Here is a 57,452-nt window from a genome sequence, read left to right as displayed (position 1 = left end):
ATGGATTTTGTGAAAGCAATGGCATTAGGCGCGGATGGCGTGGCTTTATCAAACAGCGCAATGCAATCTATTGGCTGTGTAGCTGCACGCATGTGCAACACAAACAACTGCCCGGCGGGAATTGCAACCCAAAAAGCAGACTTGCGTCAGCGACTCAATGTTGAGAAATCGGCAGTACAACTGAAAAATTTCTTTGAAGCGTCGGTTGAGCTCATGCAAGTTATGGCAAGGGCGTGTGGTCATGACCGCTTAGACCGTTTCAACAAAGATGATCTGGCAACGTTCAATCGCGAGATGGCATTCCTGTCCGGGATAAAATATTCAGGATTCTCGGACCCGGAGAAATCGGTGTAACAAGTTTAGGGAGCATCTTCATCCGATTTTTAGTTGACATTAAATTGTTCTTCTAGCAGTATAAAAATATGAATCTAAATCTTACGCACAAAGTATCTCGAATTATCATCATTCCATAGGAATGGTGGGAGTTTTGATGCGTCTGTAATTTATCAAACCCACCCGATAGAGGTGGGTTTTTTATTTCTGCCTCATGGGAGTAATTTACATAAAGGAGGCAGTATGAAAAAAATAGCAGTTTTTGGTAAGCCCGGAAGCGGTAAATCCACTTTAAGCAAAGCGCTAGCGTTGACAACTGGCATACAGTTACACCAGCTAGATTCTATAGTGTACAAAAAGAATGGGGAGCTGGTAGATCGACGTTCGTTTGATGAAGCACATGAGCGTATCTTATCGTCTGGAAATTGGATCATTGATGGGTTTGGGCCAATAGATTCATTTCACCTGCGTTTGGAAGCAGCTGATACATTGGTTTACGTTGATCTGCCATATATAACAAGCTACTGGTTTGTGACAAAGAGACTTCTAAAAGGGCTTTTGGTTAAACCTGAAGGTTGGCCTGAGGGCAGTTCGGTACTAAAAGGTTCTCTTGAGAGCTATAAAGTTTTACGGCTATGCCCAAAATTCTGGAATGATGACTTCACTGCCAGATTAGAAGCAATGTCAGATGGAAAATCATTATACATTGTTAAGTCGGTCTCTGAGCTAAATAGCTTTGTATCCCGACATATTAAGTAATTGGAATATTGGTTGCGCGACAGAGACTGCCAGAGAATCATTGTGGTATGATTTTTCTCACTTGGGCTTAGTATGTAAAGCGTTCGTCTTGACGTACGTTCTTGGTTGCGTACAATCAGTTGTAAATTAACCGTTCAAGAGGTACGCCATGGTGGGAATTACTGCTACCGAGGCTTGCAGCAACCTCTATCGATCGATTGATTGATGAAACTACTGAGTCCCACCGACCGATTGTTATTATGGGTAAGCGGAATAAAGCCGTACTGGTGGGATTGAAGTTTATACTATTTCTGTGAGTTAACATGCTGCAATGTCAATACAGTGAGTCTGCCTGGACCGGGAAGCAGCCAGACTGTTATGAACCGGATTTGTCGAGTTTACCTAAGTTACCGCTAACACCATCTTGGTTGAAAGAACTTAATGTAGGGCTAAATTGTCTTTATATTCTGGTTATAATTACGGTGACTCTTTCTGTTATTGCTACATTAGTGTTGCTATTTAGTTCTGGTTTTTATGTCGATCGTATGCTGGCTAATTCAGCGATGAAACCGGTGATTATCGCTTGGTTGATTAATGCAGCTCTTATCCTTGTTACTGTTTTTCTATTCCGAATTCAAAAAAAGAACCGAGATCATTATGACATAAAATATGATGATCTTGCTCTTAATTTCACGAAATCCATGCCGTTAAATAAGTGGGTTTATAGTGGAATGATAATACCCACGACCACAATGGGTTTCATGGAATTAACTCCGAGCGTGTGGAGGCAACGAGGAATGGCGGATAAATTCGGGCGTACGTTTTTTGATTGGGATCATATAAAATTAACTGTTTATGATTATTCAACCACTCGCTTCAAGAAGTGGCTTAAGGTATGCAGGCGTGTCAATTTTGTCATTTTTCCACTGTTTGGCTGGTCCTATATCCTGCAGATGATTAATGAAGATGTATTCCTTCCGCCTTATATTCTGTTATTTGTATTACAAACGTTATTGTTGTTTTCGGGACGATTTATATACGCAGGAGAAAATCAGGTAAAGCTTTATGAATACAACCGCCACACGGGACAAGTAAGCAAGTTTGATCCATCAGGAAACCAACTCTGGAGTTATCCTTTTTCTGAGTTTAATATGTATGTTAGATACGAACCGAGCGATTACGGGCCGACAAAACGCAGCCGCTCCTGTGTCCCGTATATGATTCATCGCTATTCACCACACTGGAAAGTAGAGGACATTATTAATTTTTATCCTCCTTGGACAACCCATGCTGACAGGCAAAGTACCAAAGAGCTAATAGATACTTTGATAGCCTTTATGAATGTTAAATTACCGTTACCACAGTGTCTTGCGCTGCAGGCGTGCCGACATTTAGATTCAACCACACAGGCATTAGAAACGCCTGAAGCTGGTAGTACAATCGATTTCTTATCTATGTCAGACAAAGAGTACAAAGACATGCTATTTCAAATTTGGAAAGCAAGGCAGGGTACTTATTGAGTCTTTATTGCAGGTTTACCAGCATAACAAATGGCTCAAGAGGGTGTTTGTAGTTCCCCCGGTACCATAGACACGGCGAAGGCTTTTCCGTCGTGGCTTCACCACTCGTCGGCCTAGCGTTCGAGATTGCTGCGTTTGAAAAATGGGGGATGATGGTTGTCGCTAGCATTATTCTCGCACTGGGTTGTCTTTGTCCGAGAAGGTGGTGAAGCGCACGTTTTGGATTCGAAGAAAATCTTAAAATCAAACGTGCGCCGTGACTTTTGGCGTATGAAACCCAGATGGTATATTGCAGTAGCCAATTAACAATTCGCAGCAGTTCACCGCCGTTGGCGGCGCGGTATTAACTGTTTCAGGAAAGACTATGTACAAAGGTAGTTGTTTATGTGGAGCAGTGGTTTTTGAGCTTCTCTCGGAGCCAAAAGCTACAACTCACTGTCATTGCAAGATGTGCCAGAAGCAACATGGTGCTGCTTTTGCAACGTATGCAAGTCTACCGAAAACGGATTTAAGATATGTTTCAGGCGAAGAGCACCTTTCCTCATACAACTCATCCGGAAGCATTGTCCGCAAGTTTTGTAGTGTATGTGGCTCCAGCATAGAGTGGAGCGGTAGCGAAAAATTTCCAGATTGGGTGTCTATTGCAGTCGCAACACTTGATACATCGTTTTTTCCCAAGAGTATTAAGCAAAGTCACCAAGAGTCCAGAGCCTGCTGGCTAGAAACCAGTTAACAAGCCACGGCCGCTACAAGTTTTGTTGCACTGCGTTCAAAACGCAAAATCTGCCTCTGCTTGGGGCGTTCAGGCATTACAGCGTGTAATCGCCTTTATCATCACGTGAATTCATATCCATTGGCGAGAGTGCTGCTCAAGCATGCTTTTTCGTTTCTGCACACGTGGCTATCAATCTGGTTTGGGTTTCTGCCATGGTCTTGTTGCTGTCTCAATTGAGAGAGATTGTAAGTAGCGCTGGTTTCAGCAAGTGGTTAAAGTCATTAAGTTCGTTCCCCAGGGGCGGTGGACGCTCGTCTCTCGTGCTGTTAATGGTGAACGTTAGGCAGAATTTACACATGGAATTGGATAAGACAATGAAAAAATATGCAGCTGAGTTCATCGGTACATTTTGGTTGGTGCTTGGCGGGTGCGGTAGTGCGGTTCTCGCTGCTGCGTTCCCGGAAGTTGGCATAGGGTTGCTGGGCGTATCACTGGCCTTCGGATTGACTGTTCTGACGATGGCCTATGCAATCGGTCACATTTCAGGTTGTCATTTGAACCCAGCCGTTTCGGTCGGGCTTTGGGCAGGCGGGCGGTTTCCGGCAAAGGAACTCCTGCCTTACATTGCAGCACAAGTGTGCGGCGGCATCTTGGCGGGGGGCGTTCTGTACTTAATTGCTACGGGGCAGGCTGGTTTTGATGTGGCAAACGGATTCGCGTCAAACGGCTATGGTGAGCACTCGCCGGGCGGCTACACCATGCAAGCTGCTCTGATTACCGAGGTTGTAATGACGATGATGTTCGTCTTGATCATTCTGGGTGCTACGGACAAGCGTGCGCCTGCAGGTTTTGCGCCGATTGCGATTGGGCTGGGTTTAACACTGATACACCTCATCAGCATCCCTGTCACGAACACTTCAGTCAATCCCGCACGAAGCACCGGTGTGGCGCTTTATGTCGGCGATTGGGCAACTGCGCAGTTGTGGCTTTTCTGGGTCGCACCACTTGTTGGCGGCGCTCTCGGTGCAGTTGTTTATCGAATTATCGGAACGTCTGAAGACTGATCTTGCATTGCTAACAACCTGCTTCAGCGGACGACGAATGCCGCCGCTGAATGCAGTGTTCAGGCTGTAGAAAAACCATATTTACTTATGGTCTGAAGGGTTCAGATGAATGTCCAGGCCAATACTCTGGTAGTCTTATTCCCCTGTATCATCTTTATTTCCCGAATATCTACTGCGCCGAGCTTTCGAATCAATTTCTTTGCAGGCTTAACCGTGTCAGTTTTTGAAACCAGACTGGTAAACCAGCGGCATTGAGTTGAATACACCTGGCTTTCTCTTATTAGCTTTTTCAGAAACAACTGTTCGCCCCCCTTGCACCAAAGCTCAGCTCCCAGCCCGCCAAAGTTCAGTGTGGGGGAGTCGGTTTTTGCTTTTTGTTCACCGCGACTGCGAGCAAGGTTATTGAGTTTAAGTTGATTGCCTTTAAGTGCTTCATCAAGCGAGGCATGGAAGGGTGGGTTGCATACGCTGACGTCAAAGAACTCACCAGCTTGAATAATCCCTTCAAAAATGTGATTTTTATCCTGCTGTGTGCGCAGTGTAAAACGTTCTTTGAGTGAGGGGTTGTTGGCGATAATTTTGGCGACGTTCTCAAGCGATTGAGTGTTAATGTCACTACCGACACACTGCCAGCCGTAAATTTGGCAAGCCAGTATCGGGTAGATTCCATTGGCTCCGGTCCCTATATCGAGCAGCCTGATGCTGTGCTGTTCAAGCCCAAGCAAGTCAGCCATGTAATGGATATAATCGGCTCTACCTGGAATAGGGGGGCAAAGAGCGCCCTCTGGAATATCCCAATCGACAATGTTGTAGTATCTCTTTAATAATGCGGTGTTGAGCATTTTCACTGCTAAAGGGTCTGCGAAGTCGATGGAAAGGTCACCATAAGCGTTTGCTTTCACATGAGGGGCAAGTGCCGGATGGCTTTTTATGAGATCAGGGAAATCATAGCCTCGGTTGTGTAAATTTTTCGGGTGCAGACCTTTTCGATCAGGCCTGGTTTGGCTTTTGTTACTTCGATGGAGGGTGCTCACAGTAATAGACCCGAGGCTTGGTGTTCAATAGTAGGGTGGGGCTGGTTTAGCCCGTCATTATAATCTTAATGTCCTTGATGTATGAATACGTATTCCTGAATTCAGATAATAAGTGCGACACTCATGGTTGAACGGAGAGAGGGATGAATTAACATGTTAGTCGCGGCAGTGAAGTTTTAGGAGATCGATATGAAAGGTAGTTGTCTTTGCGGTTCCGTCAGTGTTTCAGCACCAAATCATGCTGAGGTGAGTCTTTGTCACTGTTCCATGTGCCGTCGTTGGTCAGGTGGACCCATGTTTGCAGTTCACTGCTCATCAGGCATCGAGTTCACCGGAGATAAGCCTAAGGCCTATCAGTCATCCGAATGGGCAGAACGTGGCTTCTGTGAGAAGTGTGGAACACACTTGTTCTATCATCTTCTACCTAACAATGAGTACATTCTTCCTGCTGGATTGTTTCAAGATCAAGATTTCAAGTTGGTCAGCGAAATCTTCATAGATGAGAAGCCGGATTTCTATGAACTGCGCAATGACACCAGAAAAATGACTGGGCAGCAGGTCTTCGATCAATTTTCAAAACAGTAAGCCGGGCCGCACCTAACCGTTTATTCAAGTCGACACCGCTTCGCGGTGCGGCTTAATTCAGGTGTTGAAACTTACAGCTTGAGCTGTCTATTACTTGATACTCCAGAGTTGATTGTTGACGGCATGGTGTCGTCAATTATTGACCTTAGGAGAAATCAGATGAGTAACGCCAGCATGACTCGGGAACAATGGGTAGAACTCTTCCAGGCTACTGGGTTGGATGAAAATATGATGCACAAGTGGCATTGTGAGTTCGAACGCCGTTATCCGGTTCAACATCAATCGTTCCTGCAATGGATAGGCCTTTCCGAAAAGGATATCCTGAGCGTTAGAACGTTCTCACAGGCGGGTTGATGCACCAAGGGTGGGACCCATCTTGAAGAGGTGGGTTTCCCCTGGCGAGGAGTTATCGGCATGTATACAGTGGGACAACTTGGAAAACGGGTTGGATTATCGCGTAGTGCGCTTCTCTACTACGACGAAATCGGTCTTCTTTCACCGTCGGCACGCAGTTCGTCCGGCTATCGCCTTTATTCAGAAGCTGATCTGCGACGTATGGAAAGGATAATGGTCTATCGCCATGCGGGGCTTGCATTGGATGTCATCGGAAGGCTGCTGCAAGCCGATGACGCATCAGCTCCAGCTATACTGGAACTCCATTTGCAGAAGGTCAACGAGGAAATCGCAACACTTCGGCAGCAACAGCGCGTTATTGCCCAATTACTCGGTGATGCGCAAGTGCTGCGGAAAAGCCGTTCAATGACTAAAGATCAGTGGGTTGCGTTACTCGCTTCTACAGGGTTGAACGAGGAAGGAATGGACAAATGGCATATGGAATTTGAAAAGATGTCTCCCAATGCACATCAGGATTTTCTGGAGTCACTGGGTATACCTCCGGAGGAAGTTGCGTTGATCCGTCAGTTCTCCAGGCAGGCGGCTACCTAGAAAAACATGAGCTACAGGGAGGCTCTGGTGCAGATTTGTGAAACAGAGAGATTGATTGTAAGACGGCTGTCCCTGGAGGATATTCCTGCATTGACAGAAATTCTAAGCGATCCTGACGTAATGAAATACTCGGTTCGTGGTGTTTGTGATGAGGCCGCTACCCGGGGGTTCATTGAGTGGTGCTTATCCTGTTATGACACTCATGGCGTGGGGCCGTGGGCGCTGATTGAGAAGAAAAACTCTGAACTCATCGGATTCTGCGGTGTTGGGCCAGAAACAGTCGCTGATGTCGAGGAAATTAACCTTGGATACCGGCTTGCCAGGCGCTATTGGAATAAAGGGCTGGCCTCTGAGGTAGCCAGAGTAGTTCTGAATTATGTTTTTGAAGAAAAGTTGTTCGATTCTGTGGTTGTGATCATAGAGCCAGAGCATGTGGCATCTCTAAAGGTTGCTGAAAACGCAGGGTTTTCCAACTTTGATGTACTGGAGTTTCATGGTCGTTCGGTAAGGCTATACCGCTTAACCTCGGAACAATGGAAAACATTGCATAACGCGACAACCGCGTTAGAGCAATCTTGATTGGGGAAAGCTACTTTGATCTCGCATCCAAAGCAATGCAGATCCTGATGAATCAGGAAGGCTATCCTCGGTATTCCGAGGTAGCCTTGGTGTGACGGGGCGGGTGCTAGTGTCCAAATACAGACCAGCCGGTTTTCTGTACCAGCTGTTCCAGTGCACGTGTGCCGAGATAGCTGTTACCCAGCGCATCAAGACCGGGTGACCAGACTGCAATGGAACCCTTGCCGGGCGCTATGGCTAATATACCACCGCCAACACCACTCTTTCCGGGTAGTCCGACACGATATGCGAACTCTCCTGAACCATCGTAATGCCCGCACATCATCATCAGCGAATTGATGCGTCGGGCGCGCTGCGCTGATACAACACGAGTATTGGTGGCTTTATCGATGCCGTCAGATACCAGGAACAATCCTGCACGCGCCAGCTGTTCGCAGTTCATGGCGATAGCGCATTGATGAAAGTAGGTACCCAGTACTTTGTCGACGTCGTGACGCAGTCGCCCAAAGGCTTTCATAAAGTGCGCGAGTGAGGCGTTGCGATCACGATGTTCCATTTCAGATGCGGCGACCTTGTGGTCAAAGCAGATGCTGTTGTCCTGGGCGATAAAGCGAACGAAATTGAGTATCTCTGCCAGTGTTTCCTTGGGTTCATGACCCATCATGATGGCATCCACCACGGCGATGGCGCCCGCGTTAATAAACGGGTTACGTGGTTTTCCTGATTCATGTTCCAGTTGCACGATCGAGTTAAACGGATCGCCAGAGGGTTCCCGACCGACATGTTTCCAGATGCCGTCACCCATTTTTCCAAGCGCGATCGTGAGGGTAAACACCTTGGAAATACTTTGAATGGAAAAGGGGGTGTTGGCATGGCCTGCTGAATACAGCTGTCCATCGGGTGTGCAGACAGCAATACCAAATTGTTTAGGGTCTACGTGTGCGAGTTGGGGAATATAGTCGGCAACTTTGCCGCGCGCTGTTTCGGCTGACAGTGTCAGCACGAGGCCATCAAGAAAGTCTTGCATTATTGTATGTATTCTAAGTCGGTTTTGTTGTTATGGTGAGGCTAGTTTAACCTGTTTCGGCTATGGCTTCAGTAGGGCGCATAGCCTGTCGTTCTTTATTATGTAATGAGCAGATAAATTTTTGTGAATTGTGCAATATCGCTCAGCCTCGTATGATCTCTAGCACGCGGCCCAAAAAGGCCTTCAATCCTAATTATTGTTGTAATGGAGTGAGCATGAGTCAGCGTATTGAGTTTTCCAAAACCGGGGATTCCAGTGTTTTAGCCTTGGTTGATACGACACCACGTGATCCAGGTCCGGGCGAGGTCAGGGTACGTAATCAGGCAATAGGGCTGAACTTCATTGATATCTATTTCCGTACCGGCCTTTATCCTGCTCCGGTGATGCCTTCAGGGCTGGGTACTGAAGGGGCAGGGTATGTGGATGCGGTGGGTGAGGGCGTCGACTATTTAAAAGAAGGGGATCGTGTGGCGTATGCTCAGGGTCCTTTGGGTGCCTATGCTCAGCATCACACACTGCCTGCTGAAAAGGTTGTCCGTCTGCCTGATTTTGTAGATTTTGAAACAGCGGCTGCCAGCATGTTGAAAGGGCTGACTGTGCAGTACCTGCTGCGCCAGACCAAGGCACTTCAGGGCGGTGAAACGATTCTGTTTCATGCGGCTGCGGGTGGTGTCGGGTCTATTGCCTGTCAGTGGGCGCGCGCCTTGGGCGTTAAACTGATCGGCACCGTCAGTTCAGCGGAAAAGGCGGCATTGGCCAGTCGTTTGGGGGCCTGGGCAACGATCAATTATGCCGAAGAATCGGTGGTGGAGCGGGTGCGCGAGCTGACGCAGGGTGAGATGTGTGACGTTGTCTATGATTCGGTTGGAAAAGATACCTGGATTACTTCACTGGACTGCCTGAAACCACGCTCACTGATGGTCAGTTTTGGAAACGCATCCGGCCCGGTCGATGGCGTCAATCTGGGTATTCTGAATCAGAAGGGCGCGTTATTTGTGACCCGGCCAAGTCTGAACGGTTATGCCGATACGCGGGCACGTCTGGAAATGATGTGTGATGACTTTTTCGGCATGCTGGGCAGTGGTAAGATTCAGATCGATATTGCCAACCGCTATGCGCTGGCTGATGCCGGAAAGGCTCAGGATGCCTTGCAGAGTCGCAAAACGACGGGTTCGACGATTTTGCTTCCCTGATATAGCGAGTGGTCTACCTGAAGTGACTATAGGTGATCAATGATGGCCCGCTGGGCTTTGCTGCTGTTGTGTATACTAAGTGGCTTTGCCAAAGCGGGCGATTTGATTGATTTACAGCACCAGCCGCTGGTTTTGCCAGGCAGTACCGCCTTTTACTATGCGGAAACCGGTCAGCCCATATCGCTTGATACAGCGCGGGAAGCCTTCAGACAGGGGCAGTTCACGCCTTCTTCCTCGCCTTTCCTGAGTTTTGGAATCGGTGCCTCTCCTCACTGGATACGTATAGCACTGCTGAATAGCAGTGCAGACGAGTTGTTGCGCGTATTGTCGATTGAGACAACCTGGCTGGACCATATTGAACTCTATCTTTTGCAGGATGATCAGCTGCTCACACAGACGCTGATGGGTGACAGTTTTCCCTTCTCGCAGCGGCCACTCAATCATCGTTATTTTGCTCAAACGCTGACTTTGCCATCGGGAACAACCGAACTGTGGATGCGAGTGGCTACACCTGATCCCATGTTGTTGCCCTTGTATTTAGGTAGCTATCAGGTACAGCAACAGCGGTATGAACAGGATGCGTATAGTTACGGGGTGCTTTATGGCGTGATGCTGGCGCTGTTGCTCTATAACCTGATGCTCTACACCGGTATACGACACCGGCAATATCTGTATTATGCCATTTATGTGGGGTTGTTTGTCTGGTTGAATCTGGCTTATACCGGTCATGGTTTTCGCTGGCTTTGGCCGGAAGCGGTTACCTGGCAGCAGTGGGCCAATCCCGTCTTGATGATTCTTTATGGCAGCAGTGGTCTGGTATTTGCGCTGTCTTTCCTGAATATCCGCAATAGTGCACCACGCCTGTACCAGGCGATCCAGTGGTTGTGTATTGCTGTGATTCTGCTCCTGGCGGTGCTGTTGCTGATACCGCAGGGGCGTGTCGCTGCCCTCTATCTGGCTTTCAGTTTTATCTTGTTGGGAACGCTGCTGATGTTGCTTCTAGGTGGGGTTGCCTGGCGAGCCGGTAATCCGGCTTCACGTTACTTTCTCTGCGCTTCGGTGATTGCTGCATTAGGGGGCATGATCACTGCTTTGAGTGTGTGGGGGCTGATTCCATTCAGCCCTGCAGGCTATCGGGCGGTAGATCTGGGGACGATGATTGAAGCAGTGCTGCTGGCATTGGCACTGGCAGAGCAGTTCAGACGAACACAGCGCCAGCGCTTGAGAGCGGAGGCGATGGCGCGTCTGGATCCCCTGACAGGCCTGAATAATCGCCGGGCATTTGCCGAGCGAGTGGAGCCTTTGTGGCAATCCTGTGTACGTTATGATCGACCTATGTCCCTGGCAATTATCGACCTGGATGAGTTTAAGAAAATTAATGATTCCTTTGGGCATAAAGCGGGTGATTTGGCTTTGGAGATGACAGCAGAGGCTTTGCTGCAGTCGATTCGAGGTGGCGATATTCTGGCTCGTTGGGGTGGCGAAGAGTTTATTTTGTTTATGCCGGAAACGACCCGGGATGAAGCGGTTCGGGTGGCAGAGCGCTTGCGAGCGTGTATTGGTACAGTGCAAGTGCGTGAACAGGATGCGCTGATCAGTTTAAGTGCGAGTATCGGGGTTGCAGCACGCGATGAACAGATTGAGCGATTGGAGCAGCTTATCTGTGTTGCTGATCAGTGTCTGTATCAGGCCAAGATGCAGGGGCGCAATCGGGTGGTTTTGGCGCATGCCTGAGCAGAAATAAAACAGGGCATCCGTAGATGCCCTGTAAGAAGTGGTTCTGGGTTATTAGAACGCCGGTACAACCGCACCTTCATATTTTTCCAGAATGAAATCACGCACAGCATCTGTTTTCAGAACATCAATCAGTGCGTTCAGGGCTGGATTTTCTGTTTCATCCGCATGGGTGACCAGAATGTTGACATAAGGAGACTCGCTGCCTTCGATGACCAGGGCGTCATCACGAGGTGACAGGCCGGCTTCCAGCGCGTAATTGGTGTTAATCAGAGCCAGGTCTACCTGGTTCAGTACGCGAGGCAGGGTGGCTGCTTCAATTTCGCGAATGCGCAATTGCAGCGGGTTCTCTGCGATATCGCGAGGTGTCGCTGTAATGCCTGCTTCAGGTTTCAGGGTGATCAGTCCTGCAGATTGCAGCAGTAACAGGGCACGGCCGCCGTTAGTGGCATCATTCGGGATGGCGACCTGAGCGCGCTCTGGCAGAGCATCCAGGCTGGTATGTTTGGATGAGTAAGCACCAAAAGGCTCAACATGAATGCCAGCAACGGTGACCAGTGAAGTGCCGCGCGTGGTGTTGAAGTTATCCAGATAGGGTTGATGCTGGAAGAAGTTGGCATCAATGCGTTTTTCTGAAACCTGTACGTTGGGTTGTACATAGTCTGTAAAGACTTTGACATCCAGTGTCACGCCCTGATTAGCCAGTTCAGGCTTCACAAATTCAAGAATCTCTGCGTGAGGCACAGCAGTCGCTGCAACGCTCAGGCTATCTGCCTGGGCAGCAGATACTGCAGTCAAGGCAGCGAGGGCGAGAATTAACTTTTTCATCTAAATCTCCGAAATATAAGGATTATGTAGTTTTTACTTACGGGAGTAATGGACAACCAGACGGTCTCCAAGACTTTGCAGAATCTGTACCAGTATCAGTAACAGTACGACGGTGACCAACATCACATCGGTCTGAAAGCGCTGATAGCCGTAGCGTATGGCAAGGTCACCGAGACCACCGGCACCGACAACACCGGCCATGGCGGTATAGGACACCAGGGTGATGGCCGTTACGGTAATGGCGGCAATGATGCCGGGACGTGCTTCCGGTAGCAGGGCACTGACAATGATTTGCCGGGTACTGGCTCCCATGGCTTGTGTGGCTTCAATAATGCCACGATCCACTTCACGCAATGCGGTTTCAACCAGACGGGCAAAAAACGGTGTTGCACCTGCTACCAGCGGTGGAATTGCACCGGCGACTCCCAAAGAGGTGCCAGTGATCAGCAGCGTCAGTGGAATCATCACGATCAGCAAAATGATAAACGGCAGTGATCGCAGAACGTTTACGCAGAAAGACAGCAGGGCGTAGAGTCCTTTTCGCTCAAACATCTGTTTTGGACCTGTCATGAACAGGAGTACGCCCAGAGGCAGGCCCAGCAAGACGGTAAAGAACAGTGAGCCGCCAAGCATCAGCAAGGTGTCCAGCGTCGCCATCCAGATATCATACCAGTCAACATTGGTAAAATAGTTCATGCGCGTAACACCTCGACAGTGACATCCGCAGCCTTGAGTTGTGCCAGCGCAGCATCTGCGTCACCACCCACCAGCGACAGAGTCAGTTGGCCATAGGGGACGTCTCGAATGTGATCGATACGTCCGCCCAGAATGCTGTAATCTACGCCTGACTGGCGCGCGATCTGCCCCAGAAGCGGGGCATAAGTAGCCTGGCCCTGAAATGTCAGGCGTACAATACGACCCTGCACCTGGGCAAAGTCATTGGCCATTTCGTTCTCGTCCAGTTGCTCTGCCTCAAAGACAAAACGGCGTGTCGTTGGATGTTTGGGGTGCAGAAACACTTCGGCCACCGGCCCCTGTTCAACAATCTGTCCGGCATCCATCACGGCAACCTGATCACATACCCGGCGAATGACATCCATTTCATGGGTAATCAGTACGATGGTCAGGTTTAATTCACGATTAAGTTCATTCAGCAGCTGCAGTACTTGTGCTGTCGTTTGTGGATCTAGTGCACTGGTCGCTTCGTCACACAGCAGAATTTTCGGAGAAGTTGCCAGGGCGCGGGCAATACCGACTCGCTGTTTTTGCCCACCGGACAGTTGTGCCGGGTACTTGTCGGCGTGATCACTTAAGCCGACACGTGCTAACAGCATGGCAACCCGTGTGCGTATTTCTGCAGCCGTGTGTTCGCCTGCCAGTTTCAGCGGCATGGCGACATTGTCCGCCACTGTTTTGGAGGACAGCAGATTGAAATGTTGAAAAATCATGCCGAGTTTTTGGCGAAACTGTCGTAACCCTTTTGCAGGTAAGGCTGTGACATCTATACCATCTACCAGAATGCGGCCGCCACTGGGCTCTTCAAGGCGGTTGATCAGGCGCAGCAGAGTACTTTTACCGGCGCCTGAATGGCCGATAAGGCCGAAGATCTGTCCCTGCGGTATTTGCAGGTCACAGGGCTCCAGCGCCGTAATCTCGCGCCCACCGACCTTGTAAGTCTTGTGTACACGTTCAAATTCGATCACAGGAAGTTAACCTTTTGGGTTGTAATGCTATTAAGTAATAAGGAATTCGAGTTTTATGCGATTATACCACGTTGCATGCAGATTTACGCAAGCTTACTGCCATATTTTTCTTGTATATTCGATAGGCTTGTACAACAATTGTTTTCGAGTAATAAAACTAATATAAAAATACAAATAGTATAAATATCAATGAATTATTTTAAAACATCGAACGTGGTCGTTTAAATGGGTGTGAAAGGGTATCGGCTGGGGCTCAATGCAAAAACGCTGGGTATTACCTTTCTGATTGCATTGCTGGTTGTGGGTGCGACTGCATTGACAGCCCGAGCGTTCGAGCGCCTTCATGCTCTGGTTGAACAGATTAGCCAGGTTGAAATGGAAAACCTGATGACCTCTGTTCGCGTGGTGCAACAAGCCGAGTCGTTGATCAGTCTTGGTCTGATGCTCTATGCCGCTGAAACGCAAAATGAGCGACGTCGGGCTCTGGTTGAATTGACTGACAGGACGGTCTGGATTCGGCATATGACAGCCGAGGTGTCCGCTGTCGGTAACCATGCTGATATGCTGCAGCGTGTTGAAGAGATTCAACAGCAGCTCGACTTGAATATACGTCAGCTGAATCATTTGGTGCGTGATCGCATCAATCAGCGTATCGATGCTGATGGGCAGGAGGAGCTAAGGCTTTTGGCCGCCCAGAATCGGGAGCTTGCGGGTGAGCTTTCGGTGTTGATGGGGTATTTTGCGACTCAGGTGCGCCTGCAAATGACGCAACAAAGCCAGCATTTGCAGCAAGAGATACGTCTGCACCAACAGAATCTGGTTGCGCTGGCGCTGTTTATCTTGCTGTTTGCTGTATTGGCTGGTGCTTATTTTGATTTAACGGTGGTACGACGTATTCTGAAAATGCAACGGGCTGTCAGTAAACCGGTTGTCTCGGTGCAGGACTTTGAGCAGCGCGGTACAGATGAAATTGCACAGCTGTCCCAGACGGTACGCAGTTATATAGAACGTATACAGCAGCAAGAAGCTCACATGCAGTGCATCAATCAGGAACTCTCGTTTCTGGCTGAACATGATCCATTAACCGGCCTGGCCAATCGACGTCACTTTCATGCGGCGGCCAGGCGCCTTCTGCGCCAAAGTTCATTACCTTTATGTGTGGCCTTGTGTGATATCGATCACTTCAAACGCGTCAATGACCAGAAGGGCCATGCTGTCGGTGATGTGGCACTGAAGTATCTGGCAGAACTGCTGGCGGACGGGTTGCGTGAAACCGATGTGTTAGCGCGTTTGGGTGGGGAAGAGTTTGCAGCCATACTGCCTGTGCAGTCACTGGATGATGCGGAACGCTTGTTTAATAAACTGCGTCACTCGCTCGAGGTTAATCCACTATGCTTACCTGATGGGGAGACGGTCCAACTGACCTGCAGTTTCGGGTTGGCGTTGGTTGAGTCGACGCCTTTAGCCCTGGAGGCCAGTGATGACTTTGCTGAAGCCGTGCTGGATGCAGCTCTGCTCGAGGCTGATCAGGCATTGTACAGGGCAAAAGCACAAGGCCGTAACTGTGTGTGCGTGGCAAAGACGGCGATTCAGGCGAATGTATTAGTCGTGGCAGAAGGTGATCAGAATGAATAGATTGAATGTGATATTGCTGGCCTTGTCTCTGTTATTCTCGGTTGGCCAGGTTCAAGCCAGGGATTCAGTTCGTTTGGGTATTCAGCTGGAGCCACCGATGCTGGACCCTACTATGACAGCTGCCGCGGCGGCGGGCGAAATGACCTATGGCAATCTGTTTGAGGGGTTAGTGATCGTTGATGGAAACGGGCAGTTGCGTCCACGCCTCGCTACCGATTGGCAATTGTCTGATGATGGACTGACTTATCGGTTTACGCTGCGTCGCGGCGTGCGCTTTCATGACAGCAGTTCATTTGATGCGCAGGTTGCGCGTTTTTCACTGAACCGGATAATCGCGGCAGACTCACAAAATCCCCAGCGGCAGTGGTTTGACAAGGTGGCTTCGGTCGAGGTCGAAGACAATTTTACGCTGCTGATCCACCTGCATCAGCCGGATGTGTTCTTGCCGTTTTCACTGGCTTTGCCTGCTGCGGTCATGGTGCACCCTGACAGTGTTGCCAATAATGCCCGTCACCCGGTAGGAACAGGTCCATTCAGGCTGGTCGATTGGACACCACAGCGTTCTGTGCGCTTGTCGCGCTTTGATGATTACTGGGGTAAAGCTCCTGCACTGCAGCATGCCGAGTTTGTGTTTATGCATACCAGTGTGGGGACAGAAAATGTACTGGCGGAAGGGCTGGTGGATGGCTTACTCAGCGTCACCCGGGTCACTAATCGGTTTATGGTGCGACCGGATTACCGCATGAGTGCCCGAAAGCTTGAAAGTAAAATGCTGCTGGCAATTAATAATGCTCAGCCTCCTTTCGATGATTTGCGCGTACGGCGCGCCCTGGCGCATGCCATTGACCGGGATGCACTGAGCACCCTCTATGGTCCACAATTTGAACCTGAGTTGATCGGCAGTCATTTTGCACCGTCACATCCGGCATATGTTGATCTGGTGGATCGCTATCCTTATGACCCTCAGCGCTCGATTGAGCTGTTGCAGATGGCCGGTGTTCCGGAAGAGCTGGAGGTGCGCCTGACGATACCACCGACCGACTACGGACGTTATGGTGGCTTAATGATAGCGGATGACCTGGAGGCTATTGGCTTTCGGGTTGAGCTGGAACAGCTGGACTGGAAGTCCTGGATGGAGCAGGTGTTTGAGCAGCGAGATTATGCCTTGACGCTGATCATGCATGTTGAGCCCATGGATCTGAACATCTATGCCCGGGATGACTATTACTTTAACTATGACAACGAGGCGTTCAAAGCGATCTGGTCACAGGTGTTGAATGCACGTACGGAAGCTGAACTCCATCAGCTGCTGGGCGAGGCGCAACGTCAGGTCACTGAAGATGCGGTGAATGTCTTTTTGTTCATGCGCCCTGAGCAGAACTTTATGCATCGCAACCTGCGCGGCATGTGGGAAGGCAGCTACATCCCCTCATTTGTTCTGGAAGATTTGCATTGGGTTGATGGCGATTAGCCGGGACGACGTAACAGAAAACGCCAGCGACTCACCAGCAGGGCGCTGAAAATCAGGATGCAGCCTAAGAGCTGTATCGATGTCATGCGTTCGGCATAGATAAGGATGCCGATCAGGCTTGCCCAGACAGGCTCCAGTGTCATGATTACCGCTGCGTGGCTGGCAGGTGCCATGCCCTGGGCTTTGACCTGCAGAAAAAAACGCATACAGGTACCGATGACGATACTGGCCAGTAACCAGCCAAGCAGGGATGCATTCAGTGTGATGGCTTGCGCTTCAGTGAGTGCAGAGAGAGAAAGCGCGACCAGTCCGGTTACACAGAGCTGGATCGCTGTCAGCGGTAAAGGCGGAATGCGTGCAGCATAGCGACTGTTCAGATTAAAGTGGATCGACAGCATGACCGCGGAAGCCAGAAAAAACAGATCTGATGCGGACAGGGAGAAGCCTCCTTCAATCCTCAGGCAAGCCAGCCCCAGCAGTGCAATCAACATGGCGATCCAGGTGCTGAGCGCAGTTCGGGTAGCGAAGAAAAAACGTCCTACGATGGGTACGAAAACCACGCTGAGGCTGGTGATAAAGGCACCGATTCCCATATTGTCCGAGTGGTACAGACCCATGATCCACAGACACATGGCGATACCCATAATCACCCCCGTCATCAGGGCGCGCAGCCAGGCTTCACCCGCGAGTCGCTTCAGTGCCGAGTAGCCAAAGACTCCCAAAACCAGCCCGGCACAGAAAAATCGGCCACCAATAAACTGCAACGGTGCCATGCCAGTCAGGGCCTCACGTGAGAATACCCAACTGGTGGCGGCCAGCAGTGTTACGGCAACCAGCATCAGATCAGAACGAATGGAGTTGTTGGACATGGGAGTCAATACCTTCAGCTGAAGACAGGCAGCACAGCCTACGCCTCTGTCGGAAAAGTTCAAGAGGTCTTTTTCAATCGCTTGAGCAGCGAACGTCCCATTCGATAGAGGCGTGTGGCTTCTTTACGCATAGAGCCGGGTGTTTTGTCCAGACGTAACCGGTTCAACTGCGCCTGGCGTGCAGCCGGATACAGCTGATCCAGTTGAGCCAGGAGCTGCTCGATACCCGCTGATGGCTGGTCTGGTGCTGTTGACAGGGGGAGCAATAGGTCAGGTTGCAAGAGTGACTGGTTATAATCCAGAGCCTCCTGCAGCCACGTCTCGGCAGTTTTGCTTGGCTCTGCTGAAAGACGGTCGATCTGTGTCAGGAGTGCCAGCAGGGGTGGGCGCTTTCTTGAGCGTTTATCGGGTGCTGCATAAAAGTCATCGAGCTGTATCTTGAACGCCAGGTCGATCTGTCGGGCCGGTTGATTGGCTTTGAGCAACCAGATCACCAAATCAGACTGAGTGGCTTCACGCACGGCTAACGCAGATCTGTCACTGGAGCCGTCCAGCCCCGGCAGGTCTATCAGATGCATCAGTGGCAGGCCTTCGATTTTCAGTGCATAGGCCTGTGTCTCGTCTGTGGCAGGCAGTAAATCGACTTCAGCCTGAGGCGCATTGGTTAACAGATTCACCAGTGTGGACTTGCCGGCATTGATCTGACCAACAAGACAGATACGCAGTGGTGGCTGGGTATCGCTCGCCAAAACCGCCGGGGGTGGTGGAGTGGCTTCCTGGAAGCGCCCGGAATAAAGGTCTATGGCGACACTGACAACTTCTTGCAGAAAGGCTTTTTTCAGCCGCAGCGCTAATTCCGCTTTGACTTCATTAAACAGATGCCCTGTCAGTTGCGAGCGCAGCTCTGCAATGACGCCTGTCGGGGTAAACAGGCGGTAGGTGCGGTAGACCTGCCAGATTTTTTCTATCTGCGCGGTTTTATCACGGTGTCGGTAGATCTGTTTGATCTGTGAGAGTTGAATCTGTTCTGCAAAGGGCAGGTGTTCCAGCACGATACGATGATAGCGACGGCTGACCTCTTCGGTCATCGCCAGAAGTTCGGGTAACGTAAATGCAAGTTCACCCTCAGCTTTGCCGGGCCGGTACTGATTGGCTGTGGCGCTGATCAGGGCCAGTGCATGTTCTCTCAGGAGCTCCCAGCTATCATCTGGTTGCAACTGGCTGTCGAGGGTCTGGTTCAAGCTATGCCAGACCTGAAGATCGAACTCGCTCCAGTCTGGACTGGCCTGGACGAGAGGGGCTGTCTGCTTGTCTGCCTGGGGTTGAATGCTGCGCCTGATGCTATACAGCAGTGCAACGTACACCAGGCTTGATCCTGTCAGTAACAGCGTAAAGTGCAGCAGATAGCCCATCTGGTAGAGCGCCAATAGCCCAAAGCCCATCAGCAGGATGACCGGAAACAGAATTAACAACAGCAGCAATGGCAGTCCATTTGCAGACAGCTGTTTGCTGATGCGCAGGTTATTGAGGAGTTGTTGAATGAGTCGTTTCATGAGCTTTTTCGGCATGAATTCGGGTCAGTGCTTGACGATAGAGCTGCTGCAAAGCCTCTGGAGACAGGGGCTGTTCCTGTTGTTGGTAATACAGGTATTGGCAGGCCACACGACCAATCGCATAGGTCGTCGCAAAACTGATTGCGGCAGCGCTGGCACTTCCCAGTGTGGGTCCATACACCGGCAAGAGCTTAACCAGCTGTCGCAGGCCCAGATGGGAAGCATACTGAATTCCCAGTCCGGCGCCCAGTGTGCCAACAAAGGCCGACAGGTCGCGCCGTCGCCATTGCAGCTGATAGGCGCTGGCTAGCTGTTTGAGCATGGCGGCCTGGAGCGCGGGCACGCTAATGAACCCGACTGCGGGCAGGGTGTCGGTTGCTGCGGCAATGGTGGCATAACGGCGAATGCGCTTTTGGTGTTGCAGAAACAACTGCTGCTCAGCCAGTTTGTGCTGATGTTTCTGGCTCAGTTGAGCCGCATCAGGTAACAGCTGGACAAGGTGCTGCAACAGCTCATCGCCACCTTCAGGGTCGGCAGGGTCAGCAAGCTCCAGCTGCACCTGAGGTATGGGCTTCCCCCAGATCTGCTCGATCTGCTGTTGTTGATATGCTTGCGCTGCACACTGATCCTGTGTATTTACAATTTGATTTTTTGCTGTATGTAATACTAGTAATTTATTGATATAAGATGATTTTTTTATTTCTTTCAGAGCGCTTAGCAGGCTGCTTTGTTCCGGGTCATCAAGTCGTACGCAGAGCAGCAGGGCGTGGCTTTGTGCGGCACAAATGGCCAGATCATCGGCTGGATCATAACCGGGTTCACCCAGCCCGCGCGCATCGAGAAATCTCAGCCAGGGTTCATGTTCCGGAAATTCATAGAGCTGCGCGGTGGCGGTGCAGGGGCGAAAGCCTGAGCCTATCTGCGCTTCAGTATTGCCGGTCAGGAAGCGTATCAAAGACGTCTTTCCTGATCCGGTTTTACCCAGTAACCAGAGTGTTGGCAAGGCGGATATGGGAGATCTATGCGACACCATTCAGGCCCTCATGCATCGGTTGTGGTGACGCCATTGTGACATAGATGAAATATTGTTGTGATCTCATGTCGTTAATTCATTTAAAAAAGCTGCTGAAATATAAGCGTTCTTCATGGTTTCTGTTATATTGACGTAAACTTTGGTCTAAGAGTATGTAAACTATGACGAAGATTATGAGCGTTCGTTTCATTATCAACGTGCTGTTTGGTCTGATGCTGGCAATTTTGTTATTGACCGGTGGTTTTGCCATTTTCAGTGCCAACAAGCTCAGTGATGACCTGACGTTTTTGCAATCAGAAACGGCCAGTGTAGCCGACAGTCTGACACAATCTGTGGATGCCCTGACGCAGATGGAGAAGCAGGTCAAGCAGCTGTCAGAGGCGCAGAACTCTCTTGCCACCCTGCAAGCTTTGCGTCAGCGTCTGGATGAAACAGAGCAAGCCAGTGGCGAAATTGATGCCGGTCTGAATCAGTTGCGTGAAGTGTCTTCGCAACAGACTGAAAGCATGAATCAAATCAGTGAAGTGACTCAGCATATTGCCACCAATCTGGAGATGGTTTCGGGCCCGTTGCATGCCATGATTACGGCTGCTCAGCAGATCAACCAGCACTCCCTGCAGACGCTGATTGATTTCTACAAGCTGGGCCAGAATGAGCCAGGCGCACTGGAATCACTGGAGGAAAATCTGCAGCAAATCTATCGTGGCACCTCGGCGATGACCAGTGCCATGTTCAATGTTGATCAAAGTGATGATACACGCACCTTGCTGGTTGATTTGCGACGTGATCTGCGCCCGTTTAGGGGTGAGGTGCGTCGTTATGCGCGGATGGAGAACTCTCCGGAGCGTCGTGCCTTGGCCGCTGAAATTATTGCAACGACGGAAGGGCTGATTGAGCTGTCAGTGCGCATCCAGCAGGGCAGTCTGGAGCTGGCCAACCGGACAGCAGCCGAGGCCAATGAGCTGGCGCAACAAACCCAGTCGGCAACGGCACAGCAGATTGCCGCCAGTGCGACCTCTGCAGAGGTGTTGGACAATGCCTTGCTGCTGATTAACCAGTCCAATGTCAGTACCCGTTCTGTTATCAGTGACCTGACCGGTTCGGTTCAACAGTTAACCCTGTCCCTGCAGAGCATTCCTGAGGTCGAGCGTCAGATTGAAACTTCTTTGTCTGCCATACAGCGGGCGGTCGCATCAGATCAGATGGAGCGGATCGATGAAGCAGGCAACCGGGCATTGCAGGCGCAGCGTAATGCTGAGACCGTACCGGTGGTATTGTTAGTCTTTATCCTGTTTGCGTTGGCTGTCAGTGTCACTGTCGGTATCTTGCTGCAGCGTGTTCTGGTGCAACCCTTGGCCAATTTTGTGAATGGTGTGCGCCGGGTGACTGCCAATGATCTGCGTACCCGCGTCAGTGATGCCGGGGCTGTCGGTGAATTGAAACTCGTGATTGCGTCAGTCAATGCAATGATTGAGGGTTTGCGTCAAAACGTTGTGGATATGACTCAGTCCGGCCAGAGTATTAGCGAAAGCGCTCAGATGATGGCCAATACATCCAGTAAAACACGTGACGCGCTGGAGCAGCAAAAACAGGGTGAGCAGGCGATTATCGACTCCACCAGTGCGCTGGCTGAAATGGTGCGCCTGGTGGCGGACAGTGGTAGCAAGGCGGGCGAGCAGGCTCAGGCAGCCGATGAGCTGATCAAGCTCAGTCAGCAGGATATCGAGAATGCAAAGCGTGAAATGGCGAGTCTGGCCGATACAGTCAACCGCTCTAATGAGGTGATCCAGTCACTGAAACAGCAAAGCGATAACATTGGTCAAGTGATCAGTGTGATTCAGAATGTGTCCGCGCAAACCAACTTGCTGGCTCTGAATGCCGCCATTGAAGCCGCACGTGCAGGTGAGCATGGCCGGGGATTTGCTGTGGTAGCCGATGAGGTCCGTCAACTGGCACAGCGCACCAGTGATGCAACAGTGGAGATACGTGAGCTGATTGAGCAGATTCAGGCCGGTTCAGATATGGGCGTTGAGTCTATGACCAATGGTTTGGCACAGGTTGCGCGGAATACGGCTGCGACTGAATCTGTTGCACATTCACTGGAGTCTGTGATTGAGCAGGTCGGTACGATCAGTCGCCTGAATATGGAAATCGGCGAACATACCCGCTTGCAGTTGCAGCAACTGGATACCATTGAAGCCGGTGTCGAAAGCGTCCGGCGTCAATCAGAAGAGGCCAGTGAAGCTGTACTGGATAATGTCAGTGCCAGTGAAAATCTCAATAGCACGGCCGGTCGTCTTGGCGATCTGGTCAAGCGCTTCTCCATCTGATCACAGGGCCAGCTGAAGCTGTTCTTCTTGCTGTATGGGTGTCGTCGCGGTCATTGTCATCGGATGGCGATTACCCAGCAGCAGGCAGAAGCTTTTACCATGCTGGCAAGCCTCACCCAGTGCTTTCACTGTCGCATGACTGACTGAAGGCTCTGGCCAGGCAACAACCAGACTATTCAATCCATTACATACACAGGTGCTCAGGGTCTTCAACCACTGATGCCGATTGCGTGTGTGCACGATACGCAGTTTGCGAATATCGACTCCGGCATCAATCAGTTGTTGCTGCTCAGGCAGTTCAGGCGGATCAATCAGGGTGACCCAGCGAGACTGCAGGCTGGCATCGGCCAGCAAAGGCAGGAACTGCGTCGGCTGGCGAATAATGGATTCAATGGCAGTGTGGGCTTGATACATGACAGCACCTCATTAACTGTTCATTTATACAGTATATGTATTTATATACAGTATCCCGAGGTGTGTCAAATACTCTGATCAAAAAAGATTCAATGGCAGTTTCAGATAGATCTGTCCGTTATCCTCGGCAGGCGGAAATGCACCTGCACGCATGTTGATCTGAACAGATGGCAGGATCAGACGAGGCATGGCCAACGTCTCATCACGTGCCGTACGCATCTTAACAAAGCTGGCTTCATCAATACCTTCATGTATATGAATATTCTGTTGGCGCTGCTCGGCAACCGTCGTGACATGGCAGTAATGATCCCGCCCGGGTGCTTTATAGTCATGACAGAGGTACAGTCGTGTATGCGGTGGCAGTGCCAGAAGGCGCTGTATGGAACGGTATAAGAGGCGTGCATCTCCGCCAGGAAAATCGCAGCGAGCCGTGCCGTAGTCAGGCATGAACAGGGTGTCACCGACAAACACTGCATCACCAAACCGATAACTCATACAGGCGGGTGTATGACCCGGGGTATGCAAAACTTCGCAGCTGTGGCGGCCAAGGGGCAAGTGGTCGCCTTCACGGAGCAGGCGGTCGAATTGGCTGCCATCCCGAGCAAATTCATGGCCTGCGTTAAATACCTTGCCAAAAATCTGTTGTACCTGGATGATCTGCGCACCTATCGCTATTTTTCCGCCGGTGCGTTGCTTCAGGAAGGGTGCGGCAGACAGGTGGTCAGCATGCACATGGGTTTCCAGAATCCAGCTGACCTGTAGCTGCCGATCCTCGATCCATGTCAGTATTCGTTCAGCCGAGTCGGTGCGAGTGCGTCCTGACTCGTATTCAAAATCGAGCACAGAGTCAATAATGGCGCAATCCTGTGCCTCCAGGTCGGCCACTACATAGCTGAATGTATTGGTGGGCTCGTCAAAAAATGCTTCGATATGCAGTGACTGAGGTGCTTCCGGACTCATGACTTTCCTCTGTAATTTTTGCTAAAATCGCGTTATCACGGTTTAGAATAAACTTATAACCAATTGCCTGTTTATATATTAGCGGATAAGACATCCTGGATGAACATCAAACGTTATTTTCCCATACTGCAGTGGTTGCCACTGTACAGTCGTGAAACGCTGGTCAGCGACCTGCTGGCGGCGGTCATCGTGACGTTGATGCTGATTCCGCAATCACTGGCCTACGCCATGCTGGCGGGTTTGCCACCGGAAGTCGGTGTGTATGCCAGTATAGCGCCATTAATCCTCTATGCGATTTTTGGCACCAGTCGTACCCTGGCGGTCGGACCTGTCGCCATCATTGCACTGATGACGGCTGCTGCAGCCGGAAACATGGCTATTCAGGGAACTGAAGAGTATGTCACGCTGGTGCTGGTATTGACCTTTATGTCGGGCGTCATGCTGCTGTTGATGGGGATTATGCGGCTGGGATTTCTGGCTAATTTTCTCAGCCACCCGGTCATTTCCGGCTTCATTACCGCGTCAGGGTTGATCATTGCCTCCAGTCAGGTGCGCCATTTACTGGGCCTGGAGGTCGAGGGCGCCAACTTTTTCATGGTGATCCATGGCTTGTTCAGCAGCCTTGGTGAGATTCATCTGATCAGCGTTATTCTGGGTGTGGGGACGCTGGTATTTTTATATGCGAACCGGCGCTGGGGAAAGTCTTTCCTGAATCGAGCAGGGGTTAGCCTCTATACCGCGGATATGTTGAGCAAAGCATCTCCGGTGTTTGCCGTGACAATGACTACATTAATCACCTGGCACTGGCAGCTGGATCAGGTGGGCGTTCGTGTTGTTGGTCATCTGCCTTCTGGTTTGCCGCCATTCAGCTTACCGCCAATGCATCCAGCATTGTGGCAGGACCTGTTCGTTGCAGCCTTGCTGATCAGTATTATGGGATTTGTAGGATCTGTATCTGTAGGTCAGACACTGGCAGCAAAACGGCGTCAGCGCATCGATCCTGACCAGGAGCTGATTGGATTGGGGGCGGCTAATCTGGGTGCTGCCTTTACCAGCGGGATGCCGGTCAGTGGTGGCTTTGCCCGTTCAAGTGTGAATTATGATGCAGGCGCTGCGACACCTGCTGCCGGCGCCTTTTCGGCTATTGGGTTTGCGGTTGTGGCGTTGTTTATGACGCCGCTGATTACCTACTTGCCGGTGGCGACACTGGGTGCGATTATTATTGTTTCGATTTTGTCATTGATTGACTTCAAGTCGATACAGCATACCTTTGCGTACTCAAAAAGTGATTTTGCCGCCATGCTGATCACGATTGTTGCAACGCTGCTGCTCGGCGTTGAAGTGGGTATCCTGGCGGGGGTGGGGTTGTCCCTGCTGCTGTATTTATACCGTACCAGCCGCCCTCATTATGCAGTGATTGGACGCTTGCCAAACAGTGAGCATTTTCGGAATGCTGAGCGTCATGCGGTTGAAACCGATGAGCGTCTGGTGCTTTTGCGTATTGATGAAAGCCTGTACTTTGCCAATTCACGTTATCTTGAAGATATTGTCATGGGGTTGGTGATTCGTTACCCGCAGGTGAGGCATCTGGTGTTGAGTTGTCAGGCAGTGAATCTGATTGATGCATCGGCACTCGACAGTTTGCGTACGATTAATCGGCGCCTGAAAGATTCCGGGGTGCAAATGCATCTGGCAGAAGTCAAAGGGCCGGTCATGGACCGTTTGAAGACCACCGATTTTCTGGATGAAATGAGCGGTGTGGTGTACATGAGTACCTATGACGCCTGGAAAGTCCTGCATGAGCGCGCCGAAGCGGAGGAATCTGGTCAGTCAAACGACTGACCAGAGGGTTGTCAGGCAGCTCAGGCGCGTGACAGGAATTTGCCGGTCTCGGTGTTGATTTTGACTTTTTCGCCCGATTCCAGATACTCCGGTACCTGTAGCTCAAGTCCGGTCGCAAAACGGGCCGGCTTGGTACGTCCGGTTGCGCTTGCAGCCTTCATTCCCGGGACGGTTTCCAGTATCTCCATAACCACCGTGCCAGGCAGTTCAACGGTAATCAGGTTGCCGTCAACCAGCAGGGCTACAATACCTTCCATACCATCCATCAGATACGGCAGTTGAGCCTCAATAGCGTCCCCATTGATGCTGTACTGACTGTAATCCTCTTGATCCATAAAGGTGTAGAGGTCATCTTCCTTGTACAGGTAGGAGACTTTACGGCGTTCCAGCTGCACATCTTTCAGAATGTCGTCACCGACGTAAGTTTCTTCGTGCTTGCGACCACCAGGAACCTGGTTGAAGCGGATTTTGTACAGGGTTGCAGCACCTCGGGCAGAAGGGCTTTTTACATCTACTTGGTTGGCAATATAAAGCGAGCCATTAATTTCAACAACATGGCCGCGTTTAATTTCTGAGGCTTTTGGCATATAGGGTTCTCAAGGATAAATGTTGGCTGATTTTAACCGAGCCGGGTGGTGCATTCGAGAAATATCTTTCGTTATGTTCGGCTGTCCATGCGAGGGCTTACCCATTGCTGCAGTCGGTCCAGGCAGCTATCGGCAGTAACAGCCAGAAGGCCTATCAATATAGCCCCCTGAAGCACATAGGCTGTATTGCCATTCACCAGCCCTGAAATCACCGGATCCCCGAGTGTTGTTGCGCCTATAGTGGAGCCTATGGCTGCGGTGGCTATATTGATGGTAACGGAGGTTCTGATGCCGCCAATAATGATATTGGCGGCGAGAGGCATTTCTACCTGCCACAGCACTTGCAAAGGGGACATTCCCATGCCGCGCGCGGACTCGAGCAGAGCGGGGTCAATGCTGTGTATACCGACAAGGGTGTTGCGTACAATTGGCAACAGGCCATAGAGTGACAGCGCCATAATGGTGGGCAAGGCGCCAAAGCCGAGCAGGGGAACTGCTAAAGCCAGCACAGCAACCGGTGGAAAGGTCTGTCCCATCGAAGCTACCTGGGTGACCAAGGGGAGAAAGTCACGACCATATGGACGGGTTACAAATACAGCACTTGCGAGACCCAAGCTGATAGAGATCAACGCCGCGAGACCAACCAGTAATAGATGATTTCCCAATAACAAGGCAAAGCTGTCACGGCTGTAAATCACCTGTCGATGACCGGGTGCAATCTGTCTGAACAATTCCTCCAGCCAGGGTAGTCCCAGGGTAGCCAGAAACAGACACATCCCCCAGAACAGAGGTAGTCCCCAAAATAGCAGGCGCTTTCGGTTAGACATGGCTGTCGGCCCGGATAATACGATCCAGCGGCAAGTAACCCACCAATGAGTCGCCTTCATAAACACGTAATTGCTGGCATTGATGCCAAAGCATAATGGATAGCGCCTGACGCAGGCTGTCGTGTAGCTGAATCGCTGGAGCCTGATCAAGACTGTTTGGACCGGGCAGAGGGAGCATACGCTCGGCAACACGCAGTAACCCGGCTTGTTTAAGGCCGCGGTCTTCACCTCCGAGCAACTGAGCAACAAAATCATTGGCAGGGTTAAGCAGCAGTTCAGCGGGGCTGGCCTGCTGGATGATTTTACCCTGATCCATCACCACAATCTGGCTCGCCAGTTTCAGGGCTTCATCCATATCATGCGTGACAAATACCAGTGTTTTATGAATCTTGCGTTGAATACGCAAGAGCTCATTTTGTAGCGTTTCCCGGGTGATAGGGTCCAGGGCACCGAAGGGCTCATCCATCAACAGAATGTCCGGGTCTCCCGCCAGTGCACGAGCTACACCGACACGCTGTGCTTGTCCGCCGGATAACTCGGAAGGGTATTTATGTGCAAACTCAGCGTAGGGCAAGTTGAGTAGCTCAAGCAGCTCCTCAACCCGCTCAGTCACACGTGCCTCTGACCAACCAAGTAATCGTGGCACCAAAGAGATGTTACGGGCAACGGGCCAGTGAGGAAAAAGCCCTGTGCTCTGAATGGCATAACCAATACGTCGGCGCAGTTGCTGTTCATCCAGTTGGCTGATCTCTTGACCTTCGATTGTCAGCAGGCCGGATGAGTGAGGGATTAAACGATTGATCATACGTAAAGTAGTGGATTTGCCACAACCCGATGTACCGACCAATACACAAAACTCTCCCTGGTTAATGCGCAGATCGATTGCATCCGCGGCCAGCGTATTACCAAAGCGCTTGGTGACCTGTTGCAGCTCAATCATTGTTTGGCTCCATTTCGGAATAAACCAGCCAGGCCAGAAAAGAGCAAATCAGCCAGCAATGCCATGACCAGAATAGGCAGGGCACCTAATAAAATCATATCCATCGCTGCTTGCCCCAGTCCCTGAAAGATAAAACTGCCCAAGCCTCCTGCGCCAATCAGTGCCGCAACGGCGGTCAGGCCTATAGCCTGGATGCTGGTGATGCGTACGCCCTCCAGGATCACGGGCATGGCCAAGGGCAGTCGCACGTGTAAAAACACCTGTACCCGGCTCATTCCCATACCTCTGGCCGATTCAAGCACTGCATAAGGTACCTCTTCTAATGCTATGAAAATATTGCGAGATATTGGAAGAAGACTGTAAGCGACCAAGGCGATTAAAGCAGGTGCCCAGCCTATGCCACTGACATTAATTGACTGCAGAAATTCACTGCGGGATGCCAGGTAGCCCAGCGGCGCAATCAGCAAACCGAATAGCGCCAGGCTGGGAATTGTCTGAACAAAGTTCAGCAGCCCGAATATGAACTTCTGTATAAAAGGCCATTGGCGCATCAGGGATACCAGCAGAAAACCTGATAGCAAACTGATACCAACGGCCCCACAAACCAGTAATAAATGGACTCGCAGGGCATCCTGAAACTGCGACGAGCGGGCGGTGTATTCGCGTACCAGCGCAAGGGATTCAATCTGCCCTGTGTGATAGACCCAAAACAGGCAGATCAGGGGCAGCATGAGCAATATCAGGATTTTTAAGCGACTGAGGTGCATTTTCTGTTGCAGCTCAATCAGCATGAGTGCTGCAAAAAACAATAGCAGCCAAAAGCCTGAGGCAATCCCTGTGCGGGCATGGGGCAGAGTATCCGGCACTTGTACGCTGCTAAATCCAGCCAGGCCCAGTGGTAACTGAAGCAGCAGCAAAATGAGACATACAAGTTGTACGGCATGCCTGTATCGCAACCGGGTAAATGACGCAGCGATGATAAACAGCAGCAAGGCTGTCATACAGAACGCCCAGGGCCAGCCGAGGGCTGCATCCGCACTGAAACCGGTACCTGGAACGATGCGATTAGGTTGAAAGGACAGAAAGTCGAGAGACCAGAACGACAGGAGTGATGCGCAGCTCAATACTGGCATCACCCTGTCAGTTGGTAGGATGTTCATGGCCGCTTACAACGTTTCTCAGGGACTGAGTGAGTCTAAAAAGCGCCGGGCTACTTGCGCTGGATCTTCACCATTCACAGCCACATCGCCATTGAGTCTCTGCAAGGTCTGCAGGTTCAGGGCAGCAAACACGGGCTTCAGTAGCTCATCAATCTGGGGATAGGCCTCCAGAGTGCTTTCACGGATAACCGGTGCTGGTTGGTAAACTGGCTGAACTCCGCGGGTATCCTCTAGTACAATCAAGTCCAGTGCCTGTAAGCCCCCGTCGGTACCGTAGGTCATGGCAGCATTGACACCGCTGGTTTGCAGAGCTGCAGCGCGCAGTGTTGCAGCCGTGTTACCGCCGGAAAGAATCAGCAACTGTTCAGATTCCAGAGTAAAGCCGTAAGCATCCTGAAATGCAGGAAGGGCACTGGGAGAGTCTACAAACTCAGCACTGGCAGCAAATTTGAACGCACCGCCGTTATTCAGGTAGTCAGCCAGATCATCCAGAGTGTTCAGGCTTTCATTTCGTGACAGATCCCCCCGGACGCTCATGGCCCAGGTATTGTTTGCATCTGCTGGCTGCAGCCATACCAGCTTGTTTTGCTCATAATCCAGCTCTTTAACCAGTTCATATGCCGCTTGCGCATCTTTCCATACCGGGCTGTCTGCACGATCGAAGAAAAATGCGCCATTACCGGTATATTCCGGATAGATGTCTATTTCCCCGCTGATTAGTGCATTACGTACAATGCTGGTACCACCCAGTTGAATCCGATTAGTGACGGGAATCCCGGCATCATCGAGAACCTGGTAAATCAAGTGACCCAACACTGAGCCTTCTGTATCAATTTTGGAGGAAACGACAACAGTCTGCTGTGCCAATGCGGAGGTTGATAGCGCCACTGCGCTGGTTAGGAGAAGGGTGCGAAAAAGTCCGGATGCATACATAACCAAATCCTGCTTTTGAGTCACTCTGTCAGGCACCCGCAGGATGCCTGACCTGAGTTGTTACTTCAACAGTAACCCGTCTGCACGGAACATTGATTTAATTCCCCGCAGTGCCTGACGTATACGGTCCTGATTCTCAATCAGAGCAAAACGTACATGGTCATCACCATAATCACCAAAGCCTATGCCGGGCGATACCGACACCTTGGCGTCTGCAAGCATTTTTTTGGCAAACTCAAGTGAGCCCAGATGCGCATAAGCCTCAGGAATCTTGGCCCAGACATACATGGAGGCCTTTGGCTTTTCAACCATCCAGCCGATTTCATGTAGCCCTTTGACCAGTACATCCCGTCGCTTCTGGTAACTTTCAGCTATTTCGTGCACGCATTCCTGATCACCTTCCAGTGCAGCAATCGCGGCGACCTGCAGCGGAGTAAAAGTTCCATAATCATGATAGCTCTTGATGCGCGACAGGGCATTGACCAGTTCAGGATTTCCGACCATAAAACCGATGCGCCAACCGGCCATGTTGTAGCTTTTTGAGAGGGTAAAAAATTCAACAGCGACCTCTTTGGCGCCGGGGACCTGCATGATAGACGGTGCTTTCCAGCCATCAAATACGATGTCGGCGTATGCCAGGTCATGAACGACCAGGACGCCATGCTCCTTGGCCAGTCCGATAACACGCTCAAAGAAGTCGATTTCGACACACTGTGCGGTAGGGTTGGATGGAAACCCTAGAATCATCATTTTCGGTTTGGGAATGCTTTCCTTAATGGCGCGCTCCAGTTCAGCAAAGAAGTCCACACCCGGAATCAGTGGCACTGAACGCACCTGCGCACCGGCAATCACGGCGCCGTATATATGAATAGGGTAGCTGGGGTTGGGAACCAGTACGCCATCGCCGCGATCCAGTGTCGCCAGCATTAAATGCGCCAGTCCCTCTTTAGAGCCAATGGTGACAATCGCTTCTGTTTCCGGATCAATTTCGACATCGAAGCGATCCCGGTACCAGTGGCTGATTGCCCGACGTAAACGGGGGATGCCGCGGGATGTGGAATATCCGTGCGTATCCGGACGCTGGGCAACGGTACAGAGTTTTTCCACGATGTGGGGTGGGGTAGCTCCATCGGGGTTACCCATGCTGAGATCGATGATGTCCTCGCCACGGCGGCGGGCAGCCATTTTCAGTTCAGCCGTAATATTGAATACGTATGGAGGCAGGCGTTCGATGCGCTCGAAACGAAGCGGTGTTTTATCCGTCATGATGTATTCTCACGTAAGCGCCCGGAACCGTCCGAGCGACGCTGGTCACAGTGTGCGACCGCAAAACAGATTAACAGAAATCAGGGTAATCGCCAGAGGGCAATGCATAAAAATATGTTCATCGATTAAAAACCTTAATCGTCATGCTGATTTATAACAATTTTATTAAATATTTAACTCTTGCTATGCTCCGTTTTTATATCCTCGTGCGTACACAGCGATATCACAGGCCGGAGACAGAACATGCCATTGAGCAATGCCATTATTAAAATCACCAATCTGCGATTGCGCACCTATATTGGCTTTAATCCCGAAGAGCGTGAGAAAAAGCAGGATGTGGTGATCAATGCTGAAATTCACTATCCCATTAACCGGGGTTGCCTGTCTGATCAGGTGGATGCAGCATTGGATTACAAGGCAATAACCAAGCAGATTATTGCTCATGTTGAAGATGGGCAGTTTTTGCTGCTGGAAAAACTGGTATCTGATGTGCTGAATATCTGCACTCAGGCCGATGTGGTCACCCATGCCCAGGTCAGAATCGACAAGCCACATGCTCTCAGGTTTGCCGACTCTGTGTCCCTGACGCTTCACTATGATAAACGCTGATTTTGAGCGCACAGGAGTATAGCGAAAATGATCTCAGCTGAAGCTGCGCGTGTAAAACAGGTGCTGATTGAGCGTGGACTGGAAACGCCACTGATCGAACATCACCTGTCTGCTGATAAAAAATACCAGAAAATCAAGCAGGCGATGACCGAGGTGGTTGAAACCCTGGGACTGGATCTGACAGATGACAGCCTGGCGGAAACACCGCACCGTATTGCTAAAATGTATGTGTATGAGATTTTTTCCGGTCTTGATTACGCCAACTTTCCTGCCATGTCTCTAATCGAGAATAAAATGCAGGTTGATGAAATGGTCAAGGTATCGGATATCGATCTCACCAGCACCTGTGAACATCACTTCATTACCATTGATGGCTCGGCCAAGGTGGCCTATATACCGGGCCAGAAAATCATAGGCCTGTCTAAAATCAATCGGTTGGTAAGGTTTTTTGCACAAAGACCTCAGGTTCAGGAGCGCCTGACCCAGCAGGTATTGATTGCATTGCAAACGCTGCTGGAAACAGAAAATGTTGCGGTTTCGATTGAAGCGACTCACTATTGTGTTAAATCCCGGGGTGTTATGGATGTTAATTCGCGCACCTCGACAACAGCGCTCGGTGGCGTATTTAAAAGCAACATTCATACTCGGGCCGAATTTTTGAAATAAAGGATGTAACCCCTTGAAAGGCACGCTATTGATCACGGGTGTAGGGCAGCGTATCGGCTGGCACCTGGCCGGGCACCTGCAAGCGCAGGGCTATCAGATTATTGGTACCTATCGAACGCGAAGAGACTCACTCAAGCGGCTTGAAGATCAAGGGGTTATATTAATACGTTGTGACTTTAATCAAGCCGAACAGGTTGATGCACTGATTGCTGATGTTCAGCAACGTGCGCCGATGCTGCGAGGCATTATTCATAATGCATCTGACTGGCTTCCTGATGGTTCAGCAGACCAGGCTGTCAGCAGGCTCCACGCCATGATGCAGGTGCATGTGGCTGTGCCATACCAATTGAATCTGGCGTTTGAAGAACAGCTGCTGGCATCTGATACAACAGCCGACATTATCCATATTACTGACTATGTTGCTGAAAAGGGCAGTCGCAAGCATATTGCGTATGCCGCCAGCAAAGCGGCGTTGGCGAATATGACACTGTCCTTTGCACAGCGCCTGGCACCCAGGGTCAAGGTCAACAGCATTGCGCCGGCATTGATTCTGTTTAATGACCAGGACACTGAAGAATATAAAGTAAAAGCGCGCGCCAAGTCGTTGATGAATAAAGAGGCTGGTGTGGCTGAGATGCTCCAGTCTGTCGAGTATATATTAAACAGCGGCTATATTACCGGGCGCACTCTGGCCGTTGATGGCGGTCGTCATCTGGTCTGATTTCATGCTGCGGGCACTAGTCGAGCGCCTCGCAGACCTGATCCAGAGTCTCTCGAATCGGCGCATTCAGCTGAAGTTGTGACAAGCCATCGGCGCGCGTTCTTCCCAGGGTGAGCGTGGCAATCGGAATTCCCCATTCTGCTGCGCGCTTGCAGAAACGAAATCCTGAGTAGACCATTAAAGAAGAGCCGATGACGAGCAATGCGTCGCTGGCCTGCAGCGCGGCGAGGCTGGTTTCTACGCGTTGCTTGGGTACGTTGTCACCAAAGAAGACCACATCAGGTTTCAGAATGCCGTTACAGCAAGGGCAGTGTGGTACCTGAAAAGCTGAAAAATCCATTTCCAGCTGCGCATCACCATCCGGCGCCGCGGCAGCCTTGATATGCGCAAATTCCGGATTCATGTGTGCAGCGCGTTGCTGCACAATGTCGCGATCAACCCGGTAATCGCAATTCATGCATACGACCTGATCAGAGCGCCCATGCAGATCAGTCACTTGATCCGAGCCTGCTTTCTGGTGCAGTCGGTCAACGTTTTGTGTCACCACCTGCTGCACATAGCCTTTTCGCTCCAGGTCGGCCATGTAAAAGTGCGCCGGATTGGGTTGGGCATCCCGAATGACCGGCCAGCCGGGCAGGCTGCGAGCCCAGTAGCGTTGCCGTACCTCTGCCTGGGTCATAAATGCCTGATGCTGTACAGGCTGTTTCTGCTTCCATTCGCCGCGGGCATCACGGTAATCGGGGATGCCCGAGTCCGTACTGATGCCGGCCCCGGTCAAAACCAGCAGCCGGGGATGCTGGCGAATGAAGTCCAGTAACAGTTCTGAAGCCCCGGCAGTCAGTGCCGGGGCTGATATTGTATTACTCACCGAAGTGGGTAGCGTTCTCATAATAGGCATGGGGTTCAAGCGCCGTAAAAATAATCTCAACGGGGTCGTAGCCAGCCATATTCAGATGTTTGGCAATGACTGCCGCGCTCTGATCTCTGACGGACTGGCCGCGTTCAAACCAGCGTACATCGACAAAAGGGAAGGGTGTGACCACTTCACCTGACAGAATTTGTGTCGACTGTATCACTTCGAGTAGAAAGTTGTCGGGTGTGGTATCCATCGCCTGACAAAGATCATCGACAAGCTGGGTTGAACAGTGTTGAATTGCGTGTGCATCGATGCCGTGAAACTGAAGTTGAGGCATGAAAAATTTCCCTTGAAGATTGAATGATTAAGCTCAGAGTCATTTTACCCGGAATAGAGTTGCACTATGTTAAATATCAATACATCTACGATCAAACGCTCTGGTTTGGTTCTCTTGCTGGTTGGCCTGGCCGGTTGTGCCAATCATTACCCGCTGGGAATTCCTGAGGAGCAGTGGTTGCTGATGTCTTCCGAGCAGCAACTGGAGGCACGCAGTCAGCAAGCGGCGCTGGATCAGGCTGCCCAGGCACGTCGGGAAGCGGAAGCGCGGGCGAGAGAAGCAGAAGCCCGGCGGCAGACGGCCGAGCTTGAGCAGCGCAGGCAGGGCGCTGCCTATGGCGAGCGTGTGCAGTGTATTCTCGAACCGGTTGAAGTGTATCTGAGAGGGCGCTGGGAGCCAGCGCGTCCCGTGGCAATGGATCTGGTGCAGGGCTTTCCCATTGAGCTGACGGCAACCGATACGAGAGGCCGGTATGGACAGCGTCTGGCGGCCGGGTTTGATGGTCAGGTTGTCAGAATCTGTTCATCAATACAGGCGCTGCAGCGTCCGTATGGGGAGTCTTGTGTCGATCTGGTAGCTACGCGGCAGCAGTTACAGCGCGGTATCAGTCGTTCATTGGAGCAGGAGCGCTTATTGAAAGGGACACTCTATTGTGACCTGGTGCTTCAGGCGCTACCGGGGCAGCGCCTGAAGTCACGTTGACTCAGACAGGTTCTGCCCAGAGATCATACTCATCGGCATCCACCACGCGAGCCCGGATAATCATACCAGGCTGCAGGTGAGTGGCGTTGTCCAGAAAGACTTGTCCGTCAATTTCGGGGGCGTCAGCCTTACTGCGACCTACGGCGCCTTCTTCAACCACTTCATCGATAATGACATCTATCTCGGTGCCGATGCGCTGTTGCAGTCTGACTGCGCTGATGCGTGCCTGTACAGCCATAAAGCGTTCCCAGCGATCCTGTTTGATCTCATCCGGGATAGCCTCGGCCAGATCATTGGCGGTTGCGCCCTCGACAGGTGAGTATTGGAAACACCCCACACGATCCAACTGAGCTTCTTCGAGGAAGTCCAGCAGTTCCTGAAAGTCTTCTTCCGTTTCGCCAGGGAAGCCAACAATGAATGTACTGCGAATAACCAGTTCTGGGCAGATGGCACGCCAGGCGCGAATACGTTCCAGTGTATTCTCAGCATGAGCAGGGCGCTTCATCATGCTGAGAACGCGGGGGCTGGCATGCTGAAAAGGAATGTCCAGATAGGGCAGGATCTTGCCTTCTGCCATTAACGGGATCACTTTGTCGACCGAGGGGTAAGGGTATACATAGTGCAGTCTTACCCAGACGCCGAGATCACCAAGTGCCTGGCACAGCTCAAGCAAGCGTGTTTTCACTGGGCGTCCGTTCCAGATGCTTAAAGGATACTTGAGGTCAACCCCGTAAGCGCTTGTATCCTGCGAGACAATAAGCAGTTCCTTGACGCCGGCTTTAACCAGTCCTTCAGCTTCGCGCATTACATCATCGGCTTTACGGGACACCAGGTCGCCACGCAGTGACGGAATGATGCAGAAAGTGCAGCGGTGATTGCAGCCCTCGCTTATTTTCACGTAGGCATAGTGTCTGGGCGTCAGTTTGATGCCCTGAGGGGGAACCAGGCTGATAAAGGGGTCGTGTTCCGGCTGATGAGGCGCATGTTCATGAACAGCATTAACAACCGATTCGTAAGCCTGTGGGCCTGTTACGGTAAGAACCTGAGGATGCAGATTGCGGATTTCATCCTCGTTCACACCGAGGCAGCCTGTCACGATAACGCGGCCATTTTCTTTAATAGCCTCGCCGATGGCGTCCAGTGATTCTGCTTTGGCGCTGTCAATAAAACCACAGGTATTCACTACGACAACATCAGCATTGTCATAGGACGGGGAGATTTCATAACCCTCTGTGCGCAGTTGCGTGAGAATGCGTTCAGAGTCTACCAGAGCCTTGGGACAGCCCAGGCTGACAAAGCCTACCTTGGGTGCGTTCATGTAATCGAAAAACCTCAGAAAAAATCAAAGCGCGATTTTAGCGAAAAGCCGCTTAAGAGGCGAGAAAAGTCGGTTGCGGTCAGCGATAGCCATGATATTATTGTTTGCGATACATATCATTCAATACGTATTGTGTACTATAAATATGGGTAGAAACAGTAATACACATCAGGCTGTCTTTAAAGCCGCTGACGCGCTGCTTGAGCAAGGCGTGCGTCCAACTCAGCAGAATGTTCGTGACATGATCGGTAGTGGCAGCATTACCACGATCAACCGGGCGCTGGGTGACTGGTGGTCAACTCTGAGTGAACGACTTAATCGACGCCAGGAGCATCCGGATTTGCCTGAGCCGGTTCTCAGGCTGGCTAATCAGACCTGGGATCGGGCGCTGGCGTATGCTGATAATCGTTTTCAGGAGCAGAGTCGCGTCTATACGGAGCGTATAACGGCCCTGGAGGCTGCGCTGGGTAAGGCTGAACAGGCTGGCGGTCAGGCGTTGATTGAGCTGCAGCGGGACTATCAGGCGCTGCTGCAGCGTCATGCCGGGCTGCTGGAGGAGGTGCGACAGCAGAATCTGGCTCAGCAGCAACTGGAAGAAAGGCTGTTCCGCACCCAGGGGCGGCTTGAGTCGGCCGAGCGTGAATTGCAGCAAGCGCGCCAGCTGGATGGTGGAAACCTGCAGCAAAGTGATGAAGTTATTGAATATCGTGTTAAAATCCGCATTCAGGAAGAAGAGATTGCTCGACTCAAAAAGCAAAATGCAGATCTGCAGTCTGATAATGCAGGGCTCAGGCGCAAGCTGGCAGAAGCGGAAGCGTCATCACTGGAGCAGCGTCATCAGCTGGAGTTGATCAAAGCCCGTTATTCATCATAACTTTTCAACATTATCATGGTATTGGTCGGCTGAAAGCATGGAACAGTTCATACCGGAAGGTAGCTCGGTGCAGACTATTCGCGAACTCATTCGGGGTGCTACTCCGGGCGAAGTGTTTTGCTGCCGTGATCCAGCGCTGTTTGAGACCACCAAGGTTGCACTGGTAGCTGAAAAGGTTGCTGACATTACGGTGCAGTTGATTGATGAGGGTGATTACATTGTGCGCCAGGTGAGTTCCCGGCGTCGCGCTGATCAGAAAAAGAGCGAGCAACTAAATGATCGTCAACTTGCGGTTGTGCGAGCACTTGAAAAAGTTTTGCAGCATTGTCGCAAGGAGGGCGTACAACTGATAGGATTCAGTGATGAGCTGGTTGCACAGCCGGCCCATCTCGATCCGGCGGAGGGAATATCGCCTTTTGCGCTTGATCTGGACACGAGTGATGTGTACCGGGGCGCAGATAGCTTGAAAAAAGGCGTGTAAATATGACAATCCGTATACTACTGGTCGATGATCACTCGATTATTCGTGCCGGTTACCAGCAGATTCTGGAGAAACATCCGGAAATTTCAGTGGTTGCAGAAGCTGAGACCGGCCAGTGCGCGGTCAACGCCTGCATAAAGTATCGTCCGGATGTCGTTGTTTTAGATCTATCAATTCCTTTTAAAGTTGCTTCTGAAGAAGTCTCTTCCGCGTGTGGCCTGGAAACGATCCGGCGCATCATGGCGCTCGGGCTGCATACCCGACTTCTGGTGCTGACAGCCATGTGCAATGAGCCCTATCCGTCTCAGGCTGTTACAGCGGGTGCTACGGGATATCTGACCAAGCACTGTGCACCGGATGAGTTGATCAGTGCGGTGCAGGCTGTTTCCAAGGGGCAGTCTTATTTTTCAGCAGCAGTGCTTAACGAAATGAACGTTGGCACCGAGGCTCAGTCGCCTTTGGCCGGGCTAAGCAAACGAGAGCTTGAGGTGTTCAGCATGCTTGCAGAAAGCTTTCCGGTCGCCCAGATTGCTGAATCGCTTTGCTTGAGTCCCAAGACCGTTCATGCACATCGTGCCAACATTCTGCGCAAGCTCAAACTGAAAAATAATGCCGAGCTGGTTAAGCTGGCTGTTCGTTCGGGCTATACGGCCAATTAATACACCTCACGCTGCGCATGACTGTGAGTTTGTCATGCAATCCTGTTAATCTATCTGTTTGTTTTTTATTAAAACCTGCAGATTGTATGGGATAGCTCATGTCACACTTTGAAATGATCATTTTTGATCTGGATGGCACCTTGCTGGATACAGTGGAAGAGGTGGCATCAGCGATGAATGATGCGCTGCTGGAAAGTGATTTGCCCGGCATTACGCTGGATCAGGCACGAAGCTGGGTCGGGAAGGGCGCTGCTCATTTTTTGACCCAGGTGCTGGAGCATCACCAGTTACAGCATGCGGTTGATTTCGATGCGTTACTGAATCTGTTTTATCATCATTATGAACTGCGCTCGGGTACGTTGAGCCAGCTCTATCCTCATGTGCGAGAGTCTCTTGAAACGCTAAGAAAATCAAAGCGTAAGCTTTGTGTTGTCAGCAACAAGTTCAAGCGTGGAACCGACAAGGTGTTGCGTGCACATCGTCTGGATCATCTGTTTGATGATGTGTTTGGCGGTGACTCATTTGAGCAGAAAAAACCTGATCCTGTCGCGGTGCATTTCCTGATGCAAAAGCATGGCGTGTCGCCTGAGCAGGTATTGTTTATTGGTGACTCTTCCACAGATGTGGCGACGGCACGTAATGCGGGTGTTGAGGTGTGGGTCGTTCCTTATGGCTATAATCATGGTGAGGCAGTTGAAAAATCGATGCCTGACAGCATCATAGACGACTTTTCTGTGATGCTGCATCGGTTATCCTGCGCATAAATTAACAGCCACGGAGGCCGTATATGATCACAATAGCAATTAATGGTTTTGGCCGAATTGGGCGCATGGTGATGCGTGCCGCCTATGCAAATTTTGCAGATCAGGTTCAGGTGGTGGCAATCAATGATTTGCTGGAGCCTGAATACTTGGCTTATTTGCTTAAATATGACAGTGTGCATCGGCGTTTTGGCGAAACCCTGCGTGTTGAAAATCAGCAGCTTTGGATCAATGATCGTCCGATTCGTTTGAGTGCATCGGCTGACCCTGCACAGCTGGACTGGCAGGGCGTCGATGTGGTGATTGAATCCACCGGGCGCTTTTTGACGGCCGAGGCGGCTCAGGCGCACCTGGTGGCAGGTGCTCAGCAGGTGATCATGTCTGCACCCAGTCAGGATGATACGCCGATGTTTGTGTATGGCGTCAATCATCAGCGCTATGCAGGTCAGCGAATTATCTCTAACGCATCCTGTACAACTAACTGCCTGGCTCCGTTGGCCAAGGTTGTGCATGATGCGGTGGGTATTCGTCGTGGATTGATGACAACGGTTCATGCGGTGACAGCAACACAAAAGACGGTCGATAGTCCTTCCAGTAAAGACTGGCGAGGTGGGCGCGGCATATTGGATAACATCATTCCATCTTCAACCGGTGCTGCAAAAGCAGTCGGCAAAGTGATTCCGGAGCTGAATGGAAAGCTGACGGGTATGGCGTTTCGTGTGCCGACATCCAATGTGTCAGTTGTCGATTTGACAGTCGAATTGTTGCGTGACGTGGCATATGAAGAGCTGTGTCAGCATATTCGTCATGCCAGTGAAACGTCGTTTAAAGGCGTGCTGGGTTACACAGAAGACAAGGTAGTCTCCACAGACTTTATTGGTGAGGCCTGTACCAGTGTTTTTGATGCGGACGCCAGTATTGCGCTGGACAAGCAGTTCATGAAACTGGTGGCCTGGTACGATAACGAATGGGGCTATGCCAACAAGCTGCTGGAGATGGCAAAGGTTGTTCGAGAGCGTGCAAGCTAAGCGTGAGTGTCAGATAAAAAGCCGGCGAGAGCCGGTTTTTTTTGTGCAATTTGTAATGATGTAAGTGGGCTTTAACTAATTATGTGAGCCTTGTTATTTCTACATATAGAACTTCGTATAATGTATATTATGTTAAATAGAATGTTTTATTGTATATCGTTGCTGCTGTGTTGACCTGTCTACTGCTTCATAGCTTATATTGAGAAAATCTTGATTGGAGATTCGACCGTGTCTTACTTCATTTCTGAGCTGGCTGATCTTGTTGGGTTGTCACGCAGCACCCTGCTGTACTACGAAAAGAAGAGTTTGATTAAGGGGAAGCGGCAAGCAAATGGCTACAGGGTTTACTGTGACTATGACCTGCAAAAGCTACGCCTGTTAAAACAGCTACAAGCTGGTGGCCTTACCCTGCATGAGTGCTGTTTGTGTCTGGAGTCAAAAATCGATTCTGATTTGCTTGCAAGGCGGCTTGAGCAACTTGAGGTAGAAATATCTGAAATGCAGAAAGCGCGTGAGCTGCTACTGGCACTGACTGGAAAGACTTCAATGCGTGAGTGGCTGCTGATTAATCAGAAAATTGCACCTGCTGCGTTTGATGATTGGCTTCAGAAGCAGGGATTCGATGAAAGAAACATTATTTACTTAAAGTGGTTATCAAAAGACATGAGTGGACATGAGCAATATATGGCTGATTTTATGAAAGTATTCCAGTCATTGGATCGCTGGGGACCTGGAAGCCCTGAAGATAGCCTGAAGGCATTATCATTTTTACCCGAACATCCGCATAAAATATTGGAGATTGGTTGCGGAAAGGGAGTCGCCACTGCCCTTCTCGCCAAGCATACTGACGCTGAAATAATTGCCGTCGACAATGAAATGAAGGCACTTAAACAGTTGGATAAAAAGCTGGTGGATGAAGGGATTAAGGGTCGCGTTTCAACAGTCTGCGCCAGTATGACTGACCTCACCTTCCCGCCCAGTAGATTTGATCTGATCTGGGCGGAGGGTGCGGCTTACATTATGGGAGTAGAAAAGGCTCTTATGCAATGGAAGCCGATCTTAAAGCAAGGTGGCTATCTTGTTTTTAGTGATCTGGTTTGGCTGACAGATTCACCTGGTTCGGAGGCCGTTGATTTTTGGCTTCAGGAGTATCCTGATATACAGTCGGTTAGTAGACGTATTAAGCAAATCGAAAATGCAGGATATGAAGTCTTAAGTCATTTTACCCTCAGTAATCAAGCCTGGTCTGAATACTATTCTCCCCTTAAGCAACAGGTACTTGCGTTAAAACAAGACAGGCCAGATTCAATAGCGTTAAGCGATTTACTTAACGAGGTTTCTGTTTATGAAAAGCACCTGGGTGAATTTGGATATGAGATGTTTATTCTGAAAAGCCATTAATAATCAATTGATATGAAAAGAATAAAAGCGCGCAACCTCTCAGGTTACGCGCCCTGCTCTTTGCTAGAATGAACCGAACAGACTGCCCAGTGCCACCAGCAGCACCAGTGAGACGATTGGAAAAAGAACGGCTACCATAAAGATATCCTTGTAGGCTTCACGGTGCGTTAAGCCGCAGATCGCCAACAAGGTCACGACGGCTCCGTTGTGTGGCAGGCTATCCAGTCCGCCCGTGGCAACTGTGGTGACACGATGCAGCAAGTCTGGTGAAATGCCGAGCTGATTCGCCAGTAACAGATAATCAGCCCCAAGTGTTTGCAAGGCGATACTCATACCACCCGAAGCTGACCCGGTTACCCCGGCGAGGATGTTCACTGAGAGCGCCAGAGATACCAGTGGATTGCCACCACCAACACTTTCAACAGCTGATTTGATCAAGTCAAAGGCCGGTAATGCCGCAATAACAGCACCAAATCCAACCAGGCTTGCTGTATTGAATATGGGTAATACAGAGGCATTCGCCCCATCATCAAGGCTCTGACGCAAGGTGATCAGGCGCTGCCAGTTGGTAGCGATCAGCAAGATGATGGCCAGTGTCAGCGAGACGATGATAGACCAGACACCGATCACAGAATCAAGTGATGTATTACCGTAGAGTGCGGTTGTCAGATAATCTGTCTCAAGGCGCGGTAACAGCTGCGCGCTCAAGATGTAGTTCATGACGATTACCAGTACGACGGGCGCGATGGCCAGTGCAAAGGGCGGCAGTTGATCACTCTGCTGTTCCGGTTCAATCAGCGTCACATCAAACCCTTCACCAGAGCAGTGCTCACGCTGTTTTTTGTCAAACGCTACGGGCTGATCCTGGTGGTTCCCATATCCCTCTCCTGCTGCTCTGGCAAGACGTGCCTGGCGCGTTAGCCATGCCTGCCCCATGCCGAACATGACCACCGCAGTGATGATACCCAGCAGCGGCGCAGCAAAGGGCGTGGTGCCAAAATGTGGCATGGGAATGGCATTCTGGATTGCCGGTGTACCCGGTAAGGCCGTCATGGTAAAGGTAAAGGCACCCAGGGCAATGGTTGCCGGGATCAGGCGCTTGGGAATGTCTGCTTGCCGGAACAGCGCCGCAGCGATCGGATAGACCGCAAACGCGACCACAAACAGCGAGACACCGCCATAAGTCAGCACTGCGCAGGCCAATACGACCGCCAGGATGGCACGCTCAGAACCCAGTTTTCCAACAATGGTCTGGCTGATCGATTCTGCGGCTCGACTGTCATCCATCAGTTTGCCGAAAAAACTGGGTAATAAAACCGCCTGCAGAGCCCATGAAAACCTGGGTATAGCTGGCCAATAAAGGCGTGCCTGCTGCAAACAGTGCTGCAACCAGGGCCATGACTGGCCCCAGTAGTAATACACTGACACCGCGATAGGCTAAAAATATCAGCAACCCCAATGCCAGGGTAACGCCTGCTAATCCAATCATGCTTTACACTCCCTGTTAACGGATTTAACCGATCCTTCCAGTAGCCAGTCCGGATCGAAGGTACTTTTTTCGCCGATAGCGGCCTTGTTTTCGGCAAGCCACTGATCGGTTCTGGTGCGCCCCAGATCGCGCAAGTAGCAGAGGTATTCCCATTCTGCGTTCAGCTTGCTTGAGGCTTCCAGCGGCCAGAGATCGTCTTCGCCATGAATACAGTGGAGTCGCATATCCCGGTACTGTTCGTGCTCCAGCCCTTCAGAATGAATCAGATCCTTCAGTAGACCTATGCTGCGTAATTCTTTGATTAAGCTGGCATTGAAGGTGATTTCATTCAGCCGGTTGATGATGTCGCGAGCACTGGTCGGGATTTCTTTTCGATAGAAGGGATTGATCTGCACCAGAATCAGATCGCGTGCATCACAGTCGTCCACCAGGGGGTAAAGCGCCGGGTTACCGGCATAACCTCCATCCCAGTAAGCTTCGCCGTCAATTTCGACTGCCTGGAACATGAAAGGGAGTGCTGCAGAGGCCAGCATGGCATCAGCTGAGATTTCAGGCTGAGTGAAAATCTTGGGTCGACCTGAGCGGACATTGGTCGCTGTGACAAAGAGCTTCATGGCTTTGCAGCGATTCACTCGATCAAAATCAACCTGCGCATCAATCACCTCTCTTAATGGGTTGATATTCATCGGGTTGAGTTCATAGGGTGATAACACGCGCGACAAATGATCAAAAAAGAGGTAGCTGGGGGAGTTATCCAGACTCCAATCGCCATTGATGCGCGACCAGATATCACGCTGGAAAGGACTTGTTTTGGCGCTGTCACTGACACGTTTCCAAAACTGCTCCAGTGCAGCCTGGGCACCCTTCCGACCACCCTTTTCATAACCATCCGCCAATACCACGGCATTCATCGCACCGGCACTGGTTCCGCTGATCCCTTCAATTTTCAGATCGTCCTCATCCAGCAAGCGATCCAGTACACCCCAGGTTAATGCGCCATGAGACCCTCCACCCTGTAGCGCCAATTCAATTGTTTTCTGCTTCGTTTCCATCATCTACCTCGATTTATCCATAAAAAAGACCCCATGCTGCATTGCAGCAATGGCACTATATTAACGTGAAATAATGTGAGACAAAAGAATTGAGTATCCTTACCGGACCAATTCTCCTGTATACTGCTGGCCTTTTCGTACACACTTATTCTGATAGGTTCTCCATTTTGATCTCGACCGCAAATCTCACCATGCAGTTTGGTGCAGCCCCACTGTTCGAAAACGTGTCTGTTAAATTTGGCCATGGCAATCGCTATGGTTTGATTGGCGCTAATGGCTGCGGCAAATCGACCTTGATGAAAATTCTGGGAGGCGATCTGGAGCCCACCAGTGGCCAGGTGATGCTGGATGCACACACCCGTCTGGGTAAGCTTCGGCAGGATCAGTTTGCTTATGAAGACTGCACGGTAATCGATACGGTGATCATGGGGCATGAAGCGCTGTGGAAAGTCAAAGCAGAGCGTGATCGTATCTATGGCTTAAGCGAGATGACTGAGGCTGACGGCATGGCTGTGGCTGAGCTGGAAGTTGAGTTTGCCGAGATGGATGGTTATACCGCTGAGTCACGTGCTGGAGAGCTGCTGTTAGGTCTGGATATTCCTATTGAGCAGCATTTTGGCCCGATGAGCGCCCTCGCCCCTGGCTGGAAGCTGCGAGTATTGCTGGCTCAGGCACTGTTTTCTGATCCGGATGTGTTACTGCTGGATGAGCCAACCAACCACCTGGATATCAATACGATTCGCTGGTTGGAAAGCATTCTGGTTGCGCGTAACAGTACGATGGTGATTATTTCCCATGACCGCCATTTCCTGAATCAGGTTTGTACCCATATGGCCGATCTGGATTATGGCGAAGTGCGTCTGTTTCCAGGCAATTATGATGAGTATATGACCGCGGCCACTCAGGCGCGTGAGCGGCTGCTGAATGATAACGCCAAGAAAAAAGCCCAGATCGCTGAATTGCAAACCTTTGTCAGTCGTTTTTCTGCCAACGCATCCAAAGCCAAGCAGGCCACATCGCGCGCACGTCAGATCGATAAAATCCAGCTCGAAGAAGTTAAACCTTCCAGCCGGGTCAGCCCTTTTATTCGCTTTGAACAGCAGAAAAAGCTGCATCGCCAGGCTGTGACGCTGCTCGATCTGACAAAAGGTTTCGATGGTAATGTGTTGTTTAACAAGCTCAATATTAAGATTGAAGCGGGTGAGCGTGTGGCGATTATCGGCCCGAACGGCATAGGCAAAACCACACTGCTGCAATGCATGGCTGGCAAGCTGCAGCCGGATGCTGGTGAAGTGAAATGGACGGACAGTGCCGAGGTAGGCTACTTTGCCCAGGATCATTCTGAAGACTTTGCCTCTCCGGCATCGCTGTTCGAGTGGATGGCACAATGGACTCAGTCAGGCGAACAGGCTATTCGTGGCGCACTGGGTCGTATGCTGTTTTCGGGTGACGAAATTCATAAGTCAGTTAAAGTGATTTCCGGGGGTGAACAAGGCCGTATGCTGTTCGGCAAGTTAAGCCTGATCAAGCCCAATGTCATGCTGATGGATGAGCCAACCAACCACCTGGATATGGAGTCTATCGAAGCACTTAACCTGGCGCTGGAGAATTACCCCGGTACATTGATTTTTGTCAGTCATGACCGTGAGTTTGTCTCCTCCCTGGCCACGCGTGTGATTGAGCTGAGTGCCCAGGGCGTGACTGACTTCAGTGGTGGTTATGAAGACTATCTGCGCAGCCAGGGCATTTTTAACTAATCAGGTTATATCCTGAAGCTGCCCATGAGCTGTTTCAACTCGGCAGACAGCTCAACCATCTCCTGACTGGCTTCAACAACCCGATTAGCCCGGCTGGCGGTCTGCTCACCCAGATCGTTGATTGCCATCAGGTTCTGATCAATAGTGCCAGCCACCTGGCTTTGCTCGGAGACTGAGCTGGCAATCTGCTCATTCATGTCCACAATGGTATGCACGGAGCGGGTAATGCTTTGCAGCGCATGGCTGACTTCTGAAGACTGCTCCACTGTCTGCCGTGCCTGCTGCTGACTACGCTGCATCGAGTTGACGGCGTGATCAACGCTGCTACGCAGCCTGCCCACCTGTGCTTCAATATCCTCAACGGATTGATGTGTGCGTTGTGCCAGGGTTCTCACCTCATCGGCAACGACTGCAAAACCACGTCCCTGATCCCCTGCCCGTGCTGCTTCAATGGCGGCATTGAGTGCCAGCAGGTTGGTTTGCTCAGCGACATGTTTGATCACTTCCAGGACACTGACAATCTGATGGCTGTCAGCCGCAAACCGGTTGATGACCTCAACCGACTGTTCTATTTCCGTGGCCAGTGCTTGAATATGCTGCAGTATATGGGACACCTGTTGATCACCTGTGCGTGACTGCTCATCGGCCTCTACTGTGGCTTGCAGAGCCTCGCGCCCATAACGGGAAACTTCTTCAACCGAGCGGGTCATCTGGTTCATGGCAACCACAACCTGCTCGGTTTCCTGGCGCTGCTCTGTAATTGATTGTCGGCTTTCACTGGAAATACTCGCGACATCCCCCGCCTTTTGATGTACGGCGTTGGCTGTCAGGTGTACCTGTCTGACCAGTTGGTGAACACGCTCCGCCATGCGGTTAAACTCAGTCATCAAGGCGGCCATTTCATCCTGGGTACGACTTTCGATGCGCGTCGTCATATCACCGGCGGCGAGCTGCTGGCTGGCTTGCCAGACCTGTCGAATAGCCTGCTTAACAGACTGATAAAAGCCAAAGTAGAGATAGCAGATCAATAACAGCACGCTGACAAGTGCTGCGATCAACAGACGCAAGCGCCAGTGACTCTGTGCCAAACGTTCCGCCAGCAGCGCATCCATTTTATTCAGTAACGCATCATTTAAATGGTGTAATGCATTGATTTCATTGTCTGATCTATTCAGGTAATCAATCCAGTCCATCTCCATTGAAAAGGCTGACATCACCTCCTCGTCCAGTAAATCTCTGAGGCTCGACAAAGTGGTAGCCGCGTGTGACAGATGGCTTAAATCTGATGTCAGGCTGCTCAGGGCTGGCTGCAGATCCTGTTCAGCCCTGCTCATCTGGTCATAGAGAATATTTAAACGGTCACTCAGGCTCGATTCCAGAAAGTCACTCTGCAAGGCGTAGATGCCAAAACTGCGTGCCTGCCCCAGCAGTTCAAGTGCTGGTGGGATCTCACGCAGTAGCAATTCACTCATATTGAGAAGCTGGTCATTGGTATCCTGACTCAGTCCACTGGCCTGTGCCAGGGTGCGCTGCAGGCGATAGGCATCGCCGACATGAGTGTGATAAACATTGAATTGGGCTTCAACGGCTCCTTGATGGCTAACACCCTCATTCAGTAGCGTCTGCCATGCATTGATGAAGTTATTCAGTTGAGCAGACGCTTCGGGGTGAGCCTGCAGATCAGCAGATTGGGCACTGAGTTGTTGCAGCGTTTGACGCAGTTGCTGTTCTGTCGCTTGAATGCGTTGCTCCAGGTCATCCTGCTCACGATAGTGACTGATAGCGCGCAGATCCCTGAAACGTTCAGCCTGCTGAGTGACCTGACCAACCTGTTTTAACCAGAGAATGCCCTGTCGGGATTGCTCTGCGGCACGAATCTGTTGCAATGACTGCTGCAGCAGCATACCACTCATAATTGATAAGGGTAGTAGAAACACCAGACTGATCAGTGCAAATTTGTATGGGTACTTCAGCTGATTCATTAAGAATACAGCGGGGTAAAACACACTACTCAACATGCCAAGGCCCGAATTTGTTGTTATTTTCGTCGATCCACTTGAGATACTAACCAAGTGATCGATATCGGGCGATAACGGAATCGTGCAGTGTTGTGCCGCTTGTGACCTGAAGTGTCAGTGAATTAACGATTTTCCTTTTCAGAGGCTCGGCACAAAAGACTATCCAGCCATGCCGTTGGCAAGAGCCGTTTCAGATAACCCAGTACGTAGGTCGGAACGGTCACATAGTAACGTGCTTTGGGGCGGGAACTTTCCAACGCATGACGCAAGGCTTTGAAAACAGCTTCCGGCGGCAGGGTAAAACGCCCGGAGTCAGGGTTATTATCTGACAGGCGATTCAGAACGCCCTGGTAAATCTGTTTGTGTGCGCTCTGTTCAATCGGGATGTGGCACTTGAAGGCCGTGAGCGCATTCTGGCGAAATGCACTGCTGATGGGGCCGGGCTCAATCAGAGAGATCTGTATGCCGCTCCCTTTGAGCTCCTGTCGATAGGTGTCGGTAATCCCTTCGAGTGCAAACTTGGATGCGTTGTAAGCACCCCGATACGGCATGGCGACCAGTCCCAATACCGAAGAGTTCATGATGATACGTCCACTACCCTGCTGGCGCATGACTGGCAGCACTCGATTGGTCAGCTCAACCCAGCCAAACAGATTGGTCTCGAACTGCGCACGTAGCACGTCGCGACTCAGATCTTCTACTGCGCCCGGCTGCCCGTAGGCGCCATTGTTGAACAATGCATCCAGGCGTCCGCCTGTTATTTCAAGCACCTGGTCAACAGCCTGTTGAATGGATGCCGGGCTGTCGAGGTCCAGTTGCAAGGCAAGCAGACCCTCTTGTTTCAGCTGCTCGACATGCTGTGGCTGGCGTGCAGTGGCGAAGACTTGGTATCCTGCCTGATGAAGCTGATGTGCACAGTGTTTGCCAATACCGCTGGAGCAACCTGTAATCAGTACTGAAGGTTTCACACTTGACCCCGTTATCAACTATTTGCTGCCATTATGCCGCAAGGCATTCTGTGTCGGCTACTGACTGAAGGATTTCACAATGTCCTGGATGCTATGGTTATCACTGCTACTGATCTGTGTATTGGGAGCGATGTCTCCGGGGCCGAGCCTGGCGGTAGTGCTTCGCCAGACAGTATCCAATGGCCGTCTGCATGGTATTCTGGCAGGAGCGGCACATGCACTGGGGGTCGGAGTCTGGGCTATTGCAACCGTATGGGGGCTGGGGTTACTGGTCAGTCAGAACCCGTTGGCGTATCAAGTACTCAGTTGGCTGGGGGCTGGTTATCTGGTCTGGATGGGCATTAATGCCTTGCGCTTTGCTGCCACGCCGCATTTGCAGGCAGATACCAGTGGTAAAGACAGTTACTGGTCGGCGATTCGATCCGGTGCCTTAATCTCGCTGCTGAATCCCAAGCTGGCAGTGTTTTTCACCGCCCTGTTCTCTCAGTTTATCAGTGCTGATCAAACCCTTCAGGCTCAGATCATTATGGTATTGACGGCCACTTTGGTGGATGGGCTCTGGTATGCACTGGTCGCCCTGCTTTTTTCTCAGGCCCACCTGTTGACCTGGTTGCGTCGTCACATGAAGCGGATTGAACAATTGACCGGTATGGTACTGATCGGCCTGGCGATCCGGGTTGTGTTGCCCTGACCGGGCTGCACACCAGAAACCCTGTTTTCGTCTATGCTTGAGAGGTAATTCTGTCTCAGGAGCCCTCTCTATGCGAATTGCGGTTGCACAACTGTCCCCCACAGAGCTGATCTCGGACAACCTGGATGCCCTGTCGCACTGGTGTATTCAGGCGCGGGATCAGGGGGCGGATCTGCTGTTAACGCCAGAAATGGCACTGAGCGATTATGAAGCGCCCCTGTCGGAGTTATCCGACACTGCCTGGACCTTGCCTCAGGCTGAAAAACTGCTGCAAGTACAAGCACTGGCACAACGCCATCAACTGGCACTGGTAGTCGGCGTGGCCGAAGCCAACGCTGATGGCACTTTTTACAATACGGCGTTGCTGATTTCAGCACAGGGGCAATTACTGCAGTCTTACCGCAAAACCCATCTGTTCGGTGACCTGGATCGGCAGCGTTTTCAGGCGGGCAATCAGCTACCCGAGCCGGTCTGTTATGCCGGATTAAAGATGAGTCTGGCGATCTGCTATGACGTTGAGTTTCCAGAGCTGGTGCGCTGGCATCGCCAGCATCACTGTGATCTGCTGCTGGTGCCAACAGCAAATATGTATCCCTATCTTGAGGTGGCCACGCAGATGGTGCCGACTCGCGCCATGGAGAGTGGTGTTGCGATAGCCTATGCCAACTTCACCGGTCAGGGTCGAACACTGCACTATTGCGGGCACTCCTGTATCTGTTCGGCTGATGGTCGCCGTTTAGCCTGGGCCGAGACGGATCAGGCATTATTGATTGCCGATATTGATGCTGCCTCGATTCAGACTGCTCGCCAGCATAACCCCTACCTGCAGAATCTGCGTGATGACCTTTATTCCGGAGGAGTCCTGGATGTCTGACATGCCTTTTTCCATGTATGGTCCTGATTTTCCATTTGCGTATGATCAATGGCTGCAGCATCCTGCCGGACTTGGTGAGCTGCCAGCTTCGGCCATGGGAGCTGAGGTTGCCATTATTGGTGCTGGTATTGCCGGATTGGTCTGTGGTTATGAGCTGATGCGGCTGGGACTGAAGCCGGTGTTTTATGAGGCTGGACGTCTGGGAGGTCGACTGCGATCAGTGCATTTTGATGGTAACGAGCAGATAGTGGCGGAACTCGGCGGTATGCGTTTTCCACGATCATCACGCAGTTTTTACCATTATGTCGAGCGTATGGGATTAAAGACAGCTCCTTTTCCCAACCCCCTGACTGAGGCCGCCGGTTCTACCGTAATCGAACTCGAAGGTGAGCGCTTTTATGCGCAAAAACTGGCAGATCTTCCTATTATTTTTCAAGAGGTTGCGGAAGCCTATGACAGTGCGCTGGAAGAAGGTGCACAGTTCACTGACCTGCAGGATGCTATTCGTCGACGAGATGCTGCGGCAATAAAAGCGATCTGGAATCCGCTGGTAAAACAGTGGGATGAACGAACCTTTTACGATTTTATCAGCACCTCATCCGCTTTCAGAGCACTCAGCTTCCGCCACCGTGAAGTGTTCGGTCAGGTGGGTTTTGGCACCGGAGGCTGGGACTCCGACTTCCCCAACACCATGCTGGAAATACTGCGTGTGAATGTGACCGGATGTGATACGGATCAGCACCTGATTGTCGGTGGTGCTGAACAGCTGCCACGTCGGCTTTGGCAGCATGCACCTTCGGATTTGAACCACTGGCCCGTCGGTACATCGCTGCAATCCCTGAACCAGGGCGCTCCCCGGCCCGGTGCTGCGCGTATCTTTCGGGACGGGCAGACAGATCAGATTGCGGTGACGGACACTCGCGGTCATACCGAACGCTTTGCAGCCGTTGTCTGCACCTGTCAGAGTTGGTTGCTGACAACGGCTATCGATACAGAAGAGTCCTTGTTCAGTCATCCGCTCTGGATGGCGCTGGATCGAACCCGTTATATGCAGTCGGCCAAGACTTTTGTCATGGTAGACCGCCCCTTCTGGAAAGAGCGGGACCCGGTCACCGGGGAGAAGCGCATGTCAATGACCCTGACGGATCGTCTGACACGGGGCACCTATCTTTTCGATCATGGCGATGATCAGCCCGGGGTGATCTGTCTGAGTTACTCCTGGATGAGTGATGCACTCAAGGTTCTTCCCCTCGATGCACAAAAGCGTACACAACTGGCGCTCAGTGCCCTATCGCGCATCTATCCGGATGTTGATATCGCCAGCCATATTCGCAGCAACCCGATTACGATCAGTTGGGAGGATGATCCCAACTTTCTGGGCGCGTTCAAGGGCGCACTACCTGGCCACTATCGCTATAATCACCGCATGTATGGGCACTTTATGCAGCAGCATCTGCCGGCGCAACAACGCGGTATATTCCTGGCGGGCGATGATATCAGCTGGACCCCGGCCTGGGCCGAAGGTGCTGTACAAACGGCGCTGAATGCAGTTTGGGGGGTTATGACGCAATTCAAGGGGTGTTGTGCCACAGATAACCCGGGGCCAGGTGATCTCTATCCAGCCTGGGGCCCGGTTTCACTGGCCCCATAAGCATGTATGATACGTATCCTGTACAAATAATACAGTTTACCCGGAATTCGATAGCTTTTATGATGGATACTTACACCAAAACGGGTCGCAGAAGATGAATACTCAGGCAGATGATCTGGCACAAGACGCTGAAGTCTATCGAACGCTACTGGAATCAACCAAGGCGATTCCCTGGAAAATTGACTGGAAAACACTGACGTTCTCCTACATCGGGCCACAAATTGAAACACTGCTTGGCTGGAAGCGTGATTCCTGGCAGAGCATTCACGACTGGTCTGAACGCATGCACCCGGACGACCGTGAGAGAGTCGTTAACTTCTGCGTGTCACAGTCACAGGCTGGCTCAGATCATGAAGCTGATTATCGTGCACTCACCGCGACTGGTGAGTATGTCTGGATTCGTGATGTAGTCCATATCATGCGCAACGAAACCGGTGAAGTGGATGCGTTGATCGGGTTTATGTTTGACATTACCGAGCGCAAAGAAACTGAAGAACAATTGTTACGTTTGCAGCAAGAGTTGCAGGAGCTTTCATTCAAGGATGCGCTGACAGGTATTGCCAATCGACGCATGTTTGACGAACGCCTGGAAGCTGAGTGGTGCCATGCGCAGCATCAGAAACAACCTCTGTCACTGATTATGGTTGATGTTGATTTATTTAAGCAATATAACGACTTATACGGACATATTCAGGGTGATTCTTGCCTTAAGCAGGTGGCTGAAATTCTCAGCCAATGTGCGGCACGCTCACGTGATTTCATTGCCCGTTTCGGGGGTGAAGAATTTGTGCTGGTACTGCCAGACGCCGATGCCAATGCGGCTTTAAAAGTGGCTGAACGCTGTCGCAACCAGATTTTCAAGGCCCAGATTCCGCATGCAGCATCCACTATCAGTCCGGTATTAACCATCAGTATGGGTGTAGCAACACAGGTACCGACACGTCAGGATTCACTACAGGATTTTGTTGAGCGGGTTGATAGGTTGCTTTATCAGTCGAAGCAACAGGGCCGTAATCGTATCGCCAGTTAAGCGGCTAATCACTACAGCATTATCACGCAAGTTACGGTATCCTGTAGACTTTAGCAGCTAACTTCAACCTGAGCCTTATGTCGACCTTTGCATCCTTCGGTTTATGTCCTGAACTTCAGTTTACGCTGGACGCGCTGGGCTATGCGCAAACCACTCCGATTCAACGCCAGGCCATTCCGCTTATTCTGGAAGGGCGAGATTTGATTGCCCAGGCACAAACCGGCACAGGAAAAACAGCCGCGTTTTCCCTACCGATACTTGAACGGCTCAAACATCGGCCGCCACAAGATACTTACTTCCCTGTCCGTGCACTGGTACTGACCCCTACCCGAGAACTTGCCATTCAGGTAGGTGATAAAATGCTGGGTTACGGGGAGCAACTGGGGATGCGGGTCATCTCCATCTATGGTGGCGTACGCTTCGATAATCAGTTGCGCAAAATGAAACGCGGGGCGGATATCCTGGTCGCGACACCAGGGCGTCTGCTGGACATGTTGCAGCAGAAAAAACTGTCGCTCAGTCAGCTGGAAATTCTGGTACTGGATGAAGCTGACCGCATGCTGGATCTTGGCTTTGCTGATGCCATACGCCAGCTTATGCAGTTTATTCCGGCCAAGCGACAAACTTTGCTGTTCTCCGCTACGTTTGATGCCTCGGTCAGGGTGTTAAGCGACTATTTACTGCAGTCCCCTGCCCAGATCAATATAACACCAGACAAGCCGTCTGCGGCAGGTGTGGTTCAGCGCGCCTTCGCAGTCGAGAATGCGGATAAAGCAGATATCCTCAGCTATCTGATTCGGGAGTGTGGCTGGACACAAACACTGGTGTTCACGCGTACCCGTAAACGGGCTGATCAGCTGACTCACTATCTCAATCATGAGGGAATTTCGGCTCTGGCACTGCACGGAGACAAGCTGCAGCGTGAGCGTAATGACGCGTTGAGCCGTTTTTCCAGTCAGACTGTTCAAGTGCTGGTCGCTACTGATGTGGCTGCGCGCGGCCTGGATATCGCCAATTTGCCCCAAGTGGTTAATTATGATCTACCGAACCAACCGGAAGCCTATGTACACCGTATTGGACGTACAGGACGCGCCGGCGCAAAAGGACTGGCGATCTCTCTGGTGTCAGGCGAAGAAAAGCGTTTTCTGCAGGACATTACCCAACTGATTCGCCAGGAAATCATCCTGGAAGCGGTGCCGATTATTGAACAAGGACGCTTGCCCAGCGGACGTAAATCCCCGAGAAAAGGCCCGGCCCCTGCTGCGAGCCGAAAAGCACGACCAGCCAGGAATAAACCTCAGCACGTCTCATCTGTCAGACAGTCTGCTGAGCAGGAAAAAACACCTAATGCAAAAGATAAAGCCGGACGTCGATCGCTGTTTAATTAGTCAGTGACCTCAAGTAAGGACTGATTTATACTCATTTAGCTAAAATTTGATCAGGACGCTTGCTGGCAAGCAGGGATAGTTGCATGCTTATGTGTGGTATCAGTAGGTTAAAATCCCGCTTTATGCTGTTTATTCTGCTGCTGATCCTATCCGTATCAGCCCGTGCAGATAGTCAGATTATTATACAGCTCAAATGGCTGCATCAGTTTCAGTTTGCCGGGTATTACGCTGCTCTGGAGCAGGGATTCTTTGCTGAAGAAGGTCTTCAGGTTACGCTACGCGAGCGTGATCCCAATCAAAACATTGTGCAGCAGGTGCTCTCGGCGGAGGCCCATTACGGCATTGCTGACTCCATTCTGTTAATCCACCAGGCTCGCCATGAAGGCGTGGTACTGGTCGCGCCGATTATGCAGCACTCTCCAAACGTTATTATGACACTTAAAGGGTCTGGCATTGAGGGCCCCCGAGATCTGATTGGCAAACGTATCGCCTTTTATGAGAATGACAGTGATGGCATCAGCCTGCTGGCATTACTGTCAGAGCAAGGAGTACTGCAGGAAGGTGTTATTCGTCACCACTGGGATCAGCGTATTGAAAAGCTGTTGTCCGGAGAGCTGGATGCTGTGCCGGTTTACAGCACAAATGAACCCCTGCGGCTCCGAGAGCTGGGTATCGAGTATCATCTGATTGATCCCAAGCACTTCGGCATAGATCTGTATGGCGACATGCTGTTCACCAGCACGACCGAAGCGCAACTACATCCTCAGCGAGTAGATGCCGTACGTCGTGCGGTACTGCGTGGCTGGCATTATGCGGTGGAAAACAAGGCCGAAATGGTCGAGTTGATCTATCAACGTTATAACACCCAGCAAAAAAGCCGGGAAGCCCTGATGCACGAGGCTGAGGCGCTGGAACTGTTGATTGAGCGACACAGCACGCCACTGGGGACACTCAATACAGCTCGGCTGGAATATATTCTGCAACTTTTGCAGCGCTCAAATCTGATTCAGACCACTGATCAGGGTATCAGTGGTCTGACATTTCATGGCAGTCGACCGAATATATCCTCTCTCAGCGAAAATGATCAGGCCTATCTGGAAAGCCTGCCTCCGCTGAGAGTCGCGGTTGACCCTGCCTGGCCACCTTTTGAGTTTATTGATGAGCATGGCAGCCTGTCCGGGATCGTCTCCGATTACCTTGCCTTTCTTGGTGATGCGCTGAACCTTGAATTTGAACTGGTAACACATCTGACCTGGTCAGAAATACTGGATTCGGCCCGCCAAAAAGAGCTGGATCTGCTGCCTACAGCCTCCCCGACGCCAGAGCGACGTCAGTATCTTAACTTCGCACACCCCTATCTGCGCTCTCCCATGGTGATAGTGACGCACCAGCGGGTTGACTATATTTCCCGTCTGGCGCAGTTGCATGGGCGCCGGGTTGCGGTAGTTCGTGACTATGCTTCCGATGAAATCCTGAAAACACAACACCCGCAAATCGAACTCTTGCGTGTGGACACCCCGGAAGAAGCACTGCGGGCTGTGCAAAATGGAAATGCCTATGCCTATATCGATAGTTTGGCGGTGGTCAGTTACCTGATTCGACGTGACCAGCTTAATAATCTGAAAATATCGGGTCAAACACCCTATTCCTTTAACCTGAGCATGGGCGTGCGTAATGATGAACCCCGTCTGGCGCGCCTGATTGATCAGGCACTGGCCAATATCAGTACAGAGCAGCATGCCGATATTTATAATCGCTGGGTCCACCTGCCCTCTCCTGAGGCCTTCCCCTGGCGCCAAGCCTTGCCCTGGATTGGTGGCGGTGGAGGTCTGCTTTTGTTGTTGCTAGCCTTCAGTCTCTACCTGGGCATACTGCAGCGACGTACTCGTCACATAAACCTGACATTGGAGCAAACCAAACGGGAACTGCAAGCCAAAAACAGCCTGCTGGAAATTATTTCTGTTACGGACAAGCTGACAGGCACCTATAACCGCCACTACCTGGATAGCAAATTATGTGAGCAGGTGGAGCATGCCCGGCGGTATAATCGTCCTTTGTCGGTTGTGCTGTTTGATTTGGATAAATTCAAGCTTATCAATGACACCTATGGCCATCAGGCAGGTGATCAGGTGCTAACCACCTTTGCCGACCTGGTCTCTCACCAAATTCGCCACAGTGATACCTTTGGCCGCTGGGGCGGTGAAGAGTTCTTGTTAATCTGTCCGGAAACAACTGCCGCAGAGGCTGCCAGTGTTGCTGAAAAAATACGTTCAGCTTTGGAACTGCATACTTTTCCAGAGCAT

At 51.1% G+C, this 57,452-nt stretch carries 56 protein-coding genes (2 of these 56 only partly in view); 32 read left to right on the top strand and 24 right to left on the bottom strand.

Translation table 11 applies throughout. From position 1 onward, the window contains the following. The 5 genes from ADINL_RS13095 to aqpZ all read left to right on the top strand — a co-directional run. Nucleotides 1–354: part of an FMN-binding glutamate synthase family protein coding region (locus ADINL_RS13095; RefSeq protein WP_036548932.1), annotated on the top strand (this coding region is incomplete at its 5' end). Its footprint begins 374 nt before the window's first position; the window shows 354 of its 728 annotated nt. 222 nt (nt 355–576) lie between these two features. Next, on the top strand, nt 577–1,092 hold the full coding sequence (locus tag ADINL_RS13090) for a P-loop NTPase family protein (protein WP_036548617.1): 516 nt from the start codon (nt 577–579) through the stop codon (nt 1,090–1,092). Nucleotides 1,093–1,394: 302 nt separating this feature from the next. Next, complete coding sequence (locus tag ADINL_RS13085) at nt 1,395–2,591, top strand: hypothetical protein (RefSeq protein ID WP_036548615.1); 1,197 nt, start codon at nt 1,395–1,397, stop codon at nt 2,589–2,591. Between the two features lie 364 nt (nt 2,592–2,955). Then, entirely contained in the window at nt 2,956–3,324 is a 369-nt protein-coding gene (locus tag ADINL_RS16875) for a GFA family protein (protein ID WP_084154517.1), read from the top strand. 338 nt (nt 3,325–3,662) lie between these two features. After that, nucleotides 3,663–4,370, top strand: a complete 708-nt coding sequence (gene aqpZ / locus ADINL_RS13080; protein WP_275574409.1) for an aquaporin Z — start codon at nt 3,663–3,665, stop codon at nt 4,368–4,370. A 101-nt stretch (nt 4,371–4,471) separates the two neighbouring features. On the opposite strand, the gene rlmF is transcribed toward aqpZ, so the two are convergent. Further along, nucleotides 4,472–5,404 carry a 23S rRNA (adenine(1618)-N(6))-methyltransferase RlmF gene (gene rlmF, locus ADINL_RS13075; protein WP_036548613.1) on the bottom strand — a complete coding sequence of 311 codons (933 nt, stop codon included), beginning with the start codon at nt 5,402–5,404 and terminating at the stop codon, nt 4,472–4,474. A 189-nt stretch (nt 5,405–5,593) separates the two neighbouring features. On the opposite strand from rlmF, the gene ADINL_RS13070 reads away from it, so the two are divergent. The 4 genes from ADINL_RS13070 (at nt 5,594) to ADINL_RS13055 (ending at nt 7,513) form a co-directional block, all read left to right on the top strand. Beyond that, on the top strand, nt 5,594–5,989 hold the full coding sequence (locus tag ADINL_RS13070; RefSeq protein ID WP_036548611.1) for a GFA family protein: 396 nt from the start codon (nt 5,594–5,596) through the stop codon (nt 5,987–5,989). A 159-nt stretch (nt 5,990–6,148) separates the two neighbouring features. After that, nucleotides 6,149–6,343, top strand: a complete 195-nt coding sequence (locus ADINL_RS13065) for a MerR family transcriptional regulator (RefSeq protein WP_036548609.1) — start codon at nt 6,149–6,151, stop codon at nt 6,341–6,343. A 60-nt stretch (nt 6,344–6,403) separates the two neighbouring features. After that, entirely contained in the window at nt 6,404–6,934 is a 531-nt protein-coding gene (locus ADINL_RS13060) for a MerR family transcriptional regulator (RefSeq protein WP_036548607.1), read from the top strand. A gap of 27 nt (nt 6,935–6,961) precedes the next feature. Then, a complete protein-coding gene (locus ADINL_RS13055; protein WP_036548928.1) occupies nt 6,962–7,513 on the top strand; it encodes a GNAT family N-acetyltransferase in 552 nt (183 codons plus the stop codon). Nucleotides 7,514–7,619: 106 nt separating this feature from the next. Here the strand turns inward: ADINL_RS13055 and ADINL_RS13050 are convergent, their stop codons facing one another. Beyond that, complete coding sequence (locus ADINL_RS13050) at nt 7,620–8,540, bottom strand: glutaminase (RefSeq protein WP_036548604.1); 921 nt, start codon at nt 8,538–8,540, stop codon at nt 7,620–7,622. Nucleotides 8,541–8,755: 215 nt separating this feature from the next. Here ADINL_RS13050 and ADINL_RS13045 point away from each other — a divergent pair, with 215 nt between their 5' ends. Together ADINL_RS13045 and ADINL_RS13040 are read left to right on the top strand one after the other, a co-directional pair. Beyond that, entirely contained in the window at nt 8,756–9,733 is a 978-nt protein-coding gene (locus ADINL_RS13045; protein WP_036548601.1) for an NADPH:quinone reductase, read from the top strand. 42 nt (nt 9,734–9,775) lie between these two features. Then, nucleotides 9,776–11,467, top strand: coding sequence for a diguanylate cyclase (locus ADINL_RS13040; RefSeq protein ID WP_051632806.1), 1,692 nt, complete (start codon nt 9,776–9,778; stop codon nt 11,465–11,467). A gap of 54 nt (nt 11,468–11,521) precedes the next feature. On the opposite strand, the gene ADINL_RS13035 is transcribed toward ADINL_RS13040, so the two are convergent. From ADINL_RS13035 to ADINL_RS13025, 3 genes are read right to left on the bottom strand one after another with little or no spacing between them, the layout of a single operon-like run. After that, nucleotides 11,522–12,295, bottom strand: coding sequence for a MetQ/NlpA family ABC transporter substrate-binding protein (locus tag ADINL_RS13035; RefSeq protein ID WP_036548592.1), 774 nt, complete (start codon nt 12,293–12,295; stop codon nt 11,522–11,524). 33 nt (nt 12,296–12,328) lie between these two features. Then, a complete protein-coding gene (locus tag ADINL_RS13030; protein WP_036548591.1) occupies nt 12,329–12,991 on the bottom strand; it encodes a methionine ABC transporter permease in 663 nt (220 codons plus the stop codon). Beyond that, on the bottom strand, nt 12,988–13,998 hold the full coding sequence (locus tag ADINL_RS13025; protein ID WP_036548588.1) for a methionine ABC transporter ATP-binding protein: 1,011 nt from the start codon (nt 13,996–13,998) through the stop codon (nt 12,988–12,990). Before ADINL_RS13025 ends, ADINL_RS13030 begins: the two co-directional genes overlap by 4 nt. Nucleotides 13,999–14,223: 225 nt before the next feature. Here ADINL_RS13025 and ADINL_RS16065 point away from each other — a divergent pair, with 225 nt between their 5' ends. Together ADINL_RS16065 and ADINL_RS13015 are read left to right on the top strand one after the other, a co-directional pair. After that, on the top strand, nt 14,224–15,633 hold the full coding sequence (locus ADINL_RS16065) for a GGDEF domain-containing protein (protein WP_051632805.1): 1,410 nt from the start codon (nt 14,224–14,226) through the stop codon (nt 15,631–15,633). Further along, complete coding sequence (locus ADINL_RS13015) at nt 15,626–17,104, top strand: ABC transporter substrate-binding protein (RefSeq protein ID WP_051632804.1); 1,479 nt, start codon at nt 15,626–15,628, stop codon at nt 17,102–17,104. Before ADINL_RS16065 ends, ADINL_RS13015 begins: the two co-directional genes overlap by 8 nt. Here ADINL_RS13015 and ADINL_RS13010 read toward each other — a convergent pair. Genes ADINL_RS13010 through ADINL_RS13000 form a run of 3 tightly spaced genes read right to left on the bottom strand, consistent with a single transcriptional unit; the run spans nt 17,101 to nt 20,559 of the window. Then, nucleotides 17,101–17,973 (bottom strand): DMT family transporter, encoded by an 873-nt coding sequence (locus ADINL_RS13010; protein ID WP_036548586.1) that lies wholly within the window; start codon nt 17,971–17,973, stop codon nt 17,101–17,103. The two genes, ADINL_RS13015 and ADINL_RS13010, sit on opposite strands and share 4 nt — an antisense overlap. A gap of 59 nt (nt 17,974–18,032) precedes the next feature. Continuing rightward, the gene (locus tag ADINL_RS13005; RefSeq protein WP_051632803.1) at nt 18,033–19,526 is read right to left on the bottom strand and encodes a GTPase family protein; all 1,494 of its coding nucleotides are present in this window, start codon (nt 19,524–19,526) and stop codon (nt 18,033–18,035) included. Continuing rightward, a complete protein-coding gene (locus tag ADINL_RS13000) occupies nt 19,495–20,559 on the bottom strand; it encodes a YcjF family protein (protein ID WP_152547677.1) in 1,065 nt (354 codons plus the stop codon). Before ADINL_RS13000 ends, ADINL_RS13005 begins: the two co-directional genes overlap by 32 nt. Before the next feature lie 161 nt (nt 20,560–20,720). Between ADINL_RS13000 and ADINL_RS12995 the strand changes: the two genes are divergently transcribed. Further along, complete coding sequence (locus ADINL_RS12995; protein WP_036548583.1) at nt 20,721–22,889, top strand: methyl-accepting chemotaxis protein; 2,169 nt, start codon at nt 20,721–20,723, stop codon at nt 22,887–22,889. Here the strand turns inward: ADINL_RS12995 and ADINL_RS12990 are convergent, their stop codons facing one another. Beyond that, nucleotides 22,890–23,303 (bottom strand): SulA-like leucine-rich domain-containing protein, encoded by a 414-nt coding sequence (locus ADINL_RS12990; RefSeq protein ID WP_036548580.1) that lies wholly within the window; start codon nt 23,301–23,303, stop codon nt 22,890–22,892. Between the two features lie 78 nt (nt 23,304–23,381). Further along, a complete protein-coding gene (locus ADINL_RS12985; protein ID WP_051632801.1) occupies nt 23,382–24,263 on the bottom strand; it encodes an MBL fold metallo-hydrolase in 882 nt (293 codons plus the stop codon). Nucleotides 24,264–24,362: 99 nt separating this feature from the next. Between ADINL_RS12985 and ADINL_RS12980 the strand changes: the two genes are divergently transcribed. After that, nucleotides 24,363–26,105, top strand: coding sequence for a SulP family inorganic anion transporter (locus ADINL_RS12980; protein ID WP_036548578.1), 1,743 nt, complete (start codon nt 24,363–24,365; stop codon nt 26,103–26,105). Nucleotides 26,106–26,125: 20 nt separating this feature from the next. Here the strand turns inward: ADINL_RS12980 and efpL are convergent, their stop codons facing one another. From efpL to alaC, 6 genes are all read right to left on the bottom strand, one after another. Beyond that, nucleotides 26,126–26,692 carry an elongation factor P-like protein EfpL gene (efpL, locus tag ADINL_RS12975; RefSeq protein ID WP_036548576.1) on the bottom strand — a complete coding sequence of 189 codons (567 nt, stop codon included), beginning with the start codon at nt 26,690–26,692 and terminating at the stop codon, nt 26,126–26,128. Between the two features lie 71 nt (nt 26,693–26,763). Next, on the bottom strand, nt 26,764–27,519 hold the full coding sequence (locus ADINL_RS12970) for an ABC transporter permease (protein ID WP_084154515.1): 756 nt from the start codon (nt 27,517–27,519) through the stop codon (nt 26,764–26,766). Next, nucleotides 27,512–28,459 (bottom strand): ABC transporter ATP-binding protein, encoded by a 948-nt coding sequence (locus ADINL_RS12965; RefSeq protein WP_036548570.1) that lies wholly within the window; start codon nt 28,457–28,459, stop codon nt 27,512–27,514. The genes ADINL_RS12970 and ADINL_RS12965 overlap by 8 nt, the downstream gene beginning before the upstream one ends. Further along, a complete protein-coding gene (locus ADINL_RS12960; RefSeq protein WP_036548568.1) occupies nt 28,456–29,619 on the bottom strand; it encodes an ABC transporter permease in 1,164 nt (387 codons plus the stop codon). The genes ADINL_RS12965 and ADINL_RS12960 overlap by 4 nt, the downstream gene beginning before the upstream one ends. 18 nt (nt 29,620–29,637) lie before the next feature. Next, nucleotides 29,638–30,552, bottom strand: coding sequence for a glycine betaine ABC transporter substrate-binding protein OsmF (gene osmF, locus ADINL_RS12955; RefSeq protein ID WP_036548565.1), 915 nt, complete (start codon nt 30,550–30,552; stop codon nt 29,638–29,640). 60 nt (nt 30,553–30,612) lie between these two features. Continuing rightward, nucleotides 30,613–31,818, bottom strand: a complete 1,206-nt coding sequence (gene alaC / locus ADINL_RS12950) for an alanine transaminase (RefSeq protein ID WP_036548560.1) — start codon at nt 31,816–31,818, stop codon at nt 30,613–30,615. 243 nt (nt 31,819–32,061) lie between these two features. Between alaC and folX the strand changes: the two genes are divergently transcribed. Genes folX through folM form a run of 3 tightly spaced genes read left to right on the top strand, consistent with a single transcriptional unit; the run spans nt 32,062 to nt 33,814 of the window. Then, entirely contained in the window at nt 32,062–32,427 is a 366-nt protein-coding gene (folX, locus tag ADINL_RS12945) for a dihydroneopterin triphosphate 2'-epimerase (RefSeq protein WP_036548556.1), read from the top strand. A gap of 27 nt (nt 32,428–32,454) precedes the next feature. Continuing rightward, entirely contained in the window at nt 32,455–33,093 is a 639-nt protein-coding gene (gene folE / locus ADINL_RS12940; RefSeq protein ID WP_036548554.1) for a GTP cyclohydrolase I FolE, read from the top strand. 13 nt (nt 33,094–33,106) lie between these two features. Next, entirely contained in the window at nt 33,107–33,814 is a 708-nt protein-coding gene (gene folM, locus ADINL_RS12935; RefSeq protein WP_036548552.1) for a dihydromonapterin reductase, read from the top strand. A 16-nt stretch (nt 33,815–33,830) separates the two neighbouring features. Here the strand turns inward: folM and ADINL_RS12930 are convergent, their stop codons facing one another. Both ADINL_RS12930 and ADINL_RS12925 read right to left on the bottom strand, forming a co-directional pair. Next, nucleotides 33,831–34,712 carry an NAD-dependent protein deacetylase gene (locus tag ADINL_RS12930; protein WP_036548548.1) on the bottom strand — a complete coding sequence of 294 codons (882 nt, stop codon included), beginning with the start codon at nt 34,710–34,712 and terminating at the stop codon, nt 33,831–33,833. After that, complete coding sequence (locus ADINL_RS12925) at nt 34,675–35,007, bottom strand: DUF1904 family protein (protein WP_036548544.1); 333 nt, start codon at nt 35,005–35,007, stop codon at nt 34,675–34,677. Before ADINL_RS12925 ends, ADINL_RS12930 begins: the two co-directional genes overlap by 38 nt. A 66-nt stretch (nt 35,008–35,073) precedes the next feature. Here ADINL_RS12925 and ADINL_RS16060 point away from each other — a divergent pair, with 66 nt between their 5' ends. Beyond that, nucleotides 35,074–35,709 (top strand): hypothetical protein, encoded by a 636-nt coding sequence (locus ADINL_RS16060; protein WP_051632800.1) that lies wholly within the window; start codon nt 35,074–35,076, stop codon nt 35,707–35,709. Nucleotide 35,710: 1 nt separating this feature from the next. On the opposite strand, the gene rimO is transcribed toward ADINL_RS16060, so the two are convergent. Next, nucleotides 35,711–37,027 carry a 30S ribosomal protein S12 methylthiotransferase RimO gene (gene rimO, locus ADINL_RS12915; protein WP_036548541.1) on the bottom strand — a complete coding sequence of 439 codons (1,317 nt, stop codon included), beginning with the start codon at nt 37,025–37,027 and terminating at the stop codon, nt 35,711–35,713. Nucleotides 37,028–37,172: 145 nt separating this feature from the next. Here rimO and ADINL_RS12910 point away from each other — a divergent pair, with 145 nt between their 5' ends. The 6 genes from ADINL_RS12910 to ADINL_RS12885 all read left to right on the top strand — a co-directional run bounded on the left by ADINL_RS12910 (nt 37,173) and on the right by ADINL_RS12885 (nt 42,231). Then, the gene (locus tag ADINL_RS12910) at nt 37,173–37,901 is read left to right on the top strand and encodes a DNA-binding protein (protein ID WP_036548538.1); all 729 of its coding nucleotides are present in this window, start codon (nt 37,173–37,175) and stop codon (nt 37,899–37,901) included. A gap of 37 nt (nt 37,902–37,938) precedes the next feature. After that, nucleotides 37,939–38,382 (top strand): hypothetical protein, encoded by a 444-nt coding sequence (locus tag ADINL_RS12905; protein WP_036548535.1) that lies wholly within the window; start codon nt 37,939–37,941, stop codon nt 38,380–38,382. Nucleotides 38,383–38,384: 2 nt separating this feature from the next. Then, a complete protein-coding gene (locus ADINL_RS12900; RefSeq protein ID WP_036548532.1) occupies nt 38,385–39,041 on the top strand; it encodes a response regulator in 657 nt (218 codons plus the stop codon). A 98-nt stretch (nt 39,042–39,139) separates the two neighbouring features. After that, nucleotides 39,140–39,805: an HAD-IA family hydrolase gene (locus tag ADINL_RS12895; RefSeq protein WP_036548530.1), complete on the top strand. Its 666-nt coding sequence runs from the start codon at nt 39,140–39,142 to the stop codon at nt 39,803–39,805. Between the two features lie 23 nt (nt 39,806–39,828). After that, on the top strand, nt 39,829–40,830 hold the full coding sequence (gene gap / locus ADINL_RS12890) for a type I glyceraldehyde-3-phosphate dehydrogenase (RefSeq protein ID WP_036548528.1): 1,002 nt from the start codon (nt 39,829–39,831) through the stop codon (nt 40,828–40,830). Between the two features lie 228 nt (nt 40,831–41,058). After that, nucleotides 41,059–42,231, top strand: coding sequence for a MerR family transcriptional regulator (locus ADINL_RS12885; protein ID WP_036548526.1), 1,173 nt, complete (start codon nt 41,059–41,061; stop codon nt 42,229–42,231). A gap of 63 nt (nt 42,232–42,294) precedes the next feature. Here the strand turns inward: ADINL_RS12885 and ADINL_RS12880 are convergent, their stop codons facing one another. Genes ADINL_RS12880 through ADINL_RS12875 form a run of 3 tightly spaced genes read right to left on the bottom strand, consistent with a single transcriptional unit; the run spans nt 42,295 to nt 44,775 of the window. Continuing rightward, on the bottom strand, nt 42,295–43,518 hold the full coding sequence (locus ADINL_RS12880) for a GntP family permease (protein ID WP_338036397.1): 1,224 nt from the start codon (nt 43,516–43,518) through the stop codon (nt 42,295–42,297). Next, nucleotides 43,511–43,720, bottom strand: a complete 210-nt coding sequence (locus tag ADINL_RS16825; protein WP_338036396.1) for a hypothetical protein — start codon at nt 43,718–43,720, stop codon at nt 43,511–43,513. Before ADINL_RS16825 ends, ADINL_RS12880 begins: the two co-directional genes overlap by 8 nt. Next, complete coding sequence (locus tag ADINL_RS12875; RefSeq protein WP_084154513.1) at nt 43,717–44,775, bottom strand: patatin-like phospholipase family protein; 1,059 nt, start codon at nt 44,773–44,775, stop codon at nt 43,717–43,719. The genes ADINL_RS16825 and ADINL_RS12875 overlap by 4 nt, the downstream gene beginning before the upstream one ends. A gap of 164 nt (nt 44,776–44,939) precedes the next feature. On the opposite strand from ADINL_RS12875, the gene ADINL_RS12870 reads away from it, so the two are divergent. Then, entirely contained in the window at nt 44,940–46,529 is a 1,590-nt protein-coding gene (locus tag ADINL_RS12870; RefSeq protein WP_036548523.1) for an ABC-F family ATPase, read from the top strand. A 5-nt stretch (nt 46,530–46,534) separates the two neighbouring features. Here the strand turns inward: ADINL_RS12870 and ADINL_RS12865 are convergent, their stop codons facing one another. Then, nucleotides 46,535–48,511 carry a methyl-accepting chemotaxis protein gene (locus tag ADINL_RS12865; protein WP_036548520.1) on the bottom strand — a complete coding sequence of 659 codons (1,977 nt, stop codon included), beginning with the start codon at nt 48,509–48,511 and terminating at the stop codon, nt 46,535–46,537. A gap of 158 nt (nt 48,512–48,669) precedes the next feature. Beyond that, complete coding sequence (locus ADINL_RS12860) at nt 48,670–49,515, bottom strand: SDR family oxidoreductase (RefSeq protein ID WP_036548517.1); 846 nt, start codon at nt 49,513–49,515, stop codon at nt 48,670–48,672. Nucleotides 49,516–49,594: 79 nt separating this feature from the next. On the opposite strand from ADINL_RS12860, the gene ADINL_RS12855 reads away from it, so the two are divergent. The 6 genes from ADINL_RS12855 to ADINL_RS12830 form a co-directional block, all read left to right on the top strand. Then, nucleotides 49,595–50,206, top strand: a complete 612-nt coding sequence (locus ADINL_RS12855) for a LysE family translocator (protein ID WP_036548514.1) — start codon at nt 49,595–49,597, stop codon at nt 50,204–50,206. A 70-nt stretch (nt 50,207–50,276) separates the two neighbouring features. Then, the gene (locus ADINL_RS12850; protein WP_036548513.1) at nt 50,277–51,080 is read left to right on the top strand and encodes a nitrilase-related carbon-nitrogen hydrolase; all 804 of its coding nucleotides are present in this window, start codon (nt 50,277–50,279) and stop codon (nt 51,078–51,080) included. Continuing rightward, nucleotides 51,073–52,731, top strand: coding sequence for a flavin monoamine oxidase family protein (locus ADINL_RS12845; protein ID WP_036548510.1), 1,659 nt, complete (start codon nt 51,073–51,075; stop codon nt 52,729–52,731). The genes ADINL_RS12850 and ADINL_RS12845 overlap by 8 nt, the downstream gene beginning before the upstream one ends. Nucleotides 52,732–52,825: 94 nt before the next feature. Then, nucleotides 52,826–53,761, top strand: a complete 936-nt coding sequence (locus ADINL_RS12840) for a GGDEF domain-containing protein (RefSeq protein ID WP_036548507.1) — start codon at nt 52,826–52,828, stop codon at nt 53,759–53,761. A 77-nt stretch (nt 53,762–53,838) separates the two neighbouring features. Beyond that, nucleotides 53,839–55,149 (top strand): DEAD/DEAH box helicase, encoded by a 1,311-nt coding sequence (locus ADINL_RS12835; protein WP_051632798.1) that lies wholly within the window; start codon nt 53,839–53,841, stop codon nt 55,147–55,149. Between the two features lie 122 nt (nt 55,150–55,271). Then, nucleotides 55,272–57,452 carry the 5' portion of a diguanylate cyclase gene (locus ADINL_RS12830; protein ID WP_036548505.1) on the top strand. 129 nt of this gene lie beyond the right edge of the window, so the window shows 2,181 of its 2,310 coding nt (coding positions 1–2,181); the start codon lies at nt 55,272–55,274; its stop codon lies off the right edge, out of view.

It is taken from the genome of Nitrincola lacisaponensis, assembly GCF_000691225.1.
GTDB lineage: Bacteria > Pseudomonadota > Gammaproteobacteria > Pseudomonadales > Balneatricaceae > Nitrincola > Nitrincola lacisaponensis.
The sequence above is the reverse complement of the archived record's forward strand: the minus strand, read 5'-3'. Positions and strand labels throughout refer to the sequence as shown.

Bases quoted from the DNA above. Each gene is read 5' to 3' on its own strand.
- folE (WP_036548554.1), top strand. From the start codon at position 32,455: ATGATCTCAGCTGAAGCTGCGCGTGTAAAACAGGTGCTGATTGAGCGT.
- ADINL_RS12865 (WP_036548520.1), bottom strand. From the start codon at position 48,511: ATGAATCAGCTGAAGTACCCATACAAATTTGCACTGATCAGTCTGGTG.
- ADINL_RS12985 (WP_051632801.1), bottom strand. From the start codon at position 24,263: ATGAGTCCGGAAGCACCTCAGTCACTGCATATCGAAGCATTTTTTGAC.
- ADINL_RS12875 (WP_084154513.1), bottom strand. From the start codon at position 44,775: ATGATGGAAACGAAGCAGAAAACAATTGAATTGGCGCTACAGGGTGGA.
- ADINL_RS13015 (WP_051632804.1), top strand. From the start codon at position 15,626: ATGAATAGATTGAATGTGATATTGCTGGCCTTGTCTCTGTTATTCTCG.
- rimO (WP_036548541.1), bottom strand. From the start codon at position 37,027: ATGAACGCACCCAAGGTAGGCTTTGTCAGCCTGGGCTGTCCCAAGGCT.
- ADINL_RS16065 (WP_051632805.1), top strand. From the start codon at position 14,224: ATGGGTGTGAAAGGGTATCGGCTGGGGCTCAATGCAAAAACGCTGGGT.
- ADINL_RS16060 (WP_051632800.1), top strand. From the start codon at position 35,074: ATGTTAAATATCAATACATCTACGATCAAACGCTCTGGTTTGGTTCTC.
- ADINL_RS12835 (WP_051632798.1), top strand. From the start codon at position 53,839: ATGTCGACCTTTGCATCCTTCGGTTTATGTCCTGAACTTCAGTTTACG.
- alaC (WP_036548560.1), bottom strand. From the start codon at position 31,818: ATGACGGATAAAACACCGCTTCGTTTCGAGCGCATCGAACGCCTGCCT.
- ADINL_RS13065 (WP_036548609.1), top strand. From the start codon at position 6,149: ATGAGTAACGCCAGCATGACTCGGGAACAATGGGTAGAACTCTTCCAG.
- ADINL_RS12995 (WP_036548583.1), top strand. From the start codon at position 20,721: ATGACGAAGATTATGAGCGTTCGTTTCATTATCAACGTGCTGTTTGGT.
- ADINL_RS12925 (WP_036548544.1), bottom strand. From the start codon at position 35,007: ATGCCTCAACTTCAGTTTCACGGCATCGATGCACACGCAATTCAACAC.
- ADINL_RS16875 (WP_084154517.1), top strand. From the start codon at position 2,956: ATGTACAAAGGTAGTTGTTTATGTGGAGCAGTGGTTTTTGAGCTTCTC.
- ADINL_RS12990 (WP_036548580.1), bottom strand. From the start codon at position 23,303: ATGTATCAAGCCCACACTGCCATTGAATCCATTATTCGCCAGCCGACG.
- ADINL_RS13070 (WP_036548611.1), top strand. From the start codon at position 5,594: ATGAAAGGTAGTTGTCTTTGCGGTTCCGTCAGTGTTTCAGCACCAAAT.
- ADINL_RS13005 (WP_051632803.1), bottom strand. From the start codon at position 19,526: ATGAAACGACTCATTCAACAACTCCTCAATAACCTGCGCATCAGCAAA.
- ADINL_RS12840 (WP_036548507.1), top strand. From the start codon at position 52,826: ATGAATACTCAGGCAGATGATCTGGCACAAGACGCTGAAGTCTATCGA.
- ADINL_RS13045 (WP_036548601.1), top strand. From the start codon at position 8,756: ATGAGTCAGCGTATTGAGTTTTCCAAAACCGGGGATTCCAGTGTTTTA.
- ADINL_RS12855 (WP_036548514.1), top strand. From the start codon at position 49,595: ATGTCCTGGATGCTATGGTTATCACTGCTACTGATCTGTGTATTGGGA.
- ADINL_RS12880 (WP_338036397.1), bottom strand. From the start codon at position 43,518: ATGGATGACAGTCGAGCCGCAGAATCGATCAGCCAGACCATTGTTGGA.
- ADINL_RS13085 (WP_036548615.1), top strand. From the start codon at position 1,395: ATGCTGCAATGTCAATACAGTGAGTCTGCCTGGACCGGGAAGCAGCCA.
- ADINL_RS12905 (WP_036548535.1), top strand. From the start codon at position 37,939: ATGGAACAGTTCATACCGGAAGGTAGCTCGGTGCAGACTATTCGCGAA.
- folX (WP_036548556.1), top strand. From the start codon at position 32,062: ATGCCATTGAGCAATGCCATTATTAAAATCACCAATCTGCGATTGCGC.
- ADINL_RS12965 (WP_036548570.1), bottom strand. From the start codon at position 28,459: ATGATTGAGCTGCAACAGGTCACCAAGCGCTTTGGTAATACGCTGGCC.
- efpL (WP_036548576.1), bottom strand. From the start codon at position 26,692: ATGCCAAAAGCCTCAGAAATTAAACGCGGCCATGTTGTTGAAATTAAT.
- ADINL_RS13040 (WP_051632806.1), top strand. From the start codon at position 9,776: ATGGCCCGCTGGGCTTTGCTGCTGTTGTGTATACTAAGTGGCTTTGCC.
- ADINL_RS12970 (WP_084154515.1), bottom strand. From the start codon at position 27,519: ATGTCTAACCGAAAGCGCCTGCTATTTTGGGGACTACCTCTGTTCTGG.
- ADINL_RS13090 (WP_036548617.1), top strand. From the start codon at position 577: ATGAAAAAAATAGCAGTTTTTGGTAAGCCCGGAAGCGGTAAATCCACT.
- ADINL_RS13010 (WP_036548586.1), bottom strand. From the start codon at position 17,973: ATGTCCAACAACTCCATTCGTTCTGATCTGATGCTGGTTGCCGTAACA.
- ADINL_RS13030 (WP_036548591.1), bottom strand. From the start codon at position 12,991: ATGAACTATTTTACCAATGTTGACTGGTATGATATCTGGATGGCGACG.
- ADINL_RS13060 (WP_036548607.1), top strand. From the start codon at position 6,404: ATGTATACAGTGGGACAACTTGGAAAACGGGTTGGATTATCGCGTAGT.
- ADINL_RS12895 (WP_036548530.1), top strand. From the start codon at position 39,140: ATGTCACACTTTGAAATGATCATTTTTGATCTGGATGGCACCTTGCTG.
- ADINL_RS12850 (WP_036548513.1), top strand. From the start codon at position 50,277: ATGCGAATTGCGGTTGCACAACTGTCCCCCACAGAGCTGATCTCGGAC.
- ADINL_RS13050 (WP_036548604.1), bottom strand. From the start codon at position 8,540: ATGCAAGACTTTCTTGATGGCCTCGTGCTGACACTGTCAGCCGAAACA.
- ADINL_RS12845 (WP_036548510.1), top strand. From the start codon at position 51,073: ATGTCTGACATGCCTTTTTCCATGTATGGTCCTGATTTTCCATTTGCG.
- ADINL_RS13035 (WP_036548592.1), bottom strand. From the start codon at position 12,295: ATGAAAAAGTTAATTCTCGCCCTCGCTGCCTTGACTGCAGTATCTGCT.
- gap (WP_036548528.1), top strand. From the start codon at position 39,829: ATGATCACAATAGCAATTAATGGTTTTGGCCGAATTGGGCGCATGGTG.
- aqpZ (WP_275574409.1), top strand. From the start codon at position 3,663: ATGGAATTGGATAAGACAATGAAAAAATATGCAGCTGAGTTCATCGGT.
- ADINL_RS12900 (WP_036548532.1), top strand. From the start codon at position 38,385: ATGACAATCCGTATACTACTGGTCGATGATCACTCGATTATTCGTGCC.
- ADINL_RS16825 (WP_338036396.1), bottom strand. From the start codon at position 43,720: ATGATTGGATTAGCAGGCGTTACCCTGGCATTGGGGTTGCTGATATTT.
- ADINL_RS12960 (WP_036548568.1), bottom strand. From the start codon at position 29,619: ATGAACATCCTACCAACTGACAGGGTGATGCCAGTATTGAGCTGCGCA.
- ADINL_RS12980 (WP_036548578.1), top strand. From the start codon at position 24,363: ATGAACATCAAACGTTATTTTCCCATACTGCAGTGGTTGCCACTGTAC.
- ADINL_RS12930 (WP_036548548.1), bottom strand. From the start codon at position 34,712: ATGCCTATTATGAGAACGCTACCCACTTCGGTGAGTAATACAATATCA.
- ADINL_RS13000 (WP_152547677.1), bottom strand. From the start codon at position 20,559: ATGGTGTCGCATAGATCTCCCATATCCGCCTTGCCAACACTCTGGTTA.
- osmF (WP_036548565.1), bottom strand. From the start codon at position 30,552: ATGTATGCATCCGGACTTTTTCGCACCCTTCTCCTAACCAGCGCAGTG.
- ADINL_RS12910 (WP_036548538.1), top strand. From the start codon at position 37,173: ATGGGTAGAAACAGTAATACACATCAGGCTGTCTTTAAAGCCGCTGAC.